This window comes from Chryseobacterium sp. 22543 (assembly GCF_052044565.1).
Classification (GTDB): domain Bacteria; phylum Bacteroidota; class Bacteroidia; order Flavobacteriales; family Weeksellaceae; genus Chryseobacterium.
The window spans coordinates 1-57671 of the sequence record NZ_JBQENH010000005.1 but is presented as its reverse complement, the minus strand read 5'-3'; the positions used below and the strand labels follow the sequence as shown (position 1 = coordinate 57671).

Sequence of the window (57671 nt, the reverse complement as noted above, 5' to 3'; positions counted from 1 at the left end):
TTCAAATTCAAGATCAATTCCTTTATTAATGACTTCCTGAGCAAGAGTATTATCAAAATCAGCTCTCGGAACCTGCCAGGTCCAGTCCCAGCCTTCCCCGAATTTGTTGCTGAAATCAAAAATGCAGACTTCATCGCCGCGAAGAAAACGTGCTCCAAGCTTTTTTTCAAAGCCCATTTTGTCTAATGCAGGGAAAAGTCCGGCCTCTTCAAAGTGGTCCATTACCCTTGGAATTAAGCTTTCTCCGACAACCAGTCTTGGAAACTTTGTCTTTTCGACTACTTTTACGCTGACATTATTCTTCTTTAAGTAGGAAGAAGACACGCATCCGGAGGGTCCGGCTCCGATTACAAGAACGTCAACAAATTCTTTGCTCATCTTTGATTTTTTATTTTAATAATAACTTTTATCTTTGCCGCAAAATTAGTGACAAATAATTAATATTTTACAAAATTATCAACTATTACTTTTAATTGATGAAAATAAATAACTTTTTAGAACTGAAAGACTTTCAAAAAATTATCATTGAGAATGAAAAAATAGAACTGGATGAATCACTTTTATCAAGAGTGGATAAGAGTTTTCAGTTTTTAAAGGAATTTTCAAAAAATAAAGTAATATATGGTGTAAACACCGGCTTTGGGCCGATGGCTCAGTTCAAAATCAGTGATGAAGATACACACCAGCTTCAGTATAACCTTATAAGAAGCCATTCTTCAGGAATTGGAAACCCTTTACCTGCAGATGAGGTGAAGGCATGTATGCTGGCAAGACTGAATACTTTATCATTAGGGAATTCAGGAGTACATCAGTCTGTGATCTATCTTCTTCAGGAGCTGATCAACAGAGATATTACCCCATTGATATTTGAACATGGAGGAGTAGGAGCAAGCGGCGACCTTGTTCAGCTGGCTCACCTGGCTTTGGTACTGATAGGAGAAGGAGAAGTCTTTTATAAAGGAGAAAGAAAATCTACAAAACAGGTTTTTGAAACTGAAGGATTGGAACCGATAAAAGTAGAGATCCGTGAAGGTCTTGCTTTGATGAACGGAACTTCTGTAATGTCAGGAATCGGTATTGTGAATGCCTATAAAGCGAATCAGCTTACAGATATCTCTCTTAGACTTTCTTGTGCAATTAACGAAATTGTTCAGGCTTATGATGATCATTTATCAGAAGCTTTGAACGGAACCAAAAAACATTACGGTCAGCAGAAAGTAGCAGAAAGAATGCGTGCTCACCTGGCAGACAGTAAACTGATCAGAAAAAGAGAAGATCATCTTTATACTCATTTCGAGGAACAGGAGAAAGTATTCAAGGAAAAAGTTCAGGAATATTATTCTTTAAGATGTGTTCCTCAGATTTTAGGTCCGGTATTGGATACGTTGGAATATACAGAAAAGGTGCTTGAGAACGAGATTAATTCTGCCAATGATAACCCAATCATTAACGTTGAAGACCAACATGTTTACCACGGAGGAAACTTCCATGGAGACTACATCTCTCTGGAAATGGACAAACTTAAGATTGTGGTAACCAAACTGACCATGCTAGCTGAAAGACAGTTGAACTATCTTCTGAATGCTAAAATCAATGAAATTTTGCCTCCTTTTGTAAATTTAGGTAAATTAGGTTTCAATTTCGGGATGCAGGGTGTACAGTTTACGGCAACCTCTACAACGGCGGAGAGCCAGATGCTGTCAAATTCTATGTATGTTCACAGTATTCCAAACAATAATGATAATCAGGATATCGTTAGCATGGGAACCAATGCTGCGGTGATCTGCAGAAAAGTGATTGAAAATGCCTTTGAAGTATTAGCAATCGAAGCGATTACGATTATTCAGGCTGTTGAATATCTTGGGTTCCAGGATAAAGTTTCATCCTCTACAAAAGAGCTGTATGATGAAATCAGAAAAATAATTCCTGCTTTCTCAGATGATATGGTAATGTATCCGTATCTGGAGGAAGTAAAGAGATATCTTAAAGGAATGTAACTATTTGCTGTTCTGGATTGTCTTCAAAGAGACGTATCACTCAACTTAAAAAAACTAAAAACGATATAAACACTAACGCATGAAATGTGCAATTGTAACAGGAGGCTCCAGAGGAATCGGGAAAGCAATCTGTATAAAACTGTCTGAAGAGAAAAACTATCATATCCTTATCAACTACGCTTCAAACGAAGTGGCAGCAAAAGAAACATTGGCTAAAGTTGAAGAATTGGGTGCTACCGGAGAAATCCTTAAATTTGATGTAGGAAACACTGAAGAAACACAAGCTGTTTTAACTGAATGGCAGGATAGAAACCCTGATTCAGTGGTAGAAGTTATTGTCAATAATGCTGGAATCACAAGAGATGGCCTTTTTATGTGGATGCAGAAAGAAGACTGGAATAGCGTGATCAATACAAGTCTGGATGGATTTTTCAATGTAACTAATTTCTTTATCCAAAAGCTGCTTCGTAACAAATACGGAAGAATCATCAATATGGTTTCGGTATCCGGTGTAAAAGGAACAGCCGGTCAAACGAATTACTCTGCAGCAAAAGGAGCTGTGATAGGTGCTACAAAAGCTCTTGCTCAGGAAGTTGCCAAAAGAAATGTTACCGTAAATGCTGTTGCTCCGGGTTTCATCAAAACAGATATGACCCAGGACTTTAATGAAGAAGAACTGAAAGCAATGATTCCTGCCAACAGATTTGGAGAAGCGGAAGAAGTGGCGGATCTTGTAGCATTTTTAGCATCTAAAAAATCTTCTTACATTACAGGAGAAGTGATTAATATTAACGGAGGAATTTATTCATAACATGGAAAATAGGGTTGTAATTACCGGAATGGGAATTTATTCCTGCATCGGGACGTCTTTAGAAGAGGTCAGGGAATCCCTATATCAAGGAAAATCCGGTATTGTTTTAGATCCGGATAGAAAAGAATTTGGTTTCAGGTCTGGCCTTACAGGAGTTGTTCCAAAACCCGATCTGAAAAACCTCTTAAACAGACGCCAGCGTATCAGTATGGGAGAAGAAAGCGAATATGCGTATCTGGCTACTATGGATGCATTGAAGCAGGCGAATCTGGATGAAGAGTTCCTGAATTCTCATGAAGTGGGAATTTTATATGGAAACGACAGTGTTTCCCAGGCAGTCGTAGAATCTATTGATATTGCCAGGGAAAAGAAAGATACTACATTGATGGGGTCGGGAGCGATCTTCAAATCAATGAATTCAACAGTGACAATGAACCTTTCAACTATTTTTAAACTGAAAGGAATCAATCTTACCATCAGTGCAGCCTGCGCAAGTGGATCCCATTCATTGGGACTGGCTTATATGATGATCAAAAATGGTTTTCAGGACATGATTATCTGTGGCGGTGCTCAGGAAACTAATAAATATTCTATGGCGAGCTTTGACGGGCTGGGAGTTTTTTCAGCCAGAGAAGATGAACCCACAAAAGCATCCAGACCTTTCGATGCAGAAAGAGACGGATTGATTCCAAGCGGAGGTGCTGCCAGTCTGATTGTTGAAAGCTTAGAATCTGCCCAAAGAAGAGGTGTTCCAATCATTGCAGAAATTATCGGATACGGTTTTTCTTCAAACGGAGGTCATATTTCAACACCCAATGTAGACGGACCTGCTTTGGCCATGGACAGAGCATTAAAACAGTCAGGATTAAAAGCTTCAGACATCGATTATATCAATGCTCATGCGACTTCTACTCCAATTGGTGATGCCAACGAGGCAAAAGCAATCTATGAGATTTTCGGTAGTGAAGTTCCTGTAAGTTCTACCAAATCTATGACCGGACATGAGTGCTGGATGGCGGGTGCAAGTGAAGTGATCTACTCTATTCTGATGATGCAGAACGATTTTGTAGCTCCCAATATTAATCTGGAAAATCCTGATAATGAAGCACAAAAGATAAATTTGGTCGCAAAAACAAAAAATCAAAAAATTGATGTATTTTTGTCGAATTCTTTTGGGTTTGGGGGAACCAATTCTGCACTAATAGTAAAAAAATTTGATTAAAAACATGGAAAGGGAAAAAATTGTTGCCATCGTTAATGATTTTCTGGTAAACGAATTCGAGGTAGACGGAGACGAAATCAGTAATGATGCCAACCTTAAAAATACACTGGGCTTAGACAGCCTGGATTATATCGACATGGTAGTCGTGATCGAATCCAATTTCGGCGTGAAATTAGGAGAAGCTGATTTCAAAAAAATGGTAACATTTGATGATTTCTATACAACGATTGAAAATAAGATTGCTGAAAAAAACGCTTAGTTATTGAGTAAATCTTTATTCTATAAAATGGGCCAATGTAATAATATCAGGGTGATCCGGTAACGGTTACTTTTAAAAAAGGTATTATTACATTGGTTCTCTGTTATATTAAATTCTATATATGAACAAGTGGAAAGGTAAATCTAAAGGAACAGTACTCGGATACAGAATATTCGTCTGGTGTATTAGAAATATCGGAATCAGAAGTTCATATGGGGTGCTTTACTTTGTAGCAGCCTATTATTCACTGTTTCAGAAGAAGAGTAATCAATATATACGGTATTACTTTCAGAAAAGACTGAACTATGGATACTGGAAATCCAAAGCCTTTATATTTAAAAGTTATTTTACCTTCGGAAAAGTTCTGATTGATAAAACGGCAATTTCTGCCGGGCTCAGAGGCAAATACACTTATGAGTTTGACGGTATTGAAAATCTCAGAGATCTTTTAGGTGCTAAAAAAGGAGGAGTGCTGATCAGTGCCCATATCGGTAATTTTGAAATTGCAGAGCATTTTTTTGCAGATATCGACTTCGACTGCCAGATCAATCTCGTGACCACAGATCAGGAAGTTACCGTGATTAAAGAATATCTGGAGAGCGTTGCCGTAAAAGAAAGTAATATCAAGTTCATCTATGTAAAAGAAGATATGTCGCATATCTTTGAGATCAATAAAGCTTTATCCGAAAATGAGCTGATTTGCTTCACCGGAGACCGTTATTTTGAAGGATCCAAATATCTGGAGGCAGAATTGTTGGGAAAGAGCGCAAAGTTTCCGGCGGGTCCTTTTATGATCGCCTCAAGATTAGGAGTTCCTGTGATCTATGTCTATGTAATGAAAGAAAATAATCTTCATTATCATCTGTATGCAAGAGTGGCCCAGAATATCAAAAACCGAGATTCACAAGGGCTTTTGCAGTCTTATGTTCAGAATCTTGAAACCATGGTGAAAAAATATCCTCTTCAATGGTTTAATTATTTTGATTTTTGGGATGATGTTGATTAATTTTTCTATTTTTATCCCATAAAAACAAACGAAAAACTAAAAACCATTAAGATTTACTGAGAATTAAGATCATTAAATAGTATTTTCCAAATAAAATTTCTTTGTTTACTGTACCAAAGTAATCTTTAAATATCTTAAATTCCCTGTTTCTTAATTATTAAAAGCACGTTCTCTTTTGAAGAAAGCATATGACATACTTGTAATCGGCAGCGGATTGGGAGGTCTTGTTTCGGCTCTTATTTTGGCGAAAGAAGGTATGAAAGTGTGTGTTCTTGAGAAAAATAATCAATACGGAGGAAATCTGCAGACCTTTTCACGGGACAAACTGATTTTTGATACAGGTGTCCATTATCTCGGAGGGCTGTCCAAAGGGCAGAATCTGAACCTCTTCTTTTCCTATCTGGAAATTATGGATGATCTGGAGCTTCAGCTGATGGATGAAGATGGCTATGACAGGATCAGTTTTGGAGAAGATGAAATAGAATATCCACATGCACAGGGCTATCAGAATTTCGTTGAGCAGCTTTCTAAGTATTTTCCTGAAGAGAAAGTAAACCTTGAAAACTACTGTGAAGAGATTCAGTATGTCTGCAGCCAGTTTCCAAGATATCATGTGGTAGGAAAAGATAATTACAACGAGGAAATACTGCATCTTAATACCAAAAGATTTATTGAATCCGTTACCCAGAACAAAAGGCTTCAGGCTGTTTTACTGGGTTCCAATTTTTTATATGCCGGAGACTCTGAAGATATACCTTTCTATGTACATGCTTTAACGGTAAATTCTTATATCCAAAGCGCCTACAAATGTGTAAAAGGAGGCAGCCAGATCTCTAAACTTCTGATCAGAAAACTTCGGGAATATGGAGCGGAAATACACAAACATTCAGAAGTTTCGGACTTTGTTTTTAATGAAAATAATGTACTGGTATCCGTAAAAACGAAAGAAGGAAAAGAATATTCAGCAAAACAGTTTATTTCAAATATAGAGATTCGTTCCACTATTAAACTAATTGGAGAGGAAAGACTTAAGAAATCCTTTCTGAACAGGGTTTTGAGCTGGAAGCCGGTTTCATCATGCTTTAGTATTTATCTGGTTTTAAGACCTCACAGTCTTCCGAATTTCAATTACAACAGATATCATTATTCATCAGAAGAACAGGTCTGGAATGCATTCCGTTACCGGAAAGAATCATGGCCGGAAACCTATATGCTTTCATCCACGCCCTCGAAGCATCATCCTGAATTTGCAGAAAGTCTGACTGCAATTTCCTATATGGATTTTGATGAGGTTAAAGAATGGGAAAATACATTCAATACCGTAGCGGATGAGCATGAAAGAGGAGAAGCGTATGAAAGATTTAAACTTGAAAAAACAGAAAAAATGCTTGATGCTCTGGAAAAGAAAATTCCTAATCTAAGGCATGCCATCAAAACAATATATACTTCTTCTCCCTTGTCTTACCGTGACTATATCGGGAATTTTGAAGGAAATATGTACGGATACATGAAAAGCTCGGAGAATCCTCTTAAAACAATGGTTTCTCCCCGTACCAAAATCGACAATCTGTTTCTTACCGGACAATCCGTTAATATGCACGGGATTTTAGGTGTTACCATTGGTGCTTTTAATACGTGTGCGGAAATCTTAGGAAAAGAGACTATAGATATTCGGTTGACACAAATGATTAATAAAAACTAAAGTGAAAAAAACGAATTCCATTTATTCATCCTATAAAAGAACTCTTCTTTACCTTGCTTTTTGTTTTTTCCTCACTTCCTGCGGAATATCAAAATCTATCCGTCATATTCCTGATGTAAAACAGTATTCGCTGGAGGTTCCGAAAGTAGCCCGTATCAATGACAGTACTTTCAGTTATAATCAGAATTACCTTACAAAAAACAAGCAGCAGCTCTGGGAACTTTATATCAAAGGAAATCCTTTGCAGCTGGGATATAATAATGGAGCATTGACTCAAAGTTTAATGCAGAAACAGGAAGGAATCTTCTTTTCAAAAGTTGAAGGATTTGTACCGTCAAAATTTAAGCAGAGGCTGCTAAGAGGCTTTTTAAAATGGTACAACAGAAAAATGTATCTCAATGTAAGAGAAGATTATCAGGCAGAATTGTATGGTTTGTCACAATATTCATCTGATCAATATGATTTTATCGCTCCGAAATATTTAAGAAACCTTTACCTGCATGGAGCTCATGATATTGGGCATGCAATGCAGGATCTCGCTATGGTAGGCTGTACTTCTCTTGCGGTTTGGAATGAAAATACAGAAGATGGTGATCTGCTGATCGGAAGAAATTTCGATTTTTATGTAGGAGATGATTTTGCAAAAAATAAGTTGGTAGAATTTGTTCAGCCGGAAGAAGGAATCCCATACATGTCAGTAAGCTGGCCGGGAATGATTGGTGTGGTGTCCGGGATGAATAAAGAAGGAATTACAGTAACTATTAACGCTGGAAAATCAAAAATTCCTTTAACGGCAAAAACGCCTATTTCCCTTGTTACAAGAGAAATTCTGCAATATGCTAAAAATATTGAGGAAGCGATTGCCATTGCTAAAAAAAGGAAAGTTTTTGTTTCAGAATCCATTCTTGTGGGAAGTGCTGCGGATAAAAATGCAGTCATCATTGAAGTTTCACCTAAAAATTTCGGAGTGTACAGAGTACAAAATACCAGCAGGGTTCTTTGCACCAATCATTTCCAGTCTGACGCCTATAAAGATGATAAAAGAAATCAGAAACATATTGAAGAAAGCCATTCTGAATACCGTTATGAAAGACTTCAGGAGCTTTTACAGGAAGAAAAAAAGATGACCCCGGAAAAGATGGCTTCCATTTTAAGGAACAGATCCGGTTTAAAGGATGAAAGTATTGGTTATGGTAATGAAAAAGCACTCAATCAGCTCTTGGCACATCATGCCGTTATATTTTCGCCTCAGAAAAAACTGGTCTGGGTGTCTTCAAATCCTTATCAGCTTGGAGAATTTGTATGTTATGATCTGAACGAAATCTTTTCAGAAAAAGGATTGCAGCCTGATGACTTTTCAAAATCAAGTCTGAATATTCCACATGATCCCTTCGCAGATTCTGAAGAATTCCAAAACTATGAATTGTCTAAAATGTACGGTAAAGAAATAAATGAGGCTGCCGACGATAAAAATACACTGTTAACAGATGATGTTATCCCTTCTTATCAATCTATGAATCCGGATTTTTGGCTGGTCTACTATCAATCAGGAAAATATTATTTTAACAAAAAAGAATACTTAAAGGCAAAAATTGAATTTGAAAAAGCTTTGACGAAAGAGATTACGACTGTTCCAGACAGAAAAAATGTAGAAAAATACCTGAAGAAGACTTTAAAGAAACTGAAATGATCCCTAAATATATAAAACTGCTGTTCTGCATTCCCTTTGTCATCATTATTGGCTATTCTGTTTATTTGTGTACGGTTTACAGCTCAATACCTGAAATCATAACCATTCATGGATATGGAAATATGAAAGACAATTACGGAAGTAAAATATTTCTGATAATGCCTGTAATTATGAATTTAGTTATTCTGCTTTTTATCTGGTTGGTTATCAGTAGGCCGGATAAGATAAAATTTACTTTTGAAATTGACGAAAACGAAAGAGAAAAAATATATCATATAACGCAATTAGCTCTGGTAATTATTGCGATATTTGTCACCATCATGATGACGCCATTAGCATTTTCTGATATTGTTTATAAATAATTGAATATGACAAAACTTTTAACCCTATTCCTTACTGTATGGTCTCTCTTATCATTTTCTCAGGACAGAAAAGAGATCGGAAATACTTTTATCAAAACCTTACTGGTAGATAAAAATATAGAAAAAGCACATTCTTACTTTGATCCTTCAGTAGCAGGACAGATTCCCGTGGAGCAGCTTAAGGCTATCACAGAACAGCTTCAGGGACAGATAGGAGGATTAAAAAATATCCTGGAAGTGAATAATGAAGGAAATATCTATTATTACTATTCCGAATTTGAAAAAACAAAACTGGATGTTCAGCTTACTTTTGGTGAGAATAATAAAATGCTGGGTTTCTTTTTAGTTCCTCACAAAATATTTGAAAAACCGGATGAGAAGACTACACTGAAAATAAAAAGCGATGGTATTGAACTGAATGGAACACTGCTGGTTCCTCCGTCGAATGATAAAAAGAAACTGGTTATTTTTGTTCATGGTTCCGGAGCGAATGACAGAGACGAAACAATTGGAGAAAACAAACCCTTTAAAGATATTGCAGAATACCTTTTAGCCAACGGAATTGCTTCCTACCGATATGATAAAAGAAACTATTCTTACCCTGAGACATTGAATGAAAAATCTACCGTAGAAGAGGAAACCATCAATGATGCCGTAAATGCAGCTCTTTATTTTAAAAATAATCCTGAGTATAAAGGATATCAGATTATCATTCTGGGACACAGCCAGGGAGCTTATATGATGCCTAAGATTGCAGAAAAAGCACAAGTTTCGAAGTATGTTTTTATGGCTGGAAATGCGAGACCACTACAGGATTTATTAGTAGAACAGTACGAATATCTTCACTCTATGGATCCAGCTAAAGTACCTGCTGAAGCTGTTCAGGAAGTGAAAAAACAGGTCGCATTTTTAAATTCACCCCAATTTAACTTAAATTCACCAGCAACAGAGCTTCCTTTGGGGCAGCCTGCTCCGTATTGGAAATATTTAAAGGACTATAATCAGCTTAAAGAGGTAAAAAAAATCAAAGCTCCCATGTTCTTTGCACAAGGAGGAAGAGATTATCAGGTGACAGAGAAAGATTTCAACCTGTGGAAAGAAACATTGAAAAATGATAAAACAGCCGTTTTTAAATTTTATCCAACATTAAGTCATTTATTCATTGCAGGTTCCGGAAAACCATCTCCAAAGGATTATGAAACAAAGGGGAAGGTGGATGAACAGTTTTTAAAAGACCTTACACAGTTTATTCTGAAATAATTTCTTTTCCTTTTTATGAAATTTATAATAAATGAATACGTTTGTTTGGTGTGATTTATGTGTTTTTAATAATTTACATATATTTATGTAACATTTCAGATTGTTTTTCTACTAACTATTAAATCTATTAATATTTGTTAAAAAGTAATCTAAATGAAAAAATTTCGACTTAGTGTTAAGCTGTTGTTGTTTTGTTCACTTTTCGGTGCAGGGATAGTATCTGCTCAAAAATATGAACAGACAATTAAGGATTATATCAATTTTGCTCAAGGCTCATTCCAGAGAGTAAGCCCGGAACTGAAAACATTTAAAATCATTAATATAGATCCTTCAAAGAGCTTAAATGGAGATGTTGTAGGCATACAGCAAACGATTAACGGAATCCCTGTTTTCGGAAGTTCTGCCAATGTTTTAATCAGAGACGGAAAAGTTTTAAACTTTGCAGATACTTTTATTAAGAATTATCCTTCTGCAATTAAAGGTAAAGAAAGTGGCAGAAAAGACGTTTTAGTAGCATCCACAATTGAAAAACTGAACGGATTGTCTTCCGTAAAGAATATTGATGGGAAAGAAAGTCCGATAGCGGCTAATGCTGTTTATTTTGCAAAAGGAGGTGAGTTGATCCTTGGGTATCAGTTTTATGTTGAAGAAAAAGGAACTGGTAATGTATGGAATACCATCGTAAGTACAGAGGATGCTACTATTTTATATCAGGAAAATACCACTTTATCATGTAGCTTTCACGATGAATCCTTTGATCATCATGCCGGATCACCATTACAAAATACTCAAGTTGTTTTTCCTGCCAATATAGCAGCTGCAAACCTTCAGAATTCTGCAAACTTGGTATTAGTACCAGATAATGCTTCTTATAATGTGTTCGCATTCCCTACGGAAGCACCTACATTTGGTGCAAGAACACTGCTTACAAATCCATGGGATCTGACAGCTTCACCGGAAGGGTGGCACTCTGATGGAACTAACCATTATACGATAACAAGAGGTAACAATGCCTTTGCATATACTGACGAAAATAATACTAATATAGCGCAGTTCTCTCCTGATGGAGGAGCCAACAGAGCATTTGATTTTCCTTTAGATGTAACGGCTGCCCACACTACCTATACTTCAGCAGCAGTAACCAATTTATTCTATAATTCAAATAAAATGCATGATGTATTTTATAAGTTTGGATTTACGGAATCTGCAAGAAATTATCAGGTAAATAACTTTGGAAACGGAGGTGCAGGTAACGATCCTGTTCTTGCGGAATCAAGAGATGGTAGTGGTCTTAATAATGCCAACTTTAATCCAGGTGCTGATGGAACCAGTGGAAGAATGCAGATGTTCCTTTTTTCACCTGCCGGAAATGTAAGGTATCTTTATTACAATTCACCATCAACCTATACTGCCAGAGCTCCAATAGCTACTACTGCTAATTTTGGACCTCAGATTATGGGTAATCCGCCTGTGACAGGAGATCTTGCTCTTTCTACTCCAGCTGATGCATGTACAGCGGTTACAGCTGGAAGCCTTATAGGAAAGATTGCAGTGGTAAATGCTGCAGGATGTGGGTTTGCTGTTAAAACAAAGAATTTACAGAATGCAGGTGCAGTAGGAGTTATACAATACCACCCGTCAAGCAATACTCCTGTAGGAATGGGAGGAACAGATGCTACCATTACAATTCCTACCATTATGGTTGGTATGTCAGAAGGTCAGTTTCTGGTGAATGACCTAACTAACGGTATTGTAGGAAATGCAACATTAAAGACAACTGCGGTTTATAAAGATGCAAGTTTAGATAATGGAGTAATCAGTCATGAGTATGGCCACGGTATTTCCAATCGTCTTACGGGAACAGGAAGTTCATGTTTATCTTATATTTCATCTAATGAGCAGATGGGAGAAGGGTGGTCGGATTTCTTTGCCTTGATGATGACAACTAGACCTGGAGATACTTCTACCATTGCAAGAGGTGTAGGGACTTTTGTTTCAGGGGAAGGAACTACAGGATTAGGAATAAGACCTGCAAAATATTCACCTGATTTTACAATCAATGATTATACATATGGCCGTACTAACGGGATGAAAGTAAATGCAAATAATCCAGTTGTTGGAGCACTTACTGTTCCGGATGTTCATAGCATAGGATTTATCTGGGCTTCAATGCTTTGGGATCTTAACTGGAAATATGTAGATAAATATGGATATAACAGTAATGTTCTGGCAGATCCGAACAGTGGAAGTGCGAAAGTTCTACAGCTGGTAATGGATGCTCTTAAACTACAGCCATGTAATCCTACGTTTGTACAGGGAAGAGATGCAATTCTTGCTGCTGACCAGGCATCCACTGGAGGACAAAATAAATGTATGATCTGGACTACATTTGCTAAAAGAGGATTAGGGGTGAATGCCTCTGCGGGTGCTCTTAACGGTTTAGCATTTGGTGCTAATCAACCTTTGCCGGAAATGAGTGATCAGGTTGAAGATTTTACAATCCCTGCAGAATGTGCTACATTGGCCGTAAAAGAAATTAATGATTCTAAAGGAATATCGATCTATCCAAATCCTGTAAGAAATGAATTCACGATAAAAACTCCATCTGATCTAAAGTTATCAGGAATCACTACAGTTTCTATCTATGATTTTACAGGAAAACTGATTTCTAAGGAAAGTATCAACCTTAATAAGCAGAATACGATCAGTGCAGAAAAGTTGATCAATGGAGCTTATATTGTAAAAGTCAATAACGACTCAATTGATTATTCTCAAAAGATTATTGTTTCTAAATAAGAAATCATAATAACTAATTGTGATGAGCCTGGAACTTTGTTCCGGGCTTTTTTAATTATTTTCCGGGCTTACTTTATTCAGAAACAGAAAAGAAGTTATCCCTGCAATAGCAGAAAGTGTAGTGCTTAAGATAAAACTGCCGATGATATATTGTACCAGATTGTTTTTAATCAGTTCAAAGTTTAAATCCTGGTTTAAAATATCGCTGTCACCACTTACAAATGGAGCACCCAGAAACAGAGAAGTCGCAATAATAAAAGGAATAAACGGAGGAAGGCTCACATTGGAGGCCACAAATGCAAGTACTTTATTGAGTTTAAAAAGTACAGATAAACTGATGACTAAAAGTGTCTGAAACCCCCAGAACGGTGAAAGTCCTATAAAGACTCCCAATGCAATAGAAAAGGCCTTTGTACGGTTGCTTCCGTCACTTTCTAAGACATCTTCCTGAATGAACTTTTTAAAGCTTTTTTTTTTGAAATTATTCAGAAAATTTCTAGGAATAATATAAAATAAAGTGATCGTTACCAGAATTGTATTCAGAATACTGATTCTCGTAAAATCTTTGAAAGGTCGGAAATGTGAAACACGTTCTGCCGGATCATACAAAACTTTGATTGGAACATTCTTTACCGGAACATGTCTCCATGCGGTTCTTACAATGATTTCAATTTCAAATTCAAACTTAGGGGTAAAATATTTCTTTGGAATTCTATGCAAAGGATAAAGCCTGTAACCGGATTGTGTATCTTCCAGTTTAATTCCGGTTTCAAACCAAAACCAGAAATTGGAAAAACGGTTTCCAAAGCTGCTTTTCTTGGGAATACCATCCTGAGACATATTTCTGTTTCCAATCAGAAGAACCTCCTCTTTTTCCTGAAGAAGGGCCTCTACAAATACAGGAATATCATCCGGATAATGCTGCCCGTCCGAATCAATGGTGATAGCATAACCATATCCTGATTTCTTTGCCGCTCTAAAACCTGTTTTAAGGGCATTCCCCTTTCCTTTGTTCTCCGGTAAAGAGATTATCATGATCTGAGGATATTGGGCAAGAATCTGAGGGGTAGAATCGGTGGAACCGTCATTGACCACAATAATACTTCCGGTGTAGTTGAGAACACCGTCAATAACCCTGTTCAGAGTCTTTTCATTATTGTAGGTAGGTATTAAAACGCATATCTTCTTTTCAGAAATTGCATTTTGTACTTCAGCAAGGGACATTCTTTTATTTTAAAGTGGCTCTTTCCGCCTCTGTAATGGTTTTAGACTGCATTGCAAACCTTTTGATGTAGCTTTTTAATGCTGCATTTTGTTTGCTGTAATTATTCAGAAGAAATGCTTTATCATCCTTCAGGCTTCCACGGTATCCAACAATTTTAGGGATGTTTTCCTGAACACTCATTCTGATCAGACGAAGTTCCGCATTGCTGGGGTTACTTTTGATAACCGCTTCAAGACTTGTAGCACCTGTTTTAACCAGCGATTTTCTGTTGCTTTTGACAACTTTTGCTTCCATAATCTTCGCCGCGGCTTTATACCCTACAGTCACCGCATCAGAACCGGATTGTTTTTCCGCGGTTTCAATGAAGTTTTGTGTATTACTGCTAGATTCATTGGCTTTAGCATAGCTGTTTCTCAGCGTTTCAAGGTCAGACTGAAAGAAAAAGACAAATGCTGTTATGAATGAGAAGATAAGATTCATGACGATAATTTTTTATAGCTTACAGACAATTTTAATGCAATAGTCTCGCCAAAAGAAGTTATATTTTTTACTTTCACATCTTCTTCACTTTCATTAATATCCAGTTGAAGTACCAGATCAGGTGTTTCAAAAGGATTGATAATTGCCATGAATTTTACATTGGATGCTGTTTTCAGAAACAATTTTGAATCTGTAAATTCCTCTGTCAGTTCTTTAATGATCTGCATCATACAAACACCGGGAGTCACCGGATTTCCAGGGAAATGGCCTTTGAAAATATCGTGGTCTTTATTAAGATGGATGTGAGCAGTAAACTTTCCGTCTTCTGCTTTCTCATAGGATGTTAATGTATAAAAATCTGTAAGAATGGTTTGCATGATCTTATTTTTTAAGATTAAATGTACAATACAATCTGATCTGAAAAGAACTCAAATAGGGTACAATTTTTCTATTGGAAATTACTCTGTTTCGGTTATTTGAAATAGTTTTATATTGATCTTAAAATCTTTGTGCTGTAGATTTAAGCTATCCGCGAAGATAGGTTTTTTTGCATCAAAAGTAAAATCGATTTTTTCCTTATTATTTTTCGTGTAAATGATTTGTTTTAGTAAGTTGTTTTCCTTGTTGAAGAATAGATAATAGCTTTTATTCTCAATTTTTGAAAGATAGATTCTAGCATTGTCATTCTCAAAACTTTCGCTCACAGGATATTGTCTTTTCAATAGCTGCTGAAAATCATTTTTTAGAAAATTGATGACTATTTTTTTATCCAGATCAGGAAGTACATAATTTAACTTGAAATTATCATCAGAAACCTCGAAATCAATCAGTTTATTCCCAAAATCTGATGTTAAAGCGACACGGTGCGTTGTTTCATTCAGTTTTTTGATGATCAGAATTCCGCTCACATGGTTTTTATAAATGTCCATCTGGCATTTGTATACATAATCTTCACCTGAAGAAAAGTATAAATTCTCAACCATCTTTTCAGAAGAGGAAACAGGTTTTACTTCTGTTAACTTGTACGTTTTACAGGAAGCAGCCAGAATCAGGATCAGGCTATAAAGTAAACTCTGACGCAGGAATTGAAGCATTGATCTTGGTGTTTTTGAAAACAATATTCGTGGTATCTCCGGAAGCCTCGGTCATATTCACCTGAGAAACCGTCGACTGATTCTTTGGAAAATACAGCTCGATCTGTTTGATGTATTTCAATAGTTGTGATGTTTTAGGAATAAACTTCGCGATATTGTAATTTCCATTCTTAAAATAAGTTACGGTAAATTCCGGATCATTGAACATCGTTCCGTTTGAGCTTCCTACAATCAGCTTATTGATTTTTTCAAATGTTTTGCTCTTGGCATCTACAGACGATTTTTTCCCCTGGTCATTGATAAAGATCTTGTTGCTTTTAAAAACAATACTGTATTGATAAGGTTTTGTATATTTCCAGCTCAGCATGTTGGGAGTCTGCAGGGACATTCTTCCGTAAGTAACAATGCTCTTATCCAGGAAGTCCATTTTTTTTGTCTGGGTAAAATCACTCTGTAACGTTTTGATCTCTTTAGTCTCCGAAGATACTTTCGACACAAATGCTTTGGCTTCAGCTCCTGACATGGCCGCGTTTTGTGCAAAAAAGAAACCGGAAACCAGTAAGAATGCTCCTAAAGCAATATTTTTAATCATTTCTATTTGAATTTATAATTGTATCAACCGTAAAAGTTGAATATTTTTTGTCCTCCAAAAATACTAATAAATCTGCCAGCACGCGGAAGGTCTTTTCCGAAGTGTCATGAAGGAGGATAATACTTCCTTTTTTCAAGCTTTTAGTAACTCTGCTGTAGATTTTCTTTTCATCATCAATGATGGTGTCCAAAGACCTTACATTCCATCCGATGCTTACTTTATGCGTTCTTTTGATCGCTTTTGCAATATTGGGATTCGTCACTCCAAAAGGAGGTCTGTAAAGATGGGTTGTTATATTTCCCGAGTTTTTAATGACATTGTCGCATTTTTCAATTTCTTCAATCATTTTTGAAGCAGATAAAAATCCTGTGGAATTGGCATGTGATAAGGTATGATTTCCGATCGTATGACCTTCTGCAATGATTCTCTGAAATGTTTCAGGATACTTCTCAACCTGTTTTCCAATACAGAAAAAGGTGGCTTTTACCTGATGTTCTTTAAGCAGATCTAAAAATTTTGGTGTAAATTCAGTTGGGCCATCATCAAAAGTAAGAGCAACTTCTTTGATCTTTGTACGCTTATGAGTGATACTGTTGACAAAATATCCCAGTTCAATATCAAAAGAGCCCCAGACTACCACCGCAGAAAAAGCAAAAAAACAAAACAGATATACCCAAAAACTTCCGTGGAACGCATAAATAAAAACATTACAGAAGAGATAGAACAGGATGAAGAGGTAGTGTTTCATTGCTGAGGTTTATTTATATTGAACTTGTTATTATGAGTTGTATGGTCATAATGTTTATTGTGTACCATTGCCACTCCGCAGAAGTCTAGACTAATCTAGATTCCACGCTTCGCTCTGAATGACAAACAGACTGTATAATTTTCAATTTCAACAATTATGCCTTTTCCAATAATACCAAGCTGTGATCATTTCCTGCCAGGTGATTGTAAAGAAGTATATTTTTCACACTTTCCTTTTTCTCAGAATTGATCATCATAATTTCCGGGATCTGCTGTTCCTTAAGGATATGACAGGCCATAAATGTTGAAAAACCGCTGGCTGTATTGAATTCTCCGCTCAAATGCTTGTAATAAAGCAAAGATGAGTCCGGAAACACGTCCATTGCTTTGGTATAATAAACATCAGAATCTGCATCTCCGCTGAATCCTAAGATAACAGCATCAATATCATGAGCTGAAAGATTGTTTTGAGTTAAGAAATTTTGGATAAAATCCTGCACTTCATTCAACTCTACTTTGTTACTGATACTAATGTTTTTAAGTTTTGCATATGTACTTTCAGTCTTATTTTTTCCTACAACAAAGAAGCTGGCGCCTTCACCCCAAACTACTCCATTGGTAGTGGACTTTAGGTAGTCAACGGGAAGATCTGTTTCTTTTTTAATCGTATTATTTAAACAGTAAAGCTCCATTGTTCTGTTTGTCTGTTCGTCTGTAGAACCCACAAGCACATTTTCTGCTTCTCCGTCATTGATCTGAAGCTGAGCATCCAACAATGAAAATTCCAGTGAAGAAGAAGTATTTACATACGTGAAGTTGTAAGCATGGCACTGTAATCCCAAAGCAATCTGTCCTGCTACGGTATTGTGCGTAGACTGGATGAAAAAGGTAGGCGTAAGGAATTCTTCATGATTATCAATTACATTTTTCAGAAACTTCTCTGAATCCTGTGAGCAACCCATTCCGGTTCCTACGATGATGGCATCCGGTTGTTTGATACCTGCTTCTTTTAAAGCGTAATGCGAGGCTACGGAACTCATTTTTACCGTTTTAGACATTCTTCTGATCATGGCTGGCGGAATGAATTCTTTGTAATTAGGTTCTATCGCTTTGATGATATTTGAAGAATGCCCAGAAGTAAGGTTCTGAAGAATATTTCCGTTTAAAGTGTCCTGAACTGAGATACAGGATGCACTGTTGATGTATACTGCACTCATGATTTAGAGAAAATTAAGGTAGAACAGTTTCCTCCAAATCCGAATGAGTTAGAAAGCACATGATTGATATTTTTCTCTTTCAGTTCGGTAACAGGAGTAAGGTCAAACTCTTCCATTTTTGTTTTGAAATTCAGGTTCGGGAAGATAACATTGTTTTGCATAGCTAAAATTGAGAATACCGCTTCAATTCCTGCAGCTGCAGCCAAAGTATGTCCTGTAAATGCTTTTGTAGAGCTGAATTCAGGAACCTGGTTTTCGCCGAAGATTCTTATCATAGCAATTCCCTCAGATAAATCATTATTAGGAGTCGCCGTACCGTGAACGTTGATGTAATCTATATTTTCTTTAGCTAATCCTGAGATTTTCAAAGCTTGCTGCATTGCTAAAAATGCTCCCTGTCCGTTTTCTGAAGATGCGGTCTGATGGTGTGCATCATTGGCATTTCCATATCCGGAAAGATAAGCCAGGACTTTTTTGTTTTCTTTTTTGACTATTTCTTCAGATTCAAGGACTAAGAAAGCCGCAGCTTCCCCAAGGTTCAGCCCTTTTCTGTTGTGGTCAAAAGGGGTGTTATAGGAATCCGTAAGAATCATCAGGGTATTGAAACCATTCAAAGTAAATTTTGACAGTGAATCTGTTCCTCCCACAATGACACGGTCCAAAATTCCGTTTTTGATCAGCTTAGCACCCATCATAATAGTATTGGCTGCTGATGAACACGCTGTACTGATGGTGGAAACCATACCTTTTAATTCCAGATAATCTGCAATAGCCAATGAAGAACTTCCGGCATCGTGAGCATCAATATATTTTTGCTTTTCAGGAAAGTCTTCGTAAGAGTAGAAGTATTTTTCAGTAATATCCATTCCTCCAACGCTCGTAGAAGAGATAAGCCCGGTTCTGCAGCTATTGATATCTGAAATTCCTGCACTTTCTACAGCTTCTTTAGCAGCAATCATTCCCAGTAAAGAAGTTCTTGTTACATTATTGTCTTCATCAAGCTGAAGTTTCTGTACAAGCGCTTCATTGGATAATTTTATTTCACCCGTTTTAATGATTCCAGCATGACGGGTTTCAAACATTTCGATATCCGAAATTCCGTGTTTTCCGGTTTGTAATGAAATAAAATTTTCCTCCACATTGTTTCCGATGGAGGAAATGATGCCCATTCCTGTTATGGCAATTTTTTGACTCATGGTTTAAGATAACATAACAATACGGCAATCTGATAATTCACTAATCATTACCACATCGTTATACTGTTAGACTGTTGTATTAATTTATTTTGTTCTGTTGTCTTCGATAAATTTAGCCATCGTATCAATAGACTGGAAAATTTCCTTTCCTTTTTTAGGGTCAGCTAATTTTATTCCGTAGTCTTTATCAAGAAGAACAATCAGTTCCAAAGCGTCGATAGAATCTAATCCTAATCCTCCTCCGAACAACGGATCAGTATCTTTGATTTCTTCTACAGATACATCTTCAAGATTAAGAACTTCAATAATTTTGTGTTTCAATTCTGTTTTTAAGTTTTCCATAATTAAGTTGTTTATCAGTGTTTCAGTATATCATGAAGATCATTACATCATTACACTGTTATATTGTTACATTTCTATAAGGTTAGCAAATATACAAAAGCTTTGTAATTTTCCTGATACAATTCTACCCAGCCACATAGTACTTTGTCGGCTTTACCGGATAGCAGAATTTGTTCAGAATAGTTGTTTAAAAAGTTTTCATCAAATTCATCCAGAACAAAAAAAGCATTTTCAGTCTGCATTTTGTGCTTAATGCTGATTTCTCCTACACAGATGTTGGGCAAAGTATACACAAATACTGCCGGACTTGGATAAAAATTATCCTGATCGTTGATGCTTTCCTGATATTTGAAATCCGTATCCAGGCTGGATGACCTGTTGGCAAAAACAATGGCCGTTCTGCTGTGATCTTCGTCTTTCAAAATGATTTCGGCGGAAAGAAAAGCCAGTTTGCTCAGGTTATCCATTTTATGAAATTTTGGATAGCTGATATCCATACTTTTATAAGCTTCTTTGGCAAATTCCTGAAAAGTTTCGCTTTGATTTTCAAAAATAAGATCTCCGTCAACGATTATCTTTGAATGTTCTATGGTACAGGTGTTCGTTTTCTTCATCACGTTCAATTTAACATTTTTCCAGTACAACAGTCGCATTACACCCTCCAAAACCAGAAGTTGTCTTTAGAATATATTTAATTTCTGCAGATTGATTTTCTTTGATGATATTCAAAGGCTGGGTTACTCCCATTTCTTCAAAATTCTTTGAGGGAAGTAAAGTCCTGTGAAGAGCACTTTCCATAGAGATAATACTCTCAAGAAGCCCTGATGCGCCCAAACAATGTCCGTAATATCCTTTCATACTGTTGAGAGGAACATTCTGAAGTTCCATTCTGTTGAAGGCAATAGCTTCCATTTCGTCGTTATATAAAGTTGCCGTTCCGTGGGCAGAAATAAAATCGATGTGTTCCGGAGAAACCTTCGCTTCATCCATAGCATTGCTGATACTGGCATACAAACCGTCCCCGGTTCTTGAAGGTCCGGAAATATGGTTGGCATCATTGATTGCGGAATCTCCCAGAACTTTAAATCTGAATTTTTCGTTTTGTGAAGGATTGCTGGTTATATAAACTGCAGCTGCAGCTTCACCAATATTGATTCCGTCTCTGTTTTTATCATAAGGCTTACAAGGTCCCGATCCTATAGCCTGAAATGAGTTGAATCCTGAAATAACAAACTCAGAAAGCTCATCCCCAGCAATGACAAAGGCATCTTTATACTTTCCTGCCTGAATCATATTCTTTGCAACAGAAATTGCCATTACCCCTGAAACACAGGCGTTGGAAACAATGATTGGTTTTGTTTTAAATCCAAAAAAATCTGCTATTTTCTGCGCTAATTTTGATAAATAAACGCCTTCAGGTAATTCAGACTGGTTTTTTAACAGGCTGATATTCCCTTTTGTGGTAGACAGAAGAAAGGCAGTGTCCTTTGATACAGTATGTTTTTCAACAAGAGGAAGCAGGCTTAAAAGAAGCATTTTTTCAAGTCTTGTGAAATTGATGGTATTCTGAGCAAAGAATCTGTTGAATTCTTCATTCAGTTTTTCAGAATCAATCATGGAAGCATAAAAAGCATCCTGATTGTCTATGATTTTATGTAAAGCAACTCCTGATTTTCCTTCCAAAAGAGCGTTCCAGTTGGAATCCACATTGAAGCCTAAAGGAGTTACACAATTATAGTCTGTGATATAAATTTCTTTCCTCATGATAATCCCATTTTATCTTTCCAGTTTTGAAAAAACTCCGGGTTGTACAGGCATAAGCTTCCGTTACTGTCCAGAAATACCTGAATTGTTTCTCCACTGCAAACCAATTGATCTTCTTTGTTGAAGATTTCATATCTGTATATCAGCTTGGCAGATATCGAATTTACGTACGTTGTTACAATTCTGAAGGTTTCTCCATATTTTAAAGGAAGAAAATGTTCGCAGGTACTTTTTACAATGGGTGTCACATATCCTGCATTCTGAATATCAAGATAGGTTAAGCCATGCTCACGGCCAAAAGCTTCTCTTCCATCTTCAAAATACACGATATAGTGTCCATGCCAGACAATTCCCAATGGATCTGTCTCATTGAATCGTACTCTTACTTCTTCAGTACAGGTTAATATATTTTCTTTAGACTGCATTTTGTTTTCTTCCGGAATTTTTATTGTTTTTTTTGGCCGTCAGGAAACTCCTGGTAATATTTGTCATAAAAATAAATTAAATATTTTGGAGTTTTCTTTCGTAAAAAATGGAAATAGCTACGGTGGCAATATAAAATAATAATAAGAATGCTAATTCTTTAGCTATTCCTCCAATTCCGCTGTTTCTTAAAATAATATCATAGTAAGCATTCAGTCCCCAGTTCATGGGAGAAAATTTAGCAACGGTCTGCATGAATTCCGGCATTAAAAATACAGGAACCCAGATTCCTCCGATAGCAGCCAAAACTACTACAGATGTCGCTCCGAATGGGGCAGACTGCTCTTGTGTATCGGCAATAGTACCCAGTAAAACGCCAAACCCAATAGCTGCCAGTCCCGCAAACAGCGTTACTGTGACAAGCTGGAACATTTTTCCGGATACATCAAATGCAGGAAGATCCATATAAGGGAAAAGATAAATTCCTACTGCAACCATCAGTAAAAACTGAATGATACAGATGATAAGATAGGTAAATGTTTTACCTAAAATATGTACAAAATATGGAGTAGGGCTTATTCTCGCTCTTACACTTGTTCCCTGACTTTTTTCTTTAACCAGATTGATGGATAAAGGAACTACAATAAAGAATATTGCAAAAAGAGTCCATGCAGGAACGTTGTGCTGAACAGAATTCGGCATTACGTCCATTTCTCCTTTCTTGGGAGTTATTTCTTTAAAACTGATCAGGTTTTTATTTTCGTCAAGATTTTCCGTGGTTCCCAGCTGATCCTGAAATGCTTTGTAAATCTTTTTATTTTCAATCTCAAAAACCATTTTGTTGACAGAATTCATTACTGAGTTTTTGAATCCTGCATTGGTAGCAGGGTCAAAGTACAAATGAATTTCTTTGGTTTTTGGGGCAGCTGTTTTTACTTTTGCAGAATCTCCTTCCAGTCCGAAAGAACTTACAATGGTCTGAACTTTTGAATCAATATTTGAATTTAAATCTTTCGTTAAATTTTCAGGAATGACGATCGCCATCTGATAATCTCCGGAAAAAACAGCATTCTGAGCAGACTTTTCATTGAAATTGGTCAGCAGCTGGAATGTTTTGCTGTTTTCCAGTTCAGCTTTTATATTTTTTGAAACTTCAGATTTATCCTGATCAATAAAAATGATCGGAATCTTTGATCCTTCAAGGTTTTTAAAGGTAGAATCCTGGATAAGGGTAATGGTTACAATCAAAAGTAATGGCATCACAAAGATGATGACAATCCCTCCGATATCTCTTTTCAGCAGAAGGATTTCCTTAATGAAGCTTCTCCACAATTTATACAACAACATCTCTTAATTCTTTTCCGGTTAATGAAATGAAAACATCTTCAAGGTTTTCTGCGCTTGCTACTCTGTTTACCAATTCTTCAGGTGTTCCTACTGCATGAATTTTTCCGTGGTCAATAATGGCAATTTTTGTACAGAATTCTTCCGCTTCCGAAAGGTGATGGGAAGTATAAATAATGCAGGTTCCCTGTTTATTTAAATCTAAAAGATAGTCAATAATTGCTTTTTTAGACTGAACATCAACTCCTACAGTGGGCTCATCCAGGAATAAGACTTTAGGATTGTGAAGTGTTCCTGCGATAAGGTTGCAGCGACGTTTCATTCCTCCTGAAAACTGTCCTACCTGTTTATTGGCAAATTTTGAAAGCCCCATAATTTCCAGAGATTCATCAATTGCTTTTTTAAGCTGGTTGTGCTTCAAACCATACAGACTTCCAAAGAACATTAGGTTTTCTTTAGCGGTAAGAGTAGGATATAGAGCATATTCCTGAGGTACAATTCCAATAATCTGTCTAATTTTAAAACCCTCTTTTTGTGGAGATAAACCATTGATGGTGAATTGTCCCGAAGTTGGCTTTATCAATCCTGAAAGCATAGAAATCAGCGTTGTTTTCCCGGCGCCGTTTGGTCCGAGAATTCCATAGATTTCATCTTTATTGATATTCAGGGAAATATCATTTACAGAAAACTCATCAGAATTTTTGTATTTCTTATATAAGTTTTTGATCTCAATCATATTTTCTGCCATATCAGATCGCTTTTCTCAGTTTTTTATAAAAAGCTTCTTCTAAATCTGCAATGTGCAGCATCGTTTTAGAAAGTTCGTTATAAATATTGCTTTTTGAGTTTCTGTTTTTGTAAACTCTCGCAATATCTACAGCAAAATCTCTCCACAGGTCACCAATGGAAGTGATTTCTTTTGATAATTCCTTGAGTTCATCGTTTTTAAGAATAACAGAAGCTTCCTGAAGAAATGCTCCATAGATGAATCTGAAACCTCCGCCTCCGGTCCCGATTTCTTCCTGCATTCTGATCAGTTGGCCCAAATAATGGTTGGTCACTTTTGTTCCCTTCTTTTCGGCCCACTTCGGGATGCTCTTTGCTACCCATCTCATGGCTTTTACGCCGATAAGCGGTACCGGTGCCAGCATATTTTTGCAGGTGTCTTTAATTCCTTTTTTAATGGCTTCTTCAAGGTTTACATTTTCCGGAACATAAATAGGATAGTACATATGTCCTTTCGGAGGAAGCGCTCCTTTTGCATATCTTACTTTTTCCAGTTCTGCTTCGGAAAGGGATGTTGTATAATCCATTACAGGGTCGCTGATAAGGAATTTTCCGTCCTCTTTTCCGTATACCACAAGATTGTGGGCATTGAAGTGGAATTTATATTCTTCAGGAAAGTAGGTAAGGTTGAAAACTCCTACCTGAAGTCCTGTAGGGATATTTTGTTCCAGATTTCTTTCTAGAGCTTTTTGGGCGTCTTTAGGGTTTGAGAATTTTTCTCTTTTGATTTTAATTCCTAATCTTTTGGCTGCTTTACTGAAAATAGCACCCGGCATCGGACGATAGCTGAAGCCCGGCGCAAAATTCACCTTTAAAAAAGGGAGATAGACAAAAAATAGTCCGGAACCAATTCCGAAAATCATAGGCTCACTTAGTTTTAAGCCTTTATTAAGCAGTAGATTAGAAGCAACACCGTTTTCGCAATGCGCAGTCTGATGGTGTTCAAAGTTTAATTTCATTTGCTGATTGTATCTTTTCATTGGAAAATGAACAGGCATATATAGCCTTATTTCATTTATTTTCCGTTGAAGTTTTTTAATTCATCCACCGAAATTCCGAATGCATCGGCATATTTTTTCAGTGCAGTTTCGCTTAGTGTTTTAAATACCTTGGGTTTAAAATGTCTTTTTACCCTCCATTGCCATAATCCTACGTAAGAAGCAAGAACACCCAGATCCATTTTATTCAGTTCCATAAAATAGGCGATAGGGCTTGCCGTATTATTGGCAACATTTTGTTTTGCTTCCTCAATTCTTTCATGAATAAGTTCCATAGATTCATCCAGAGCAGCTTTCTTGGCATCCCAGCCTGTACTGTTTGCTGTGGTGTAATTATCGTTCTCATCCGTTACATACAGAACTTCAGTCATGTTGGCGGATTTCAGGTTACTTTCGTCTTGAGGTAAGTCTTGTTTTTTCATCTAAATAATGTTCATTTTTTTAGATTTCAGATGAAATAAAATTCACCTGTTTTTTTGATTATCTAATCAGGTGGCTAAAATAGTGAAAATACATTATATGTAAATCATATTAAATCTGAGTGAGTTATTGCTTTGACACAAAGGCTGTATCAAACATATTTAGAGGTACTGATAACCTAATCCAATTATGTTAAATTGTTGATATTTATAAAGTTTTGTTAATTATTAGGGATATATTTTTTATTTGATTGTTTTATCTATATTTGTCTGTGTTAAACAACAAAAACTAATAATCAAAAACAAATTAAATTAATGAAAAATTTAAAATTGCTTACAAAGACTGAGTTAAAAGAAGTGAAAGGAGGATTAACTGCTTACATTTCATGTGCTAATGGAACTAATGGTCAAATTCGTAATGTGAATGTCAATACTGATATTGCTTCTTCTGCAGAACAGATTTGCGGCGGAAATGATTACGAGGTGATTATCTAAGGAGATATTCAATACTTCAGTTAAAACTTAATCCTACTTTATTGTTTTATAAAAAATAAAACCTTTAAGTAAATCATAGGCGGGGCAGAAATGTTCCGCTTTTTTCTTGTTTTAAACTGTTTCTTCCTGATGATCAGAGTTTCACGGATCTTTGAAATGTTTCACGTGAAATAATTCCTCTTGTGAGGATTTTTTTAATTTGTATTTCATTGGTTTTCAATTATATTATGATGGTTTTTTTTAATTTTAAATAAATAAAAAATGTTTTTTATTGTAAGGCAGTTGTAATCAATTCAATAGAAGTAGGCTTTAGCCCACTTGCAAAAAAGAAAAAATCACCTGGCTTTAGCCAAAACCTATATTTTTAACACAAATGGCACCAATGAATTGCACAAATATTCACAAGCCATAAGATCAAAAATAAAAAAGCTGTACGTTTTGTACAGCTTTTTTATTCTATGTTGAATTGATCTTTACGATTTGACCTCCTGAATAAACAGGTTGATTTCTGCTCTGATCAATAATTCGTCATTATAAAATGTTTCACAGAAGATGTGGCAGATGTTTTCAAACTGTGAAATAAGAGATGCCTTGGAAATGATTTTGTCATTCACTTTTGGAAGGGCAAAAACTTCAATCTTCTTGATATTGGTAATGAATCCGATTACTTTAGTATCTGCTTCAGGATTTTCAAAGAAGCTTTGTCCAAGAATTGATGAACAGGTTTGTGCCAGATTCTCAATTAATCCGGCTTCCACGAACTCATTGTTGTGAACAAAGACATTGTCTTCTTTTATTTCAAAGGAAGTCACTACTTTTTCTTTGGTCAGTTCCAGGATATAGTCTGCCATAAGCATCGGTTCACGATGTGGTAAAAAGTTGTGTATATTGATGATATTCTCTTCCTTTATTTCCATTTCCAGTTTATTTTACAGCGGTTTTCATTTGAGATTTTGCAATCACTTCACCGTTTAGTTTGGTAACAATATCCACAAGAGTTACTCCCATTACTTCATTGAGGATGGTTACCTCAGATTTCAGTTGGTCTCCTACTTTGGGCAGCATTTCAGCTTCAAAAGATTTGATGGCTCCTATATACCCGGTTGGGGCATCTTTTCCCAGCAGATAATATTTATATCCGGTATGAAGGGCAACACTCTGTGCCTGATGCTCAATAAGCCCAGAAGCCTGAAACAATCCGTCCTGGATGAAAAGATTGTCTTCTTTGATCTCAAAACCGGATAAAAGATGGTTTTCAGAATAATCTGATAACTCATGTACCATTACAAAAGGAAACCGTTGCGGAATAAGGCTTTCTACAAAATCTTTATCGGATGTGGGCAGTCTGTTTTCCATTAGCAAACTGTTAGTAAAGCACAAGAGTAAGCGAATCTTCCACTTTCAGGAACACAAAGAAGTACTTTTTCTCCTTTTTTCAATGTCCCGGAATTCATCAGTTCTTCAAGGGCAATAAATATAGATCCAGCTCCGATGTTTCCAACCTCAGAAAGATTATAGAACCATTTTTCTGCCGGGAAATCCATTCCTTTTTTAGCAAACTCTTCCTTCAGTCCGTCTTTGAAATATCCTGATGAAATATGAGCTAATACATGGTCGATTTTTTCAGGATCTAAATTATGTTTGTCAAAAGAAGATCTTAGACTTTCCGCTCCTTTTACAAGGATATATTTATCAAGGATTTTAGTATCCTGTTTGATGGCAAAGATAGATTGCTTCAACCATTCATCAGAAGGGTAATCTGACCATGATTTCAGGCTTCCGTCTTCAAGTTTGTCACATCCCGCATACATACATGCTTCAATTTCGTGTGCATAAGAATAGAAATCAATAAATTCTACTTTTAACGAAATACCGGTTTCTCTCGGTTTGTTTTGCAACAAGAAAGCACCTGCACCGTCAGAAAGCATCCATCTCAGGAATTCTCTTTTGAAAGCAATGATAGGTCTTTCTTCCAGTAATTTTAAATTTTCAGCCTCGTGGTTGAATTTGTCAGCAGTCATCCATGCAGACATTCTTTCGGAACCTGCGCATACAGCACTTTCCTGCACACCAGCTTTTACAGAAAGGAATCCATAGTTCAGGGCATTCATTCCTGAGTTGCAAAGGCCGGTTGAAGTATTAATCTCAATAGATTTTCCGATGTTCAGTTCACCATGTACCATAGAAGCGTGAGAAGGCTGTATCTGGTCTGGTGAAGTAGTTCCTACGGATAATAATTTCATATCTTCCTTTTTGAAATTCTCATCAAAAAGTCCTTCAATTGCTTTTGCAGTAAGCTGCGCATTAGAGTGCGTAGGGTTTCCTTCTTTGTCTAAAGCGTAGTATCTTGTTGTGATTTTATTATTTCTTAGGATAAGTGATTTTGCTTTAGATGGCGCATCATTGATAAGCCCAAGATAAGTCTCCATTTCATCATTCGCTACCGGCTCATTGGGTAAGTATTTTGATGCTTTTGTTATAAATACGTCGTACATTCTATTTTAAATTAATTCCTTGTAAATATCTTTTTTGTTTTTGTCTTTTAAACCAAAATATAGGGGTTGTAAGCAGGTGTAAAACCAAAACGACAGGTGAGATAATCCATATCGCTGCCATCAAATATACCTTAAAGAATTTTATCAGCAATGGGCGTTTCTCTTTTTTCTTGATAATCAGGTTAGACCATACGGTGAAAATTTTATTTCCTACCTTTTCTACCCGTACCAAAAACGCACGGATTTCAATGGCACCGTTTTTAACAAGGTCCGGCTGCAAATTATTAAGGTCATTATTATTAAAATGTCTTTCAATAATCTCGCCATACTTTACTGAGCCCGTGATTTCTTCATCAGAAACCCCTGCAGCGGGAAGCATCCCTGATTTTTCTTTCTGCCCCGTTGTAAGCCATCGTAGAATAGTCAAAACACTCGTATAATTGTCATGCCTGTCTACCAGTGCAATATTCCCTACAAGTTTAGCTTGTAAATCTCTTAAGTATACCTTTAATTTCTCCTGGGAGAGCATCCACATATTTCTGGTTCCGGAGATGGTGACTACAGGCGCATCTTTAAGAATGCGTTGTGCATAACCACTCTTTAAAAATGAAATAATAGGAATGGATGGTGTGAGATACCATACCTGATATCCGAAAAGAATAAGGTCGTACTTTTTGTTCAGAATTTCTTCCGAAGGAGGAAGAATTTCTTTTGGAATCTGTAAATAAGACTCTGGGAATGTATTGAAAAAAACATCACCTGGCCAGGGAAAAGGAAAATCTTCCTTTAGCTGAATGTTGTAATATGTAATATCATAAGCCTCCTTTTTAGCTTCAAAAGGTTTGGCTATGTTTCTCACGATATCTTCGAGTTGTCCGGTTTGTGAATAATATATGACAAGTATATTTTTCTTCATTAGTTTTCTTTAGCGTTTACAAAAATATGTTTTTCATATTTATTATTTAGTTTTAAATACTTTTAATGATTCAGAACTAAATTCCAGTGTATAATTATCGTTTTCAAACGAAGCATTCTTTGTGTCGACAAAAATAATGGTCTCGGGAAGAACCTGAATCTCATTGAAGCTGAAATGATCATGGGAGATCAAAAGAACATCAATCTTTTTAGACACTTCCGAAAGGTCTTTTATATACTGTATCTTTCTTCTTTTTACCAGATAGCTGTGCGCAGCAATTGCTCTTTTTTCATCACTTTGTATCAGAGAAAAAATTCTTCGGCTGGCCTGATATAAAGTCAATAATACATCTTTCTGTCCGAAGTCATCTGCCATGTGAAGGATATTGGCTTCATTGGAAATATGCTTATTCAGTTCGAAATATACTGATTTTTTGGTGTTGAAGTCTTCTTTTACTTCATTTACCACTTCACTGTCTTTATAAAGGTAGCTCAGGAACAGTTTCTTTTTAAAATAATTCTCATCCTCAATCTCTTCTCTTAGTGTTGCAAACTCTTCTCTGAAATAAGCATTGATCTTCTTTGTTCTTTCAGAATAGTTTTTGCCGAAGCTCATATCGTCTTTACTTATTCTGTTGCCTACTTTTACGGTAATACTTCCGTCATAGATAATGAAATCTCCTTTCGGTAATACTTCAGAATTTCCGTGGATATAAAGTGGAAGAACATCCAGACCAAATTGCTCAGCAAGGTAGAATGCTCCTTTATGGAATCTTTTGACATCATTGGTATAAGAACGTTCTGCTTCAGGGAAAACAACCAAAGAATATCCCTGTGCAATTTTTTCTTTCAGCTTATCCATTCCATTTTCAATTCCCTGTGAAACGGGATAAAAGCCAAGTGCTTTTACCAGTTTTCCAAAAACAGGAGATTCATATACCCAGTCATTGACCAGATAGATGATTTTGTGGGTAGCCATTGCAATCGCCAGCGTATCTAAGAAAGACGTATGATTGGCAATGATGACAGCCGGTTTGCTGAAGTCTTCTGACGGATTTTTAATCACTCTTTTCTTTACAAAAGGGGTTAAATAAAGTACTGATGTCAAAAACTTAGCGAGAATTAATTTGATAATATCTAACGTTCTTCCCTTGGAGTTTTTAATAAATAAACTTCCGAAAGCAGAAAATATCAATCCACCCAATCCGTAATATAAAAATGAAAATATAGCCCGTAAAAATAACCTGAGCGTAATAGGCGACAGACCTTTCTTTGCCCGGTTGGTAATGAATAATCTGAACCAGAAAGGATATAGGGTAGAAGTGATGATAATCACGGAGAACATTCCGATCAGGGCAACTAATGCTAAAGAATGCAGCGCAGGATGCTTGGCAAAGATCAGGGAGCCAATCGAAAGAATGGTGGTGAAAACAGCAAGAATAATGGACGTTCTGTAGGTAGGTAATTCATTTTTGCCTGTTGTATGCTCTTTTTGCATCGCCTGGGTCAGGAAAATACTGAAATCATCCCCAACTCCAAATACCAGTGTACAGACTACGGTACTGAAAATATTTAATTCCAATCCTAAGAAATAAAGAATTCCAGCGGTTACAACACCCGTTAAAACAATCGGGAACATGGTAAGAATGGTGAGTTCAAGATTTCTGAAGAATACAATAATTGTCAGAACAATTGCTAAAAGAGAATAATTGATCAGCGTATTGAAGTCTCTCTTCAGCAAGCCGAGGAAATTTTCGTTCATCTGCTGGCGGTCAATCGCAAGAGCATCATGTTTCTTTTCAATATCTTTAATGAAAGCATCTCTTTTCTTTTCATCCACTTTTACTACATTGGAAACGGTGTAAAAACCATTTTCGCTGCTCATGAATTCTGAGATCTGAAGAGCCTTTACCTTTTCATAGTCTTTCAGGTTTAATGCAGTATAGTTTTTATGCAGAGCTTCATTGAAGCTGTCAAAAGCTGAACCATTGAACCCAAATTTGTTTCCATTACTGACCAGTTCAGAAATAGTCTGATTTTTCTTAGAATCATTCCAGAAGCTGTTCCATTTCTCAATCTTTTTTTGCTGGTCTTTTTCTGAAAGAACAATATTTCCGATAGAATTGTAACTTAATATCTTACCTTCTTTTTTCTCTTTTTCAAGGAAGCTGCTTAACTCAGAATTACGGGTTAATGCCTCCTCTTCAGAATTTCCATAAGAAATCGTATAAATAGATTTTGAAGTAATATCCGAGAGCTTCTGTAATTTGGCTTCACTGATTTTCAGATCTTTTGGAATATAATTAAGATCACCAATATCTTCATTAAAACCTACATGCCTGAATCCGAAAAGGCAGGCAAGAATGATGATAGAACACCCTATAATCAAAGGTTTGTTTTTCTCATAAGGATAAGATCCTATCTTGTCGATGAAATTCGTATTATGGTTTTCTCCTTTTTCTTTGGGTTTATACAGCTGAGGAACGATAATCAATGCTGAAACTGAAGAGAGAATGACGGTGATAGCAGCGAAAATCCCCAGGTCTTTCAAAGCTTCAGAGCGTACAAAAACCAGACACAGGAATGAGACAGCTGTCGTCGCGCTGCTCAATATAATAGGCTGGGTGATTTCTTTATAAAGCTCTTCAATATTATTGTTGTGCTTGTAATGGGTAAGAATATGCAGGGCGTAATCTATTGTAATTCCGATCAGAATAGCTCCTACACTTAATGAAATGGCTGAAATTTTGTCTTTAATAAAATAAAGAACAAGTAAGGCTAGAAGTACAGAGAATACTGTTGGTAAAAAGACAATGATAGGCGTAAAGAAATTCCTGAAATAATAGATCAGAAGCACCAGAAGTACTGTCATAGAAATAACTACTGTATTCTGAATGTCTTTTTTGATCTGTTTAGCATTCGCCACAGCAATCACCGGAGAACCAAAATAACTGGTTTCTGTTTTTCCCTTGAACTGTTTATTAAGACCATCTTTTATTGAGTTGAGTTGGTCTACAAAAACTTCATTGGCTTTCGTGTCATTACTTTTATTCTTTGGATCAATAAAAAGTAACAGGTTTTTGCCGTCTTTGGTGACAATATAACTGTCTTCAAGCTTGAAATCTTTGCTGATGTTTAAGGCATTTAATTTTTTAATTCCTAAAAAAGTAAGTCCTAGAGGATCTTTTTTTATAAATTCCTTAGTAACAAGACTTGTTGGGGAAACCAGTGATATATAATTATTCTCTACCTGCTTGGCAATGCTGTCTTTCTGAAGTTTACGGTCTATTTCCCTGTAATCATTTTCATTAAGAAATAAGGGTAAGTTTTGGCTTACGAAATCAAATGTTTCCGAAATCTCATTATCATTCACTTTGCCCTGAACAGAACCTATATACTTTTGTAAAGGCTCTATCTTCTGCAAAAAAGTATCTGCCGTTTCGGAAAGCTGGAAGCTGTCTTCACCAGATTTATTCTCTATAATAACAATAATTTTATCTGAAAAATTAAGCTGCTTAAGAACTTTTGCTGTAAGATCAGATTTTTCATTTTTAGGAATGATCTGATTGATATCTTCCTCAAAATTGATCTTTGATGCAAAAAATAAGCATAAAACAGCAATTCCTAAGGCTGTAAGTACAGATAGGATTTTATTTCTGGAAATCAGATAATATAAAAATATAAAAAAACGATGCATTGCATGTGAATCAAGTCTGCAAATTTAATTTTTTAAGCATTAGTTCAAAATAGTTAGAGATAAGTTTTGTCTGAAAATCAATAAAATATTCTAGGAAGAATGAAAAAATATTCTACTTTTGCAAAAGTTCCCCTTTAAAAAAATGTATTTTAAATCACAATTATTATTAAAAAATAAGAATCTGTTTTAGATATGTTGAAAAGAAATGATGAAAAAATAAACGGATTTCTATTTGTAATAGTACTTCCGCTTCTGCTGTTTGCTATGTCTTATTATGGATTTGAATCTTCCTATACGAGACTGAAAACATCAGAAACAACTCCCGACTTCTTATTTTCCTCGGTATACGCCTACAGGGTGATTCCCAATTACCTGAGTGTGCAGATGACAGATCTGATGTATGATCTGATCAATGGTCCTTTTTCTTTCTTTAAAGATTTTTTGTCCAAAAACGGAACGCCGTTCTATCATGGGCTTTTCCTGATGAATAGTGTTTTTTTTATTGGATGTTCCCTGATCTTAAATGCCGTATTTAAAATGAAGTCCACAGGTCTTCTGCTCAATCTTAATGCAAGAAGAATTATCCATCTTTTGTCTGTTTTTTTTATCGTAATTACTCAGTATGCACCGACAAATTGTGATACTATTGCACTTTTCTGCTATCTGGCCGGCGTATTTTTAACATTAAAATATTTAGATACCGGGAAAAATATCTTCTTTTTTATTCTCATTGGTCTTATCGGAATCTCCACATTGGTAAGAGAGACTGCCTGCCTGAATATCGCTTTTTTTGCCGCCATATTTTTCAATATTGCCGAGTTGAAAAAAGGAAATTATCAGGTGATCTGGAAAATAATACCTCTGGTTATAGCTTTTCTTGTTCCTTATCTGGGATTAAGAGCACTGCTTATTCAGGATGAAACTACATTTGTAGAAGGCTTTTACATCAACAGGAACTTTTCCAGTCCTTTCAATCTTGCGGGATTGATTTTTGCCGTCATTGTGATTTACTTTATATACAGACTTTGTACTGATGAAGAAAACAGGAACATTTTTGGAAAATATTTTTTCTTTTCAATTCCTTACCTCATTATGATCACTTTAGTGGGCCTTTTTTGGGAGGTGAGACTTTTTCTGCCTTTAGTTCTAACGGGAATTATCGCAGCATATCATCAGTTTAAAAAAACATAAGAGATTTAACATGAGTTTACTACATCCATATTATATTATTGCAATTGTCTATATGCTGTTCTTCAGTATTCAGGAGGTGTATGGAAAAAAAGTTGATAAAAAATGGTTCTGGTTCCTTGCTGTTTATTTCATTCTTATTGCCGGTCTTAGAAATGAGGTAGGTCCTGACTACGGAAGTTACAAAGGGATTTATATTTACTCTGATACCAAAAGCTATTACAGTATCTTTATGAAGATGCTCCATATGGAAGGATCTGAAAATCTGGATGTAGAATGGCTGTATACATTGATTAATAAAATACTCCTCAATTTTTTTAACGCCCCTTTTTATATGTTGACGCTGGTCATTGCTATTTTTGCGATGATCTTTAAAGTAGAATATACAGAAGACAATACATTTTATCCATTTACCTTTACCCTTTTTATGTTTATCCCCAACTTTTTTATTGGGGAAAGTGGGCAGATCAGACAAAATCTGGGGACCTTTATCGTTTACTTTGCGATACGGTATATCAAAGAACGGAAATTCTGGCATTACTTATTTTTCATATTTATAGGATCAGGTATCCATAGTGTCTGTTATTTATTCCTGCCAATGTATTGGCTGGCCCGCGTTCCACTGAACAAAACAGTGATGCTGGTTATGATCATTGGCTCTGTCTTCCTGTCTCCGTTTGAAATATACAGAAGTTTTGGGGGGCTCTTGGATGGGATGGCCTCGAATAGTACGCTTGTAGAAGGCTTCAACGGATATATGGATGAAACGGTACAGCGATTGAACGGTGGTGTCGGTATTCCTGAAGTAATGATGGCGATCCTGACTTTCTTTCTTTTTGTTTTTGATACTAAGATGAAAGAGCTGTACCCTTATTATGAATACCATAGAAACTATGCAGTGGCTGGAATTTGCATGTATTTTATCTTTAGAAATAACCCTATTTTCTCATCGAGGCTTGCAGGAGCATTCATTGGGTTCTCATATATCATTATTCCAAATGCCATGTATGTTGTTTCTGCAAGGACCAAGAACATGATTTATGCATTTATTATCTCACTCGTTGTCTTCAATTTTGTTGTCTTCTCTCTCTTTAATAATATCAAGGCGGGACGATTTTCAATAGAACGTTACAAAAACCATATCCTTCCATAGTATTTTGGAGGTAAAAATATAAAGGCAGCTTTTTAGCTGTCTTTTTTTATATAAAGTGATTGTTTGGATTTGTACTGTTTATAAGGTTTTTAATTATGTTATTAATAACATAATATAAATATTTTATTTTTATTTATAAAATAAATCTATTTTTGTTGATGAGGGCTTAAAAATTGTATTTTGATAACACTCAAATCCATAAGATATGAAAAGGTTAGTTGGAAAATTAGCGGCAGCTATCTGCCTGATATCGTTGGGAATTTGTTCTAAAGGTAATGTTAGAGGATATCTTCCCTTAGTTGAGCATGATGTATTGAGTACTCATAATATAGACTCACTCAACAGACCGGTACGTGAAAGGGCAAAATTATTACTCCCGGATTGGAAAAAAGCTCCTAACAGCTACATCTTTGACCCTAGTCAGAATAGTGAAGGCTTGCTGGTTCCCGTAAAGAAAGCATATGCTATGTGGGAAGGAGGCGGCTATCTCAACGGAAATGGCATTCCGGCAGGAGCTGTAACGGCAGATGTACTGTGGGAAGATGTTCATGGTCTGATAAAATCAGGGGTAAATTATGCTCTCGAAATAACAGGGACAGGTCAGGATGCGAAGATCAAAGTTCCTGTCAATAAAACAAAAAAAGGAAATGCCGTGGTTGCCTTTAAGGTAAATGGAGAAATCTATTGGAGCTGGCATATCTGGGTTACTGATGATCCTACAAATGGAACGGTTTATCGAAGTTTCAATACTATTAAAAGGATGAAGTCAGATGGCACAACAGAAGTGATTCCGGATACAGATTGGAAATGGATGGACAGGAATTTGGGTGCACTTACAAGCTCCATCACCGTGTCAGACTGGAACAAAAGTATAGGACTTCTTTACCAGTGGGGGCGAAAAGACCCAATTCCGCCATTGGTTACCAGAGGGAATGATTTCTATGAAGCTTCGGGATCCATAGGAAGAGTCAGACATAGAGGAGCAAAAAATATGACCAATGCTGTAAGTATTGATGATCTTAGGAAATTCGTGTTACTTTCCGGAGCAGAGGTTACCAATAACTTAAGACTTTCTGTAAAAAATCCGCTGAGTCTTATCTATGTCAATAAAGAGGACAATTCCGGTCAGGCTTACTACAATAATAATGTCAATCTGCCTGTCAATTGGTTTGGGAAATCTACAACCTTGCCTAATAACCGGCTTTCAGAGCTTAACCTTTGGTCTGATAATGCACAGGGAAAAATAGAAGCTGTTTACAATACCGATGACAAAGCAAAACCTTATCGGGATAAGTCTTCTTATGATCCTTGTCCCAACGGATGGCGAATACCCTCTATGCTGGTGGCGAATCTTGCCTCCGGATCCTATATTGATGATATCAGAATAGATTTTTCACCTTTCGGCGTAAAAACCAATATGGCGAAAAATGTTTTTGAGACCAATAAATACCATATTATAAAACCTACCAATGCCGGAATTCCCGCATTTATGACAGGATTTAAGGTGTATCCTAATCTTGGTTTTGATCTTTCTGCCGTTGGAGGGTACAATATGGGAATCTTTCCCGGAAATGGACAGCTTATCAGAGGGGCTCATTTGGGACAGTACAGTGATCAGCATCATATTGCATTGTGGACAGCTACCATGGCCCGGCAGTTCGATGCTTCTCCGGCAGTTACCGTTAGAGGGCTTTCTATGATTCCGGATAAAACGCAGCCTGATATTCCGGATGCTAATTATCCTAATATTAAAGGGCGTTATTATTACTTTCCTATGTCTGTAATGTATACTTCGGATGCGAACGGATGCAGATGTATAAAAGACCCTTTATATCTCGTCAATGATTATGATTTTCCTACAGAATATCTGCCTGCTGCTACAGAATATAAAGAAGGGATTGATAATCCGAATACCTACCAGATTGTTAAAAGCGGGACAGCTGCTGTCATTGAAATTCCAGTGAGTAAAGCATTTTCAGTACAAAGTCAATTGTTGAATAATCCTGAAATATTAAACTCTTCCAGTTTTAATAATTTAAAAGGAAATGTTCTCTGGACTACGAATACCGGTCTTATCAGTAAAATTTCAATAGTAAATCCGTCGCCTTCTTCACTGCAGGGTATTGCTAACTCAAAAATAGAGGTAGAAATAGCTCCTGATCAGAGTGGAAATGCCGTGGTGACTCTACATAACGGCAGTATATCAGCTCCTGTATATTGGAGTTGGCATATCTGGGTTACGGATTCTCCTATACAGTCTTACACCTATACTACAGAATCTCCTGAAGTAGTAGCGAATTATGTGAATTATGTGAACAAAGCGGATGTGATATTGCAGACCACTTTCATGGATCGTAATCTTGGGGCAACAGATGCTTTTCCTAATGTTGCAAATCCTCTTGCACCCACCGCCGAAGAGCTGCTGAAGATACGTGCTTCTACGGGATTGCACTATCAATGGGGAAGAAAAGATCCTATTCCTGCATTCCAAAATGCAGATAACAGAAATTTCTACAATATTTCTTTAGGAACTGCTGCTGCAAATGGAACAGTATCCTATGCTGTGCTTACTTCAGCTGATTATAACAATCTTTCCGGTAGTTATATAGTGCCTTACAATACCTACGCTGCTGCATCCAATGTGCAGAGTACAGATAAGCCGGTAGAAAAGATTTCCAAGATACTGTCTTATTCCGTTAAAAATCCTTTGGTATATATGATTCCAAGTACGTTTGCTCCTTATAACAGCGCAACACCCAACTATACTAACGGAACTGACTGGCTGGCAACAGAACCAAACCTGGCTCCTGACAGATGGGGAAGAGGAGGAGAGAAATCTCCTTTCGATCCTTGCCCGGAAGGCTGGCGAATTCCCGATCTGATGAATGTTGCTTTGGTTTCGGGGAGTGATTTCGGACAGACTCCATGGTATAAAAAAGACAAAAACATAGCTACATCATATAATATAGCCACTGATTATTTAGGAACCAGAGTGAGAAATTCTGCCAATGCCACCGTAGGATATATCTTTAATAATCCTGCATATCCTTTAGGAAACTACCCTGATTCCGGATCAAGAGGTTTCAGAAGTGTAATTGCCAATCAGACATCACAAGGAACCTTTAATATTCTCAATTTTCAATACCCTGCTGTATGGACAGCAGCTTTAAATTCAAATTATTTGGGAAGACCTGTTAATGTACTTTTTGATGCAGCTTCTACTACCAACAGGATGATGGTTTTTCATGATAATAATGATCCATATTTTGGTGTGGGGTGCCGATGTGTAAAAATAGAATATGACGCAAACGGCAATGAAGAAGGACCTGCTTCCAGAATCACAGTAGTCTCTAATGGTTCAACTTTGAGTACTGCTAATGCAGAATTTAAAATGACGGACAATAAGATTATTCTATACCCAAGCCCGGTTTCCAATATTTTGTATATCAAGGCTTCGGAAAACAAAGAATATCATTTTCAGATTTTTAATGCTTTGGGGCAGATTGTGAAGTCTGGCCAGTTTATAAATAATCAGACGGACCTGTCATCTTTGAATGCAGGAGTGTATTTGATAAGAATAAATAATTCGGAAGCAGTTGTCAAAATTATAAAACGATAAATTCCGGAAATGAGGATTTAAAAAGCGGAATGAGATCCCTTGTTCTGCTTTTTTATAGGTAAGCATATCTTTTACATCTATGATGGTTGATGAAAAATTCTATATCATAAAATGTTGATAACTATATAACTCTCTAAAACCTATACTACAAAGGGCTTGAATCTTTAAAAAATGGGTGCTGAAAAGGGGTATAAACCATCTGGATTGTTAAATTAAACCCGTTTTACAAAAAGTATATAATAAAAAAGCTTTACTTTTGCAAAAATTTTTAGTTAGAATGTCGAAAAATTTAGTAATCGTAGAGTCCCCGGCAAAAGCAAAAACTATTCAAAAATATTTAGGAAAGGATTTTGAAGTGAAATCCAGTTTCGGGCATATCCGGGACCTTCCTAAAAAAGGAATGGGGATAGACCTTACTACATTCAGTCCTGATTACGAAGTTTCCGCAGACAAGAAGAAATTGGTAACCGAATTAAAGGCTGCAGTAAAGAAAGCCGATATGGTATGGCTCGCTTCCGATGAGGACCGCGAAGGAGAGGCTATTGCATGGCACCTTGCGGATGAGCTGAAATTGAAGCCTGAAAACAGAAAAAGAATTGTATTCCATGAGATTACCAAAAACGCCATTCTAAAAGCAATCGACAATCCGAGAGATATAGATCAGAACTTAGTAAATGCCCAGCAGGCAAGAAGAGTGCTGGACAGAATTGTAGGTTTTGAAATGTCACCCGTTTTATGGAAGAAAGTAAAACCTGGATTATCTGCCGGAAGAGTACAATCTGTAGCAGTACGATTAATTGTTGAAAGAGAAAAGGAGATTCGTGAGTTTAAACCAAAAGCAAGTTTTAAACTTGACGGAATTTTTTTAAATAAAACAGAGCAGGAAATAGCTGCCAAACTGAAAAAAGACTTCGAAAAAGAAGAAGATGCAGAAAAATTTCTTGAGCAGGCAAAAACTACAGAATTTAAAGTTCTGAATGTTGAAACCAAGCCGGGTACCCGTTCTGCTTCAGCTCCATTTACAACCTCCACATTACAGCAGGAGGCTTCCTCAAGACTTGGGTATAATGTAACCAATACCATGCGTATGGCACAAAGGCTGTATGAAGAAGGGTACATTACCTATATGAGAACAGATTCCGTAAATCTTTCTCAGGAAGCAATTGAAGGAGCTAAAAAACAAATTACATCAGAATATGGAGCAGAATATTCTTCTCCAAGAAATTATACTACAAAATCTGCTTCCGCACAGGAAGCTCACGAAGCAATCCGTCCTACGGATTTTGGAGTGAAAAGTATAGGAGATGCACAGCTGAATAAGCTATACCAACTCATATACAGAAGAACACTGGCTTCTCAGATGGCCAATGCGAAAATTGAAAAGACTGTGATCGAAATCGGGAATGCATCATTACCCCATCATTTTGAAGCACAGGGAGAGGTGATCATATTTGATGGTTTCCTGAAAGCTTATGGTATTGTGAAGACAGAAGATGAAGATGAGGAAAACAATGATAAGTTACTGCCAAAAGTAAGTGTAGGAGAGGTATTGAACTATAAAACTATTACCGCTACTGAAAAATTCACAAGACCAAGTGCAAGATATACCGAAGCCGGATTGGTGAGAAAGCTTGAAGAATTAGGGATTGGAAGACCATCTACTTATGCTCCGACGATTCAGACGATTCAGAATAGAGAATATGTGGATAAGAGAGAAATCGAGCCGCATACCCGTGAAGTGATCAAAATGTCTTTAGCCAAGGATAAGATCAAAAAAGTAGTTCTTGAAGAGAAATTCGGAGGTGATAAAAATAAATTCTTACCCACAGATATAGGTGAAGTGGTAAATGATTTCCTGACTGATAACTTTAGAGAAATTCTTGACTACGGTTTCACGGCAAGAGTAGAAGAAAGTTTTGACGAAATTGCAAGTGGTGACCAGAAATGGAAAGAAATGATGACGAATTTCTACTCAAAATTCCACCCGAGAATCGAAGATGTAGAAGAAAATGCAGACCGTGCAACAGGAGACAGACTATTAGGGGTAGATCCGAAAACTGGTAAAAATGTTCATGCAAGAATCGGAAGATTTGGAGCGATGATCCAGATCGGAGAAACTGATGATGAAGAGAAACCAATTTTTGCTTCATTAATGACAGGTCAGAATATTGCTACCATTACTTTTGAAGAGGCATTAGAACTATTCAAACTTCCTTTCGATTTAAGTGAAGTTGATGGACAGCCGGTTTCTGTAGGGGTTGGTAGATTTGGTCCTTACGTGAAATGGGGAGAAACTTATATCAGCATTCCAAAAGGAGAAGACCCTCTTTCTGTAGATCAGAAACGTGCAGAAGAAATCATCAATGAAAAGAAAATTGCTGATGCTCCAATTGCCACCTATAAAGGTGAGCCGGTAACGAAAGGAACAGGAAGATTCGGGCCATTTATCAAATACAAAGCTATTTTCGTAAATGTTCCAAAAAAATATGACTTTGAAAATCTTTCTCAAAGCGATATCAATGAATTAATTGATGCCAAGCTTGAAAAAGAAGCCAACCGATATATCCAGCAGTGGGAAAAAGAAAAAATTTCCATTGAAAACGGAAGATGGGGACCTTTCATCAAATTCGGAAAGGCAATGTTCAAAATTCCGAAGAAAGCAGATGATACAAAATATGAAGCAGATGAGTTGAAAGAGCTTTCTTTAGATGAGGTTAAAAAATGGATTACAGATCAGGATCCTAAAGCTTTTGCAGAAAAGAAAAAACCTGCAGCTAAAAAAGCAGCCACAACTAAGAAGGCAGCTACAACAGCTAAAAAACCTGCGGCCAAGAAACCTGCAGCTAAGAAATAAATAGTCTTTATTAAAATATGAAAGCACAGATTTTGGTCTGTGCTTTTTCTGTTTTTATAAAGTAAGATAATAAGTGATAACATGAGTTTTTAACTTGTGTTTTTTCATTTATAATCACTTCAAAAAATGCAAAAATTATAACAAGATAATAACTAAATAAATTTCTCTGTATTGAGAATTAATATCTATACACGCTTATTACTTAGCTTTAAGTATAAATACGCAAATGAAAAATTCAGTACTAAGACTGTGATATTCAGTATTTTAATTCTATAGATTTACATCGTAATATTACAGACGGTGGAGTTCAGGAACCACTTTAAAAACGAGGCGGATTCTGAAAAGCCAAACGAGTAAGAAAAACAAAACTATCAAATCATGTCAGAATTTAATTTTAGCAAAGAAGCTATCTCGCACGCATTAGAAGCGGCAAAAAGATCACACGAAGACAGTCAGGCAAATCTTCGTTCATCAGGAGCAGACACAGACTTAAGCCTTGCCAATGCCAGTGCAGGTTATCTTCTTGTAACAGCAGAGTGTATCTCAATTACTGTTGAGAACAACAAAGTTTGTATCAACTTACCATTAGGTTTTGGGAAGTACTGTTTCAGTATACCCTTAAGTATTCCTAATGGAACAGCTGGTCAGGCTTGTTTATCTATATGTACTACCTGGGGAATTCCAACAGGAATCAGAGTTACAATTATTATAGGCGGAATAACAATTATCAGCCAATCATTCGGAAAGTGCTAATTAGTTAACATACGAATTATAATAAAAAAGTCCGCCTCATACAATATGTGAGGCGGATTTGTTTTTATAAGGTTGATGAAAAATAAGGTTGGCGAAAATATAAAGCTATTAAAAGATGTTGAGGGCTTTTTTATGAACAAAATATACCACATTCTGCTCAGTTCCCATGTTTTTTGTATGTTTGTTATATCAAGCAATTAATCAATTATTACATTCAAATTAAAATATGGATTTCGAAGACTTTATCATTTCACCAAGAAATTTCAAAACAGAAAGCTGGCAGATAGGAAATCGGATTACAAAAGATATCAGAGAAGACAGTATTGTTCTTTTGTTTGTGTCTGATTACAGAGGTGTGGGCGGAGATGCAGAAGTGCAGGATTTTACAGCAGTGAGGAACGAGTTTTATAAACTTTCGCAGATGGATTTTGAAATTCCTGTTGTAGATCTCGGGGATCTGGTATCTGGAAAATCTGTTCAGGATACCCATTATATTTTGCAGGAAGTACTGTCGGCATGTCATTACAAAAGAGCAATTCCGGTGATTGTGGGTGGATCCAATGATTTTGCGTTCTCATTATTTTCTGCTTTGAATTTTCATCAGAAAAATATCAATTATACCCAAATCAGTAATATTATTTCCCTTCAACAGGGTGAAACAATCAATGAACATACTTTTCTAGGCAAAATTTTCGGAGCCAAGAATTTCTCTATTAAAAATTACCACCATTTAGGATATCAGAAACATTTGAATGAAATGGATTCTGTAAGACTGATCAAAGAAGTAGAGTTTGATATTATCCGTCTCGCTGAAATGATGAATTCTACAGAAAAAACAGAACCTTTCTTCAGAAAAGCAGATCTGGTGACCGTAAATTGTGATGCTGTGGAAAGCTTCAGCGAACCTTTTTCTATGAATCCACAGGTCAATGGACTCAACAGAAGAGAGATCTGTGCCTACATGAAAGAAATCGGATTAAGTGAAAATCTGAAATCTGTTGGGATTTTTAATTATAATATTTATTCAGAAAACCAGTTGAACCACCAGCTTTTAGCACAAATGTTATGGTATCTGATTGAAGGAATCAATATTCAGCATTCCCATCCGAAAGAAAGGCATTATGAACTGTTCTATGTTTTGATAGATGACAGGCAATATGCTTTCAAGCGTGATACTTTCAGTAATTTGTGGTATTTTGGCGATGATGAAAATATAGAAAACTGCATTCCATGTTCCAGAAAGGATTTTGATGAAGCTAAAAAAGGCTGGCTGAATGCAAGACTGACGAAAATTTAATGTATGACAAATGCTCCCCCAAAAGTATCCATTATTGTTCCTGTTTACAATGTCGAAAATTATCTGACAAAATGCCTTGACTCCCTGGTGAACCAGAGCCTCTCTAATATTGAGATTCTTGTAGTGAACGATGGAAGTAAAGATAATTCTGGAAAAATCATTGAAGGATATGCACAGAGATATCCGGAAAAAATAAAAGCTTTTACTAAAGAAAACGGAGGTTTAAGTGATGCCCGTAATTTTGGCCTTGACAGAGCTTCCGGAGATTATATAGGTTTTGTAGACAGCGATGATTATGTTTCCGAAACAATGTTTGAAGAAATGTTTCTTTTAGGAGAAAAACATCAGGCAAAAATGATGATCTGCAATATTCAGAAAGTTGACGAAACCGGGAAGGTTACCCAAAAACTGACTCAGCTTCCAAACATGCCCGAGAAAATAACCCTTGAAAATAATTTTTCAGTGTTCTCGGATATCAGCTATTTTGCATGCAATAAGCTGTTCAAAAAAGAACTTTTTAACCAAAGAAGATTTAAAAAAGGTGTTCATTTTGAAGATATTCAGTTGATTCCACAACTTTTGCTGGAATGTGATGCCATTGCCCAGACCCAAAATTTCCATTATCAATATCTTGAACGTACAGATTCTATTACGAAGACCCATACGGAAAAAGGACTTGATATGCTGAAAGCAGTGGCCGATGTGGAAAATGTATTCACCGAATCTCAATATTCTCACAAAAAAGAGGAATTAAAAAACTTCCAGATTTTTGAAGGAGTTTATTCATTTCTGGCTTATCTGGCCTTTGTGAAAAAAGAAGAAATATTTTATAGTATGTCTGAGCAGCTGGTCCTTTTTATGAAGGAAAGACAAATAAAAATTCAAGATATATTGAAGTATAGTCGTTTTGGTAAGAATTATCTTTTATCTTTGCCTTTGAAGAAAAAAATTTTTTATCTGCTGTTTTTTGGAGGACAGAAAAGATTGATAAGGAAGTTAATTTAATAAACACAAATGTACGTGCTATTGTTTCGAGCAGTAGAAAATGATGATGAAGTTCTTTATAAGTTCTACATGATGAGTTTTTATTGAGAGAGAGACAAGTGCTGAATAAGAAAGAATGAAAAATTTTGAATTGTTCTTAAGCGGATCGGGAATACCTATTTTCTATGTAAAAATAGGACTTGGTTTCGTATTCGCCTTTTTAATTACTTTTTTCTCTATTCCTACCATCGTCAAGATCTCAAGAAGGAAGAATCTGATGGATGAGCCTGGGATAAGAAGTTCGCATCTTAGAGAAATTCCTAACCTTGGTGGAATTGCTATTTTCTATTCAATTGGAATTTGTGCTTCTATTTTTGCCTATGAGCTTTTTGACCTCTACAAATTTTTATTTGCTTCATTGATTATCCTGCTTTATGTAGGGGTAATGGATGATATTGTTGTAATGAGGGCTTATAAAAAACTTGTTGCACAAATTGTAGTGTCTTCACTGGTGGTGATTGGGTCAGATATTAGAATAAGAAGTTTATTTGGGATATTTGGTGTGTATGAACTGCAGTATTTTGTAAGTGTACTGTTCAGTATTACCACCTTTATTATTCTGATCAATGCTTTCAACCTGATCGATGGGATAGACGGACTTGCAGGCGGTTATTCTGTAATCTGCAGTGCTTTATTTGGAATAAGCTATTACCGGTTGGGAGAATATAATTATCCGCTGGTGGTATTATCTGTTGTTATTATCGGGACTGTATTGGCTTTTCTGTATTATAACCTGTCTAACTACCGTACCCGTAAAATATTTATGGGAGATACCGGATCTATGCTGCTTGGCTTTTTACTGGCCTTTACCTCCATTTGTTTCATAGATATTTTTATTGATAAAAACCTGGTAGATGTACCAAGATATCACCTTCAGTCTGCTCCTGTAGTAGCTGTAGCGATCCTGATTCTTCCGATCGTAGATACATTAAATGTAATATTTATAAGGCTTTACAATAAGAAATCACCATTTGACGCTGATAAAAACCACATTCACCATAAGCTGTTGAAGCTAAATCTTACCCACAGAAGATCTACTTTTTATATCATTCTTTACTATTTGATGATTGTGGGAGTTGCTTATTATTTAAGACATATAAATGTCAATCTGTTATTATTGGTGATTATTTCATTAGGCTTTTTCGGAGCTTATCTGCCAGATTTGCTATATCGATTAAGAAATAACAAAAATTAACAATTAAATATTACTTTTGTAAACAATATTCAAATATGATGAAGAATTTTAAATATTTATTTTTAATATTCCCTTTTTTAGTTACCTCATGTATCACAACAAAAGATGTGAGGTACTTGCAGCCAAGCGAAAGTCTTGTCATTAACGAAGAAGGTCTTATCCCGTACAATATTCCCGTGTACAGGATTACTAAAAACGACATCCTTAATCTTAATATTGTGACTACTCCCAAAGGAGATGCTGCACAGTTTTATTCCTCTTACAATACTTCAGGCGGAGTTACCGGCGGAGGGGCAATAAGTTCTGCAATATCAGGAGGTGGTAGTGCAGCAGGTGTAGTGAGTGCTAATTCCGGAGGTGGAAGAGGTGGAAATATGAATTTTTACTTTAACGGACTGAAGGTGGACTCCAATGGTGATATCAATGTGTTCGGGATAGGATATGTAAAAGCTGAAGGAAGAACTCTTGACGATATTACAAAAGAAATACAGGATAAAGTAAATGAAAATTTCCAGGAAGGTAAATCTGAAGTACGACTGAATACAGACGGTATTACATATTATATTCTTGGTGATGTGGAAACTACAGGACTTTCAGGCGAAAAAGTAGTCCACAAAAACACCCTTACCATTACTGAGGCATTGGCCATTAATGGTGGATTGAACAGAACTATTGATAAAAGAGAAGTCGTTATTCACAGAAAGCTTCCGGAAGGAATCAAAATTGCAAAAATAGATCTTACCCGTGAAGATCTTATGAACTCTCCTTATTATTATATACAGAACGGAGATGAAATCTATCTGAATACAAGAGCGAAAAGCTTGAATGGATTCGGAAAAGACCCGATCCAGACTTTGACTACAGGAGTTTCTGTAATTACTACTGCATTATCTATTTATTTACTCCTTAAAAATCTTTAGCCATGATTCCAGAAAGAGTAAACACTGCAGAGAAGACTAATTCTCAGAAAGATAAATCCGGGACATTTGCCTTATTTGATTTAGAACACTTTTTAAAAAGGATTCTTAAAAACTGGTACTGGTTTGTATTAATGCTTATCATTGGCTATGCCATAGCGTGGGTATACAGTAAATATTATGCACAAAATATTTATGCATCAGACTTATCATTAAGTACCTCCAGTAAAGCTTCGGAGTTTCTGCCAACTCAATCTAACCAATCTATTAACTTCATTTGGGGAGATACAGGAAATCAGGATGGGCTTTATTTGAAGAAAATGCTTTTATCCAGATCTCATAACGAATTTTTGGTAAAAGAATTAGATCTTTTTGTAAACTATTCTACCAAAGGGCTTATAAAATCTACTTACCTGGACAAAGATGATTCACCTGTTTTTCTTCAGATTGATAAAAAGCACCTTCAGCAGATCAATTATCCTATTACATTGATACCGAAAGGAAATGGAGCATATGAAGTGGTTTTGCCTGAAGAAGGAGAATCAACGAACTTATATAACTATGAAGTAGAAGGATTCCAGGATATTAACGCTTATAGCAGACCAGCAGATAAAACCATCAAAATTAATGAGTGGTATAATTCGCCTAACCTGAGATTCAGGCTGCTTCAAAATCCTGTTGCTACCAAAATTAAGCTGGATAATATTATTATCAATCTGAACTCTGTAAACCAGAGTGTAGATGAAATTGTTTCTACTACAGGAGTAGACTTTGACAAAGAAATCAGGTCTATTATGATTATTACTAAAAAAGGATACAACCTTAATAGTACAGTTAATTTTCTGAATAAATCTGTTGCAGAACTGCAGAAAAAAAGACTTGCTGATAAAAATATCGTTAATAAGAATACGGATATTTTTTTAAAAGACAACCTTGGGAATATCCGTAAAAAACTTGATTCAAGCGCAAATGTGCTTAATTATTTAAAGACTTCAGAAAAACTTTATAATATTAAAGACAGAGATGAAAAATCTCTCGAAAAAATAAAAGAACTTGAAGCTAAAAAAGCTGATATCATCAGTAAAATCAGCTCTCTGAATAATATCAAGAACACACTTCAGTCTCAGAATTTTGATAAAATGATCGGAACAAATGCGGCAGGTTTTGAAGATGGTGTTTTCACAGCAACGGTTTCTGAACTTAAAGCTTTATATATCAAAAAAGCTGAAATGGCCACTATTTATAAACCGTCATCAGAGCCTATGAGAGAAATCAACAGGCTTATTGATGAGGCAAGAATGGGGTCGTCCAATAGTTTGAGAAGCTATTATAACCGATATTATGAAGAAATCAATAAGATAGACCGTGAAATGGCTGGTGCCAATTCTGATTTAGCGACTTATCCTGAAAAAGAAAGAAGATATCTGGACGCAGAGAGAGGCTATAACATGATTGAAGCTACTTATAACAGTCTTTTGGGCAGACAGAGTGATACCCAGATGAGAATGGCTACCAATCAGTCTGATATAACGGTCATTGACCCGGCTAAAAATTTAGGACAAAGACCAATTGGGCCTAATGTTAAATTGGCGAAAACGGCTATTATTTCTGGAATGTTACTGCTTCCACTATTATTTATCCTGATTGGTGAGGTGTTTGACAACAAGATCCGAAATATTAAAGACCTTTTAAGTGCTACAAAAATTCCGCTTCTTGGGGTTATCGGAAATAACAACAATGAAAATATGCTTACTGTTCTGGAGCAGCCAAAATCATCCGTATCAGAAGCCTTCAGGGGAATAAGAGCCAATATGAGATTTTTGATGGATAATGAAGATCAAAAAGGGAAGGTTATATTAATCACATCATCCATCGGAGGAGAAGGAAAAACTTATATTTCCATTAATCTGGCATCTGTAATTGGATTAAGTGATAAAAAAACAATCTTATTGGGAATGGACCTTAGAAAACCAAAAATCTTTGGAGACTTCAAGATTGATAATAAATATGGTATTTCAAATTATCTGACCGGGGAAGTGGGAATTGATCAGATTGTCAACAAAACAAAAATCCCAAATCTGGATGTTGCCACTTCAGGACCTATCCCGCCAAACCCTTCTGAGCTTTTAATGAGCCAGAGAAATATCAAATTTATAGAAGAACTGAAAGAAAAATATGATTTCATTATTATAGATTCACCACCGGTAGGATTAGTGGCAGATTCATATGAGCTTATGAAGCATTCTGATGCCAATATTTATGTTGTGCGCCATGAATACACAGAAAAGTACATGCTGAAAATGATCACGGATAAGTATCATAATGATGAGATTGACAATTTAGGACTTGTTTATAATGATTATAATACAAAACAAGGCTACGGTTACGGTTATGGCTACGGCTATGGTTACGGATATTTTGATGAAGATAAAAATTATAAAGAACCATTGTTGATAAGGATCAGAAATAAAGTACAGGTATTATTTAATAAAAAATAAAGCATTAAACCCTCATTTAATGGGGGTTTTTTCATATTTAATGTATTTTCATTCTATGAAAAAAAGAATATTTTTGCCACTTTGCCGTTTACTTTATAACAAATTATGTTTTTTTGTTTATTTTTAACTAAACATTAAGATTATCATTAATATAAAAATGTTTTATATTTGCAAAAATTAAATTTTAAAATAACCATAAATCCATATTCTTTTATGAATAAAAAATTATTGTTTAGCTTCCTTGCCTTCCTTGGAGTGGTAAGTGTTAAAGCACAAAGAAACGAATTGGGAGTTCGTCTAGGTATGAGTAACCTAGTGGGAGATGTAGGAAGGACAAATTATATTTTACAGAAGCCGTTGGATTTAAACAGAGTGTCAGATTGGGGCATCCCATTTTATGGAGGTTTGTTATATAGATTTAATTTTAACCCGCATCAGACTGTTAGATTGGATTTAGGATACAACCAGGTTCAGTTTAGTGATAAAGCTGCGAAAGAAGATTATAGAAGAAATAGAAACTCATACGGAAAAAATAATGTGTATGAGGCGAGTTTAATGTTTGAGTATAACTTTTTCCCGGTAAATAATGAGCAGATCAGCATGCTAAGCCCTTATATCTTCGGAGGTGTTGGTGCTTTAATGTTTGATGCTCCTAAAGCAAATCTTGTGAATGATTTCAGAAGAGATGCAGATGGGGTGGCGCAGGCTCCAATCAATGAATTGGACTTCACCACAAGAACAGAGTATTCATTAGGGAAAAAAGTAACGATGCATATTCCTTTTGGGGTAGGTTTGAAGTATAAATTCAACCACTCCTGGGCAATATTTGCAGAAGCTACATTCAGATATACATTGACGGATCAGCTGGATCATAGTAAGATCCTTTCCGAAGATGTAAAAACTTCTTTTAATGCTGATATTTTGGACCCTGCAACAGGAGGTTCATTATTACAGTCAGGAAATTATTATGCGGTTTCTAAAGAAAGAGAAACAGAGTTTATTAATAAGAGAAATATTGGAGATGGCAGATCTAAAGATTGGATGAATACGTTTAGCTTAGGGCTCACGTATTCGTTCGGAAGGCCTCCATGTTATTGTGAATAATATGTCGTTGATTAAAGATAAAATAAATTCTGAGAATTTACCAAAACACGTAGCCATCATTATGGATGGTAATGGAAGATGGGCAAAATCTCGTGGCGAAGAAAGAACTTTCGGTCACAAAAATGCCATTAATGCAGTAAGAAATGCTATTAATGCCTGTAATGAGATTAATATCCCTTACTTAACACTTTATACATTCTCTTCAGAAAATTGGAGTCGTCCAACCGAAGAAGTAAATACCCTTATGAACCTGCTGGTAGAAACATTACTGCTTGAAGCAGAAGAAATCTTCAGCAAGGGATTGAGAATGCATGTGATAGGGAACCTTGATAAACTGCCTGCTTTGGTAAAAGAGCAGTTGGAACGTGTGGTAGAACTCACAAAAGAAAACACAAAAGGAAACCTTGTATTAGCTATAAGCTATGGCTCACAAAATGAAATGCTGGAAGCCGTTAAAAATATAAGTTCTGATGTAAAAGAAGGAAAAGTAGAGATAGAAAATATTAACGAAAGTTTATTTGAAAGCTACCTTTATACAAAAGATTTTCCTCCTGTAGACTTACTGATCAGAACCAGCGGTGAAATAAGAATAAGTAATTTCCTGCTTTGGCAGATCGCTTATGCAGAACTACAGTTTTTAAATGTTCTGTGGCCGGATTTTACCAAAGATATTTTCTTTCAATGTATTGTAGATTATCAAAACAAAGAAAGAAGATACGGTTTAACCGGTGAGCAAGTAAAAGGCCAATAAAATTTTAAGAAAAGAAAGACTCGATAAAATGAAGTTTAGACTATTACCCATCATTATGTTTGCTGCTTCTGCACATTTTTATGGACAAGTAACTCCACAAGACAGCACAAAAGTAAATAATGCTGTCCACGCAGAAAATGAGGCAGGCACTTATACACTTAAAGACATCGTTGTAGATGGGGTAAAAAAATATACACCAGCTCAGATCTTAAGATTTACAGGTCTTACTAAAGGAGAAAGCGTAGACATTCCGGGACAGAAAATCAGCAATGCTGTTAAAAAACTTTGGGATACCCAATCTTTTTCTGAAGTGGAAGTTTATGTTCAAAGCATTGAAGGACAGACAATCGTTCTGAAATTTCACCTGCAGGATCTGAAAGAACTTGGAGAAGTGAAATTTGCAGGAAAAGGAATTGGTAAATCTAAGAGTGAAAAGCTGGCAAAGGATAACAACCTTAAACCAGGAACTAAGATTACTCAAAACTTAGTGTCTAGTCTTAAAACAAATGTCCCTAAAGACTATATTAAGAAAGGTTTTGCAGATGCTAAAATCAGTATTCAGGATAAAGTAAACGCAGGAGATCCTGCTTTAGTAGACTGGACTATTAATGTAGAAAAGGGAAAAAGAATTAAGATTGATCATATTGAATTTGAAGGAAACGAAAATGTAACCGATAGAAAGCTTAGAAACAAAGCTTTCAAAGAAACAAAACAAAAACGTTTTGGTATTGGTGGTATTTTGAAATCCTCAAAATTCATTGAAGATAAATATCAGGAAGATAAGCAAGGTCTTATCAATTATTATAACTCCCTGGGATATAGAGATGCGAAAATTGTTTCAGATTCAGTGTGGAGAAACAAAAGAAATAACTACGAAATCAATGTAAAACTTAATGAGGGTAAAAAATATTACATCGGGGACGTTACATTCACGGGGAATACAGTATACGCTACAGAATATTTACAGAGATTATTAGGATACAAGAAAGGAGATATTTACGATGCAGTAGGATTCAACAAAAAAGTTGGAGAAGATGGAGGTAAAGAAGATGATTCAGATATCAAATCTGTTTACATGAACAACGGTTACCTTTTCTCCAATGTTACACCTGTTGAAAAATCGGTATCAGGAGATGCTGTAAACCTTGAAGTTAGAATTAATGAAGGTGAGCAGGCTACCTGGAATAAAGTAACATGGCAGGGGAATACTACAACCCATGACCACGTTATCCTTAGAGCACTGAGAACAAAACCGGGAGAACTATTCAAGAAAACGGAAATTAAAAGAACATATTTCGATTTAGCAGGGATGTCATTCTTTGACCCTCAGCAGATCGGACAGGATATCCAGCCAAACCAGCAGGACAACACTGTTGATATTAACTGGAAGCTTGTAGAAAAAGGATCTTCCCAAGTACAGCTGCAGGCAGGTTACGGTGGTAACAGCTTCATTGGTACTTTAGGATTAACTTTTAATAACTTCTCATTAAAGAACTTCCTTAAGTTTAAAGACTTCAAACCAGTACCTCAGGGAGACGGACAAACGTTCTCTATTCAGGTGCAGGCAGGACAGTATTTCCAAAATTACGGGGTATCATTTACAGAGCCGTGGTTATTTGGTACAAGAGCAACAGCCCTTTCTGTAAGTTTGAATAACTCCAGAGTAAGATATACGGATCAATATGGAGCAGCTCAGAAGCTTAATATCTTCTCTGCTTCAGCTGGTTTAAACAGACTATTGAACTGGCCGGATGATTATTTCTCATTGTACACAGGATTACAGTTCCAGAAGTATGATTTCAATAACTATCCATTCCAGTTTGGAAATACTACAGAAACGAATGGTACTGCCAATAACTTCAGTGTGAACTTAGGGTTGAGCAGAAACTCAGCAGGTATCGACCCAATCTTCCCGACAATGGGATCCAATATTGAGCTTTCAGCAAAACTGACACCTCCATACTCATTGTTTAAAAAGAAAGATTATTCTACAATGTCAGCTATTGACAAGTATAAGTGGATGGAATTCTATAAGATTAAATTCAAGGCAGATGTATACAATGAAATCGTTGGAAAACTGGTCTTGAGATCTTCTGCAGAAATGGGATTCATGGACGGATATAACAGTAAACTGGGAGCTCCGCCATTTGAAAGATTCTATATGGGAGGTACAGGTCTTTTCGGAGGTAGATATGACGGTAGAGAATTGATTCCTTTAAGAGGATATGAAAATGCCAGCACAGAAGGAGGTCAGGCAGATGATATTACTCAGACAGGTGGTGGTACAATCTATAACAGATTTACTTTAGAATTAAGATACCCGATCTCAATGAGCCAGACTGCAAAAATCTATGCATTGACATTTGCTGAAGGAGGTAACGTATGGAATTCATGGAGTTCTTACAGCCCGTTCCAATTGAAAAGATCAGTAGGTATAGGAGTAAGAGTTTATATGGGAGCATTTGGATTAATCGGATTTGACTTCGCACTAGGTCTTGATAAAACATTATCAGGTGACAAGTCAGGATGGAGAAACCACTTCTTGATGAACCAAACATTATAATTACAAATATGAAGCACTTTAAAATAACTTTCACGTTCGCATTACTATTGCTTTTTGGATTCAGCAATGCCCAGAAAATAGGAGTAGTGGATACTAATGAAATTTTAAATAAATTACCTCAGTATAAAGAAGCTGAAGCAAGATTGAATTCTCAGATCGATACCTGGGAGTCAGAACTTCAAAGTCTTCAATCTGAATATGAAAGAAAAAAAGCTGCTTTTGAAAGTGAAAAAGTATTATTGATAGGTGACCAGCTTAAACTGAGAGAAAAAGAAGTTGTAGACCTCGATAAAAATATTAAAACGACTACTAGCTTACGTTTTGGAGCTAACGGTGAAATTACAAAACTGAGAACAAACCTTGTTTTGCCTTTTCAGGACCAGATCTGGGGAGCCATCAAAACAATGTCCGAAAAAAATGGATTGGGCATAGTTCTTGATAAAAGCAATAACATTAGTGTTATTTTCCTTCAGTCAAAATATGATTACACCGAGAAAGTATTGTCTGTTTTGTTGAAAGGAACAGATAAGAAGGAAAAAACAAATAGCAAAGGCAAAAAATAAGTTTAAAAATTAACTTTTGCTATATTTTAAAATCTAAAAACAAATTAAATTATTTATTTACCAGTTATGAAAAAATTAAGTGTATTATTTGCAGCAGTAATGATGGTTGTATCTGTAGGTATGGCAAAAGCTCAAAAAATTGCTACTTTAGATGTAATGGGAGTTCTTAACGCTATGCCGGAGAAAAAGAAAGCAGATGCTGATCTTAAAACATTCTTAGATACTAAACAAGCTGAGATTAAGAAAAAAGCTGACGCAGCTCAAACTAAATATCAGCAATATCAAACAGAAGCTCCGAAAAAAACAGCTGACGAAAACGCAGCAAGAGAAGCTGAAATGAAAAAATTAGCTGAAGAAATCCAGCAAATGCAGGACAAAGCTCAAAAAGATCTACAAGCTAAGCAGGATTTGGCTTTCGGTCCAGTTGAGAAAAAACTGAACGATGCAGTAGAAAAAGTAGCTAAAGCTAACGGATACGATTATATTATGGATGCTAACTCAACTGCATTCCTTTATAAAGCAGGACCAGATGCTACTCCAGCTGTAAAGAAAGAACTTGGAGTTCAATAATTTCAGCAAATTAACAAAGATTTATAAAACTAACCATCTCTATTAGAGGTGGTTTTTTTATTTTTGCGGAATGGAAAAAGAAGTATCAACTACGGTAAAAGTTAGATTTAGTGACTGCGATCCGATCGGACATCTGAATAATGTAAAATATCTTGATTATATGTTCAATGCCAGAGAAGATCATGTGGAAACATTCTACGGATTTACCTATGAAGAATATACCAAGAAAACCGGCTGTACCTGGATTGCTATTCAAAATGAAATAGCCTATTTAAAAGAAGTAAGATATAACACACAGGTAGTAATCAGCAGCAAAACCATCGATGTACAGGATAGAACGGCAAAAGTGGAAATCCTTATGAAAAGTTTAGATGAAAAGACAATCCATGCCGTACTTTGGGTAACTGTTATTTATTTCAATGTTAAAACAAGAAAATCTGAAGTTCATCCCGAAGATGTCAAAGAAATTTTCGACAAGTTTTATGTAGATTTGATTCAGAAAGACTTCCAGTCAAGAGTGAAGTTTTTAAGAAGCCAAAATGCAAAAAATTCTTAATCAGCAACTCTTATTGAAGATTCCAACTTAAAAATTAATAATATATAAATGAAAAAAATAGCAGTAATAGGAAGCAACGGACAATTGGGAAACTGCATTAGAAAAATAGCTCCAGACTTTGAACATCAATATGAATTCTTATTTACAGACTCATCCACTCTTGATGTTACCAATGAAGACCAGGTGAATGACTTCTTTTATGATAACAAACCTGATTACTGCATTAATGCTTCAGCATACACAGCGGTAGATCTGGCTGAAACAGAAAAAGAAAAAGCTTTTGCAGTAAATGCTTATGGGGTAGCTCATCTTGCCCAGGCGTGTGTAGATTATAAAACGACCCTGATTCATGTTTCTACAGACTATGTTTTTGATGGAACCACAAATCTGCCATACTCGGAAGATGATTTTACAAATCCGATAGGCGTATATGGAGAATCAAAAAGAAAAGGTGAAGAACTTGCTCTGGAAATTAATCCTAAAACAATTATCCTGAGAACCTCATGGCTGTACTCAGAGTTCAATAAGAATTTTGTGAAAACCATGCTGAACCTTTTCTCTCAGAAAAAAGAACTGGGAATTGTTGCTGATCAGTTTGGACAGCCGACCAATGCAAATGATCTGGCGGAAGCTATCATGGATATCATCAAAGCTCACCGTAAAACCTATGGAGTCTTTCACTTCTCAAACTATCCGGAGACAACATGGTTTGAATTTGCAAAAAAAATTGCTGAATTTTCAAAATCTTCAGTAAAACTGAATCCACTAACAACCGAACAGTATCCAACACCTGCCAAAAGACCCGTAAGAAGTACAATGTCTTTGGATAAAATAGAAGAGACTTACAAAATAGAACCCAAACATTGGGAAAACAGCCTTGAGGAATGTGTTGATACACTTTCACAACAATAATATATATGAAGAATATTGCAATCATCTTTTCCGTATTGTGTGTCCAGCTGTGGAATGCACAGAATGTTTATCTGACTAAAGTTGAAAAAACAAATGATAACCCGGATAAATTCTTTTATAAAAAAGAAACCGCCACTGCTGATGCCGTTTATTTAGGAGAAGTAGAAGTTCAGGGCTTTTCAAAAGATGATGCACTTACATTTTCCTTAGTCTATAAAAAGGCAAAAGAGATCGGTGCCAATACTTTTGAATTAAAACCTTTCGAAAGCATAGATGGTGTAGCTCAGCCATTCAACGCTTCCAATTATAAGATTGCTTTATATTATACACCTAAAGAAAAGCTGGCAGCTCAGCATGGCGAGATGTATATATTTGCATCCTCTGAAAAAGATCAGAAAATAAACATCAATCGTAAAGACTATATTATCTCTCCAAGATCATTTTTAAAATTAAAAATTGTTCCGGGGGAAGTCTATACAATTTCAACCAAGAAACTTCTGGGTTCTACTATCAAAGTTCAGCCAAAAGCGAATGATGATAACTTATACTTTCAGGTTTCATCTTTAAAAGTAAAGCCGGATAACTCAGGAGTAGGAGGGTTGAATCTTAAATCCGGTGATATTATTGGGTTGGAAAAGTCCTATGCCGAATTTTTAAGCGCTATTTACAAAGAAAAAAATCCTTAAAAAATTACCTGCAACAGTATTATGACAGGTTTTCCTTTTGGTAGATTTAAATTGAGAACAAATGTTTAAAATTTTTCTCTCTGCGTTCCAGTGTATTAGGGTTAAATATTACGG

At 36.0% G+C, this 57671-nt stretch carries 51 protein-coding genes (1 of these 51 running past the window's edge); 29 read left to right on the top strand and 22 right to left on the bottom strand.

What is annotated here, in order from left to right; translation table 11 throughout:
• Positions 1–378: the beginning of an NAD(P)/FAD-dependent oxidoreductase gene (locus tag ACTJIP_RS17995; protein WP_440704909.1), read on the bottom strand. 879 nt of this gene lie to the left of the window's left edge; only the first 378 of its 1257 coding nucleotides appear in the window; it begins with the start codon at positions 376–378; its stop codon lies off the left edge, out of view.
• Between the two features lie 98 nt (positions 379–476).
• Here ACTJIP_RS17995 and ACTJIP_RS17990 point away from each other — a divergent pair, with 98 nt between their 5' ends.
• The 10 genes from ACTJIP_RS17990 (at position 477) to ACTJIP_RS17945 (ending at position 13105) form a co-directional block, all read left to right on the top strand.
• Positions 477–1997, top strand: a complete 1521-nt coding sequence (locus ACTJIP_RS17990) for an HAL/PAL/TAL family ammonia-lyase (RefSeq protein ID WP_077419530.1) — start codon at positions 477–479, stop codon at positions 1995–1997.
• A gap of 79 nt (positions 1998–2076) precedes the next feature.
• Complete coding sequence (gene fabG / locus ACTJIP_RS17985) at positions 2077–2808, top strand: 3-oxoacyl-ACP reductase FabG (RefSeq protein ID WP_440704908.1); 732 nt, start codon at positions 2077–2079, stop codon at positions 2806–2808.
• Between the two features lies 1 nt (position 2809).
• Complete coding sequence (locus tag ACTJIP_RS17980; RefSeq protein ID WP_077419532.1) at positions 2810–4030, top strand: beta-ketoacyl-[acyl-carrier-protein] synthase family protein; 1221 nt, start codon at positions 2810–2812, stop codon at positions 4028–4030.
• 4 nt (positions 4031–4034) lie between these two features.
• A complete protein-coding gene (locus ACTJIP_RS17975) occupies positions 4035–4289 on the top strand; it encodes an acyl carrier protein (protein WP_047377388.1) in 255 nt (84 codons plus the stop codon).
• Positions 4290–4410: 121 nt separating this feature from the next.
• Complete coding sequence (locus ACTJIP_RS17970) at positions 4411–5295, top strand: LpxL/LpxP family acyltransferase (RefSeq protein WP_219071888.1); 885 nt, start codon at positions 4411–4413, stop codon at positions 5293–5295.
• A gap of 175 nt (positions 5296–5470) precedes the next feature.
• Entirely contained in the window at positions 5471–6997 is a 1527-nt protein-coding gene (locus ACTJIP_RS17965; protein ID WP_077419534.1) for a phytoene desaturase family protein, read from the top strand.
• A 1-nt stretch (position 6998) separates the two neighbouring features.
• Positions 6999–8687 carry a C45 family autoproteolytic acyltransferase/hydolase gene (locus ACTJIP_RS17960; RefSeq protein WP_440704907.1) on the top strand — a complete coding sequence of 563 codons (1689 nt, stop codon included), beginning with the start codon at positions 6999–7001 and terminating at the stop codon, positions 8685–8687.
• Positions 8684–9049, top strand: coding sequence for a hypothetical protein (locus tag ACTJIP_RS17955; protein ID WP_180564749.1), 366 nt, complete (start codon positions 8684–8686; stop codon positions 9047–9049). The genes ACTJIP_RS17960 and ACTJIP_RS17955 overlap by 4 nt, the downstream gene beginning before the upstream one ends.
• 6 nt (positions 9050–9055) lie before the next feature.
• Positions 9056–10309, top strand: coding sequence for an alpha/beta hydrolase (locus tag ACTJIP_RS17950; protein ID WP_228408920.1), 1254 nt, complete (start codon positions 9056–9058; stop codon positions 10307–10309).
• A gap of 153 nt (positions 10310–10462) precedes the next feature.
• Positions 10463–13105 (top strand): T9SS-dependent M36 family metallopeptidase, encoded by a 2643-nt coding sequence (locus ACTJIP_RS17945; protein ID WP_440704906.1) that lies wholly within the window; start codon positions 10463–10465, stop codon positions 13103–13105.
• A gap of 51 nt (positions 13106–13156) precedes the next feature.
• On the opposite strand, the gene ACTJIP_RS17940 is transcribed toward ACTJIP_RS17945, so the two are convergent.
• From ACTJIP_RS17940 to ACTJIP_RS17865, 16 genes are all read right to left on the bottom strand, one after another.
• Entirely contained in the window at positions 13157–14329 is a 1173-nt protein-coding gene (locus ACTJIP_RS17940; RefSeq protein WP_077419538.1) for a DUF2062 domain-containing protein, read from the bottom strand.
• 4 nt (positions 14330–14333) lie between these two features.
• Positions 14334–14810, bottom strand: a complete 477-nt coding sequence (locus ACTJIP_RS17935; protein WP_077419539.1) for a hypothetical protein — start codon at positions 14808–14810, stop codon at positions 14334–14336.
• Positions 14807–15187, bottom strand: a complete 381-nt coding sequence (locus ACTJIP_RS17930; RefSeq protein ID WP_077419540.1) for a 3-hydroxyacyl-ACP dehydratase — start codon at positions 15185–15187, stop codon at positions 14807–14809. Before ACTJIP_RS17930 ends, ACTJIP_RS17935 begins: the two co-directional genes overlap by 4 nt.
• Before the next feature lie 81 nt (positions 15188–15268).
• On the bottom strand, positions 15269–15904 hold the full coding sequence (locus ACTJIP_RS17925) for a hypothetical protein (protein ID WP_077419541.1): 636 nt from the start codon (positions 15902–15904) through the stop codon (positions 15269–15271).
• On the bottom strand, positions 15870–16496 hold the full coding sequence (locus ACTJIP_RS17920) for a LolA family protein (protein WP_077419542.1): 627 nt from the start codon (positions 16494–16496) through the stop codon (positions 15870–15872). Before ACTJIP_RS17920 ends, ACTJIP_RS17925 begins: the two co-directional genes overlap by 35 nt.
• Complete coding sequence (locus ACTJIP_RS17915; protein WP_440704905.1) at positions 16489–17244, bottom strand: polysaccharide deacetylase family protein; 756 nt, start codon at positions 17242–17244, stop codon at positions 16489–16491. The genes ACTJIP_RS17920 and ACTJIP_RS17915 overlap by 8 nt, the downstream gene beginning before the upstream one ends.
• Before the next feature lie 154 nt (positions 17245–17398).
• Positions 17399–18460: a beta-ketoacyl synthase N-terminal-like domain-containing protein gene (locus ACTJIP_RS17910; RefSeq protein ID WP_440704904.1), complete on the bottom strand. Its 1062-nt coding sequence runs from the start codon at positions 18458–18460 to the stop codon at positions 17399–17401.
• Positions 18457–19656 (bottom strand): beta-ketoacyl-[acyl-carrier-protein] synthase family protein, encoded by a 1200-nt coding sequence (locus ACTJIP_RS17905; RefSeq protein WP_440704903.1) that lies wholly within the window; start codon positions 19654–19656, stop codon positions 18457–18459. Before ACTJIP_RS17905 ends, ACTJIP_RS17910 begins: the two co-directional genes overlap by 4 nt.
• 84 nt (positions 19657–19740) lie before the next feature.
• Positions 19741–19998, bottom strand: coding sequence for a phosphopantetheine-binding protein (locus ACTJIP_RS17900; RefSeq protein ID WP_034692439.1), 258 nt, complete (start codon positions 19996–19998; stop codon positions 19741–19743).
• Positions 19999–20072: 74 nt separating this feature from the next.
• Positions 20073–20612: a 3-oxoacyl-ACP synthase gene (locus tag ACTJIP_RS17895; protein WP_440704902.1), complete on the bottom strand. Its 540-nt coding sequence runs from the start codon at positions 20610–20612 to the stop codon at positions 20073–20075.
• Between the two features lie 10 nt (positions 20613–20622).
• A complete protein-coding gene (locus ACTJIP_RS17890) occupies positions 20623–21762 on the bottom strand; it encodes a beta-ketoacyl synthase N-terminal-like domain-containing protein (protein ID WP_440704901.1) in 1140 nt (379 codons plus the stop codon).
• Positions 21759–22187 carry an acyl-CoA thioesterase gene (locus tag ACTJIP_RS17885; RefSeq protein WP_077419547.1) on the bottom strand — a complete coding sequence of 143 codons (429 nt, stop codon included), beginning with the start codon at positions 22185–22187 and terminating at the stop codon, positions 21759–21761. The genes ACTJIP_RS17890 and ACTJIP_RS17885 overlap by 4 nt, the downstream gene beginning before the upstream one ends.
• A gap of 76 nt (positions 22188–22263) precedes the next feature.
• Positions 22264–23532, bottom strand: a complete 1269-nt coding sequence (locus ACTJIP_RS17880) for an ABC transporter permease (RefSeq protein ID WP_440704900.1) — start codon at positions 23530–23532, stop codon at positions 22264–22266.
• Positions 23519–24277 (bottom strand): ABC transporter ATP-binding protein, encoded by a 759-nt coding sequence (locus tag ACTJIP_RS17875; RefSeq protein ID WP_219071878.1) that lies wholly within the window; start codon positions 24275–24277, stop codon positions 23519–23521. The genes ACTJIP_RS17880 and ACTJIP_RS17875 overlap by 14 nt, the downstream gene beginning before the upstream one ends.
• Before the next feature lies 1 nt (position 24278).
• Positions 24279–25274, bottom strand: a complete 996-nt coding sequence (locus ACTJIP_RS17870) for a BtrH N-terminal domain-containing protein (protein ID WP_149835523.1) — start codon at positions 25272–25274, stop codon at positions 24279–24281.
• 56 nt (positions 25275–25330) lie between these two features.
• On the bottom strand, positions 25331–25735 hold the full coding sequence (locus ACTJIP_RS17865) for a hypothetical protein (protein ID WP_077419550.1): 405 nt from the start codon (positions 25733–25735) through the stop codon (positions 25331–25333).
• A 327-nt stretch (positions 25736–26062) separates the two neighbouring features.
• Here ACTJIP_RS17865 and ACTJIP_RS17860 point away from each other — a divergent pair, with 327 nt between their 5' ends.
• Positions 26063–26227, top strand: coding sequence for a hypothetical protein (locus ACTJIP_RS17860; RefSeq protein ID WP_175627306.1), 165 nt, complete (start codon positions 26063–26065; stop codon positions 26225–26227).
• Between the two features lie 473 nt (positions 26228–26700).
• On the opposite strand, the gene ACTJIP_RS17855 is transcribed toward ACTJIP_RS17860, so the two are convergent.
• From ACTJIP_RS17855 to ACTJIP_RS17835, 5 genes are read right to left on the bottom strand one after another with little or no spacing between them, the layout of a single operon-like run.
• Complete coding sequence (locus ACTJIP_RS17855; RefSeq protein WP_180564739.1) at positions 26701–27144, bottom strand: ABC transporter permease; 444 nt, start codon at positions 27142–27144, stop codon at positions 26701–26703.
• Between the two features lie 7 nt (positions 27145–27151).
• Positions 27152–27583 (bottom strand): hypothetical protein, encoded by a 432-nt coding sequence (locus ACTJIP_RS17850; RefSeq protein ID WP_077419553.1) that lies wholly within the window; start codon positions 27581–27583, stop codon positions 27152–27154.
• Positions 27583–28722 carry a beta-ketoacyl-ACP synthase III gene (locus ACTJIP_RS17845; RefSeq protein ID WP_077419554.1) on the bottom strand — a complete coding sequence of 380 codons (1140 nt, stop codon included), beginning with the start codon at positions 28720–28722 and terminating at the stop codon, positions 27583–27585. The genes ACTJIP_RS17850 and ACTJIP_RS17845 overlap by 1 nt, the downstream gene beginning before the upstream one ends.
• Position 28723: 1 nt before the next feature.
• Positions 28724–29638, bottom strand: coding sequence for a dialkylrecorsinol condensing enzyme DarA (locus ACTJIP_RS17840; protein WP_180564738.1), 915 nt, complete (start codon positions 29636–29638; stop codon positions 28724–28726).
• A gap of 42 nt (positions 29639–29680) precedes the next feature.
• A complete protein-coding gene (locus ACTJIP_RS17835; protein WP_077419556.1) occupies positions 29681–33334 on the bottom strand; it encodes an MMPL family transporter in 3654 nt (1217 codons plus the stop codon).
• A 192-nt stretch (positions 33335–33526) separates the two neighbouring features.
• Between ACTJIP_RS17835 and ACTJIP_RS17830 the strand changes: the two genes are divergently transcribed.
• The 18 genes from ACTJIP_RS17830 (at position 33527) to ACTJIP_RS17745 (ending at position 57557) form a co-directional block, all read left to right on the top strand.
• Positions 33527–34525, top strand: a complete 999-nt coding sequence (locus tag ACTJIP_RS17830; protein WP_180564736.1) for a hypothetical protein — start codon at positions 33527–33529, stop codon at positions 34523–34525.
• Between the two features lie 10 nt (positions 34526–34535).
• Complete coding sequence (locus ACTJIP_RS17825) at positions 34536–35675, top strand: EpsG family protein (protein ID WP_228408921.1); 1140 nt, start codon at positions 34536–34538, stop codon at positions 35673–35675.
• Between the two features lie 205 nt (positions 35676–35880).
• A complete protein-coding gene (locus ACTJIP_RS17820) occupies positions 35881–39294 on the top strand; it encodes a T9SS type A sorting domain-containing protein (protein ID WP_440704899.1) in 3414 nt (1137 codons plus the stop codon).
• Positions 39295–39571: 277 nt separating this feature from the next.
• Positions 39572–42148, top strand: coding sequence for a type I DNA topoisomerase (topA, locus tag ACTJIP_RS17815; protein ID WP_077419560.1), 2577 nt, complete (start codon positions 39572–39574; stop codon positions 42146–42148).
• A 378-nt stretch (positions 42149–42526) separates the two neighbouring features.
• Positions 42527–42901: a hypothetical protein gene (locus tag ACTJIP_RS17810; protein ID WP_077419561.1), complete on the top strand. Its 375-nt coding sequence runs from the start codon at positions 42527–42529 to the stop codon at positions 42899–42901.
• Positions 42902–43127: 226 nt separating this feature from the next.
• Complete coding sequence (locus ACTJIP_RS17805; protein WP_077419562.1) at positions 43128–44198, top strand: formimidoylglutamase; 1071 nt, start codon at positions 43128–43130, stop codon at positions 44196–44198.
• Between the two features lie 3 nt (positions 44199–44201).
• Positions 44202–45203 carry a glycosyltransferase family 2 protein gene (locus tag ACTJIP_RS17800; RefSeq protein ID WP_440704898.1) on the top strand — a complete coding sequence of 334 codons (1002 nt, stop codon included), beginning with the start codon at positions 44202–44204 and terminating at the stop codon, positions 45201–45203.
• A 115-nt stretch (positions 45204–45318) separates the two neighbouring features.
• The gene (locus ACTJIP_RS17795; protein ID WP_077419564.1) at positions 45319–46437 is read left to right on the top strand and encodes a glycosyltransferase family 4 protein; all 1119 of its coding nucleotides are present in this window, start codon (positions 45319–45321) and stop codon (positions 46435–46437) included.
• A gap of 35 nt (positions 46438–46472) precedes the next feature.
• Positions 46473–47357 carry a polysaccharide biosynthesis/export family protein gene (locus ACTJIP_RS17790; RefSeq protein WP_077419565.1) on the top strand — a complete coding sequence of 295 codons (885 nt, stop codon included), beginning with the start codon at positions 46473–46475 and terminating at the stop codon, positions 47355–47357.
• 2 nt (positions 47358–47359) lie between these two features.
• Positions 47360–49852 carry a polysaccharide biosynthesis tyrosine autokinase gene (locus tag ACTJIP_RS17785; RefSeq protein WP_077419566.1) on the top strand — a complete coding sequence of 831 codons (2493 nt, stop codon included), beginning with the start codon at positions 47360–47362 and terminating at the stop codon, positions 49850–49852.
• Between the two features lie 213 nt (positions 49853–50065).
• Positions 50066–50956 (top strand): DUF6089 family protein, encoded by an 891-nt coding sequence (locus tag ACTJIP_RS17780; protein WP_077419567.1) that lies wholly within the window; start codon positions 50066–50068, stop codon positions 50954–50956.
• 1 nt (position 50957) lies between these two features.
• Positions 50958–51707: an isoprenyl transferase gene (locus ACTJIP_RS17775; protein ID WP_077419568.1), complete on the top strand. Its 750-nt coding sequence runs from the start codon at positions 50958–50960 to the stop codon at positions 51705–51707.
• 28 nt (positions 51708–51735) lie between these two features.
• Positions 51736–54270, top strand: a complete 2535-nt coding sequence (gene bamA / locus ACTJIP_RS17770; protein WP_077419569.1) for an outer membrane protein assembly factor BamA — start codon at positions 51736–51738, stop codon at positions 54268–54270.
• Positions 54271–54278: 8 nt separating this feature from the next.
• A complete protein-coding gene (locus ACTJIP_RS17765; RefSeq protein ID WP_047377451.1) occupies positions 54279–54833 on the top strand; it encodes an OmpH family outer membrane protein in 555 nt (184 codons plus the stop codon).
• Between the two features lie 66 nt (positions 54834–54899).
• On the top strand, positions 54900–55403 hold the full coding sequence (locus ACTJIP_RS17760) for an OmpH family outer membrane protein (protein ID WP_047377419.1): 504 nt from the start codon (positions 54900–54902) through the stop codon (positions 55401–55403).
• 70 nt (positions 55404–55473) lie between these two features.
• Complete coding sequence (locus tag ACTJIP_RS17755) at positions 55474–55959, top strand: acyl-CoA thioesterase (protein WP_047377420.1); 486 nt, start codon at positions 55474–55476, stop codon at positions 55957–55959.
• A gap of 48 nt (positions 55960–56007) precedes the next feature.
• Entirely contained in the window at positions 56008–56871 is an 864-nt protein-coding gene (gene rfbD, locus ACTJIP_RS17750) for a dTDP-4-dehydrorhamnose reductase (protein ID WP_077419570.1), read from the top strand.
• Positions 56872–56876: 5 nt separating this feature from the next.
• Positions 56877–57557: a hypothetical protein gene (locus tag ACTJIP_RS17745; protein WP_180564732.1), complete on the top strand. Its 681-nt coding sequence runs from the start codon at positions 56877–56879 to the stop codon at positions 57555–57557.
• The last annotated feature ends 114 nt before the right edge of the window (positions 57558–57671 follow it).

What these genes read in the sequence shown, in the direction of transcription:
- ACTJIP_RS17990 (WP_077419530.1), top strand. Translation starts at nt 477, where the DNA reads ATGAAAATAAATAACTTTTTAGAACTGAAAGACTTTCAAAAAATTATC.
- fabG (WP_440704908.1), top strand. Translation starts at nt 2,077, where the DNA reads ATGAAATGTGCAATTGTAACAGGAGGCTCCAGAGGAATCGGGAAAGCA.
- ACTJIP_RS17980 (WP_077419532.1), top strand. Translation starts at nt 2,810, where the DNA reads ATGGAAAATAGGGTTGTAATTACCGGAATGGGAATTTATTCCTGCATC.
- ACTJIP_RS17975 (WP_047377388.1), top strand. Translation starts at nt 4,035, where the DNA reads ATGGAAAGGGAAAAAATTGTTGCCATCGTTAATGATTTTCTGGTAAAC.
- ACTJIP_RS17970 (WP_219071888.1), top strand. Translation starts at nt 4,411, where the DNA reads ATGAACAAGTGGAAAGGTAAATCTAAAGGAACAGTACTCGGATACAGA.
- ACTJIP_RS17955 (WP_180564749.1), top strand. Translation starts at nt 8,684, where the DNA reads ATGATCCCTAAATATATAAAACTGCTGTTCTGCATTCCCTTTGTCATC.
- ACTJIP_RS17950 (WP_228408920.1), top strand. Translation starts at nt 9,056, where the DNA reads ATGACAAAACTTTTAACCCTATTCCTTACTGTATGGTCTCTCTTATCA.
- ACTJIP_RS17945 (WP_440704906.1), top strand. Translation starts at nt 10,463, where the DNA reads ATGAAAAAATTTCGACTTAGTGTTAAGCTGTTGTTGTTTTGTTCACTT.
- ACTJIP_RS17940 (WP_077419538.1), bottom strand. Translation starts at nt 14,329, where the DNA reads ATGTCCCTTGCTGAAGTACAAAATGCAATTTCTGAAAAGAAGATATGC.
- ACTJIP_RS17935 (WP_077419539.1), bottom strand. Translation starts at nt 14,810, where the DNA reads ATGAATCTTATCTTCTCATTCATAACAGCATTTGTCTTTTTCTTTCAG.
- ACTJIP_RS17930 (WP_077419540.1), bottom strand. Translation starts at nt 15,187, where the DNA reads ATGCAAACCATTCTTACAGATTTTTATACATTAACATCCTATGAGAAA.
- ACTJIP_RS17925 (WP_077419541.1), bottom strand. Translation starts at nt 15,904, where the DNA reads ATGCTTCAATTCCTGCGTCAGAGTTTACTTTATAGCCTGATCCTGATT.
- ACTJIP_RS17920 (WP_077419542.1), bottom strand. Translation starts at nt 16,496, where the DNA reads ATGATTAAAAATATTGCTTTAGGAGCATTCTTACTGGTTTCCGGTTTC.
- ACTJIP_RS17915 (WP_440704905.1), bottom strand. Translation starts at nt 17,244, where the DNA reads ATGAAACACTACCTCTTCATCCTGTTCTATCTCTTCTGTAATGTTTTT.
- ACTJIP_RS17910 (WP_440704904.1), bottom strand. Translation starts at nt 18,460, where the DNA reads ATGAGTGCAGTATACATCAACAGTGCATCCTGTATCTCAGTTCAGGAC.
- ACTJIP_RS17905 (WP_440704903.1), bottom strand. Translation starts at nt 19,656, where the DNA reads ATGAGTCAAAAAATTGCCATAACAGGAATGGGCATCATTTCCTCCATC.
- ACTJIP_RS17900 (WP_034692439.1), bottom strand. Translation starts at nt 19,998, where the DNA reads ATGGAAAACTTAAAAACAGAATTGAAACACAAAATTATTGAAGTTCTT.
- ACTJIP_RS17895 (WP_440704902.1), bottom strand. Translation starts at nt 20,612, where the DNA reads ATGAAGAAAACGAACACCTGTACCATAGAACATTCAAAGATAATCGTT.
- ACTJIP_RS17890 (WP_440704901.1), bottom strand. Translation starts at nt 21,762, where the DNA reads ATGAGGAAAGAAATTTATATCACAGACTATAATTGTGTAACTCCTTTA.
- ACTJIP_RS17885 (WP_077419547.1), bottom strand. Translation starts at nt 22,187, where the DNA reads ATGCAGTCTAAAGAAAATATATTAACCTGTACTGAAGAAGTAAGAGTA.
- ACTJIP_RS17880 (WP_440704900.1), bottom strand. Translation starts at nt 23,532, where the DNA reads ATGTTGTTGTATAAATTGTGGAGAAGCTTCATTAAGGAAATCCTTCTG.
- ACTJIP_RS17875 (WP_219071878.1), bottom strand. Translation starts at nt 24,277, where the DNA reads ATGGCAGAAAATATGATTGAGATCAAAAACTTATATAAGAAATACAAA.
- ACTJIP_RS17870 (WP_149835523.1), bottom strand. Translation starts at nt 25,274, where the DNA reads ATGAAATTAAACTTTGAACACCATCAGACTGCGCATTGCGAAAACGGT.
- ACTJIP_RS17865 (WP_077419550.1), bottom strand. Translation starts at nt 25,735, where the DNA reads ATGAAAAAACAAGACTTACCTCAAGACGAAAGTAACCTGAAATCCGCC.
- ACTJIP_RS17855 (WP_180564739.1), bottom strand. Translation starts at nt 27,144, where the DNA reads ATGGAAATAAAGGAAGAGAATATCATCAATATACACAACTTTTTACCA.
- ACTJIP_RS17850 (WP_077419553.1), bottom strand. Translation starts at nt 27,583, where the DNA reads ATGGAAAACAGACTGCCCACATCCGATAAAGATTTTGTAGAAAGCCTT.
- ACTJIP_RS17845 (WP_077419554.1), bottom strand. Translation starts at nt 28,722, where the DNA reads ATGTACGACGTATTTATAACAAAAGCATCAAAATACTTACCCAATGAG.
- ACTJIP_RS17840 (WP_180564738.1), bottom strand. Translation starts at nt 29,638, where the DNA reads ATGAAGAAAAATATACTTGTCATATATTATTCACAAACCGGACAACTC.
- ACTJIP_RS17835 (WP_077419556.1), bottom strand. Translation starts at nt 33,334, where the DNA reads ATGCATCGTTTTTTTATATTTTTATATTATCTGATTTCCAGAAATAAA.
- ACTJIP_RS17830 (WP_180564736.1), top strand. Translation starts at nt 33,527, where the DNA reads ATGTTGAAAAGAAATGATGAAAAAATAAACGGATTTCTATTTGTAATA.
- ACTJIP_RS17825 (WP_228408921.1), top strand. Translation starts at nt 34,536, where the DNA reads ATGAGTTTACTACATCCATATTATATTATTGCAATTGTCTATATGCTG.
- ACTJIP_RS17820 (WP_440704899.1), top strand. Translation starts at nt 35,881, where the DNA reads ATGAAAAGGTTAGTTGGAAAATTAGCGGCAGCTATCTGCCTGATATCG.
- topA (WP_077419560.1), top strand. Translation starts at nt 39,572, where the DNA reads ATGTCGAAAAATTTAGTAATCGTAGAGTCCCCGGCAAAAGCAAAAACT.
- ACTJIP_RS17810 (WP_077419561.1), top strand. Translation starts at nt 42,527, where the DNA reads ATGTCAGAATTTAATTTTAGCAAAGAAGCTATCTCGCACGCATTAGAA.
- ACTJIP_RS17805 (WP_077419562.1), top strand. Translation starts at nt 43,128, where the DNA reads ATGGATTTCGAAGACTTTATCATTTCACCAAGAAATTTCAAAACAGAA.
- ACTJIP_RS17800 (WP_440704898.1), top strand. Translation starts at nt 44,202, where the DNA reads ATGACAAATGCTCCCCCAAAAGTATCCATTATTGTTCCTGTTTACAAT.
- ACTJIP_RS17795 (WP_077419564.1), top strand. Translation starts at nt 45,319, where the DNA reads ATGAAAAATTTTGAATTGTTCTTAAGCGGATCGGGAATACCTATTTTC.
- ACTJIP_RS17790 (WP_077419565.1), top strand. Translation starts at nt 46,473, where the DNA reads ATGATGAAGAATTTTAAATATTTATTTTTAATATTCCCTTTTTTAGTT.
- ACTJIP_RS17785 (WP_077419566.1), top strand. Translation starts at nt 47,360, where the DNA reads ATGATTCCAGAAAGAGTAAACACTGCAGAGAAGACTAATTCTCAGAAA.
- ACTJIP_RS17780 (WP_077419567.1), top strand. Translation starts at nt 50,066, where the DNA reads ATGAATAAAAAATTATTGTTTAGCTTCCTTGCCTTCCTTGGAGTGGTA.
- ACTJIP_RS17775 (WP_077419568.1), top strand. Translation starts at nt 50,958, where the DNA reads ATGTCGTTGATTAAAGATAAAATAAATTCTGAGAATTTACCAAAACAC.
- bamA (WP_077419569.1), top strand. Translation starts at nt 51,736, where the DNA reads ATGAAGTTTAGACTATTACCCATCATTATGTTTGCTGCTTCTGCACAT.
- ACTJIP_RS17765 (WP_047377451.1), top strand. Translation starts at nt 54,279, where the DNA reads ATGAAGCACTTTAAAATAACTTTCACGTTCGCATTACTATTGCTTTTT.
- ACTJIP_RS17760 (WP_047377419.1), top strand. Translation starts at nt 54,900, where the DNA reads ATGAAAAAATTAAGTGTATTATTTGCAGCAGTAATGATGGTTGTATCT.
- ACTJIP_RS17755 (WP_047377420.1), top strand. Translation starts at nt 55,474, where the DNA reads ATGGAAAAAGAAGTATCAACTACGGTAAAAGTTAGATTTAGTGACTGC.
- rfbD (WP_077419570.1), top strand. Translation starts at nt 56,008, where the DNA reads ATGAAAAAAATAGCAGTAATAGGAAGCAACGGACAATTGGGAAACTGC.
- ACTJIP_RS17745 (WP_180564732.1), top strand. Translation starts at nt 56,877, where the DNA reads ATGAAGAATATTGCAATCATCTTTTCCGTATTGTGTGTCCAGCTGTGG.